Source organism: Amycolatopsis sp. NPDC058278, assembly GCF_042881395.1.
Lineage (GTDB): Bacteria > Actinomycetota > Actinomycetes > Mycobacteriales > Pseudonocardiaceae > Amycolatopsis.
In genome coordinates this window covers 1-51,961 of sequence record NZ_JBHVXZ010000012.1, presented here as the reverse complement: position 1 = coordinate 51,961, position 51,961 = coordinate 1, and the positions used below count along the sequence as shown (strand labels likewise).

Genomic DNA, 51,961 nt, shown 5'->3' with positions numbered 1-51,961 from the left:
GCCACCCTGTCGGGGGGGGGGGGCCGGCCCCCACCCCCCCAAACACCCCCGCGCCCCCCCCCCACCCCGGGGGGGGCCCCCGCTTCCGGAACCGGGGTCTCAGGACTCCGGGAAGATCACCACGCGGCGCTTCGGGTCCTCGCCCTCGCTCTCGCTCATGACGCCCGAGACCGTCGCCACCGCGTCGTGGACGACCTTGCGCTCGAACGGGCTCATCGGCTGCAGCCGCACCCGCTCGCCGCTCTTCAGGACCGACTCCGCCGTCGAGCGGCCGAGCTCGCGCAACTCCTCGCGGCGGTCCGCGCGCCAGCCCGCGATGTCCAGCATCAGGCGGCTGCGCGAGCCCGTCTCCTGCTGGACCGCCAGGCGGGTCAGCTCCTGCAGCGCCTCGAGCACCGTGCCGCGCGGGCCGACGAGCTTCTCGAGGTCCTCGCCGCCGTCGATGCTCACGATCGCGCGGCCGGCCTCCACGTCGAGGTCGATGTCACCGTCGTAGTCGAGCAGGTCGAGCAGGCGCTCGAGGTAGTCGCCGGCGATGTCGCCCTCCTGCACGAGGATGTCGTCGCCACCTCCAGCCTTCTGTTCGCCCGCTTCTCCGTCGGCCGGGGTCACGTCGTCCTGATCGGCGTCGATCGTGTCGATCGTCTCCGACATCATTCGTCTCCTCTCCGAACCGGTCGCGCCTCAGCGGCGCTTCCGGCCCGACTTCCTGGTCGAGTCTTTGAGAAGGCCCGGCACGCCGGTGCCGTTGTCCTTCGAGCCGTTCTGGCCGTTGGTCTCGGCGGGAGCCGGGTCCGCCACGGTCGCGCTGTCGGCCTTCGCGGCCGCCTCCGCCTTCGCGGCGGCCTCCGCCGGCGTGAGCTGGGCGAAGCCGTGGGCCGAGCCCGCCTTCGTCACCTTCTTCGCCGTGCCGGCCTGAGCGGGCTGGTTCTTCTTCTGCTGGACCGGCTTCTGGCCGACCTTCGGCGCGGTCGGCTTCTGACCCGGCTTCGGGCCGAGCGACGCGCGCTTCTCCGCGGCTTCCGCCTTGCGGGACGCCTCTTCCTTGTCGATCTTCGTGTAGACGAGGCGCTGCTGCATCAGGGTCCAGCCGTTGTTCGCCAGCCAGTAGAAGAGGAGGCCGAGCGGGAACAGCGCACCGAAGACGAGGACACCGAGCGGGAAGATGTACATCGTCAGCTTGTTCATGATCGCGGTCTGCGGGGTGGCCGACGCGGCGTTCTGCCGGGCCACCGAGTGCCGCGCGGTGAGGTGCGTGGCGATCGAAGCGACGATCATCAGCGGCAGCGCAACCGGGAGCACGCTCCAGTGGAAGCCGACGTTCGTGGCCCCGCCGCTGACGACCCCGACGCCGTTGTAGACCGCTTCACCGAGGTTGACGCCGAACAGCTTCGCGTTGACGTAGGACTCGACGTCGTGCTGGCTGAAGAAGTAGTTCTCGGTCTTCGGGCCGCCACCGGGCGGCGGCATCGTGAACGCGCGGAGGACGTGGTTCAGGCCGATGAACACCGGGATCTGGAGCAGCATCGGCAGGCAGCTGCCCAGCGGGTTGACGCCGTGCTCCTTCTGGAGCTTCTGCATCTCCGCGGCTTGGCGCTGCCGGTCGTTCGCGTACTTCTTCTGGATCTTCTTCATCTCCGGCGCGAAGTCCTGCATCTTCTTCATCGACCGGACCTGGTTCACGAACGGCTTGAACATGATGCCGCGGACCGTGAACGTCAGGAAGATGATGCCGAGGATCCAGGCGACCGCGGTCGATTCCCCGAACACGAACCCGAAGACCTTGTGCCAACACCAGAGGATGAAGGACACGGGGTAGTAGATGAAATCGAGCACTGCTGCTACTCCTCGATCGGTGTTTCAGGTCTGCGGTGTCGCCACGAGAACGTCTCGGGCACGGGGTCACGGCCGGGGGGTGTCCACGGGCCGCAGCGCAGCAGCCGGCGCAGCGCGAGGTAGGAGCCACGTCCGGCACCGTGCCGGGTGAGGGCTTCGACTGCGTACGCGCTGCAGCTCGGGTAGAACCGGCAAGCCGGCGGGAGGAAGGGCGAGATCGCCTTGCGGTAGAGCTTGATGGGGAGCAGCAGGACCCAGGCGACCGGGCCGGGCCGCGGAGGCTCGCCGTCGTCGAAGTGGTCGTGCGCTGAGTCGTGCTCGGGGGTGGCTCGCATGCCGGTCACACCGCTGATCCGTGGTCGGGGGTCGCGTCCGCGGGACGCGTCGGGCGGGGGACATCCCCGGCCGGACGGCGCGACGACAGAAGCCCCAGCCGACGCAACGCGGCGTCGAGATCGGACCCGAGCTCGGCGCTGGAAGCGGTCGACGACGGCGGCAATGCCCGTACGACCAACGCCGTACCGGCGGGCAGTGTTCCGAGCCTGGCGGAAACGAGATGACGCAATCGGCGGCTGACGCGGTGGCGGACCACCGAATTGCCGACCGCCTTGCTCACCACAAAACCCGCCCTGGCCGCCGACGGTGGGTCGGCGGCCTCGGACGGGTCCGTGGTCAGCGCGTGGACGACGAGGCGGCGCCTGCCTGCCCGGGACCCGCGACGGAGAACCACGCGGAAATCCTCACTCCGCCGCAAGCGTGCGGCAGCCGGCAGCACGGCGCGCCTCGATCGGGTGCGATCAGGCGGACAGCTCAGCACGGCCCTTGCGACGGCGGGCCGCCAGGATGCCGCGGCCGGCGCGGGTCCGCATGCGCAGGCGGAACCCGTGGACCTTCGCGCGGCGGCGGTTGTTCGGCTGGAAGGTGCGCTTACCCTTGCTCACTGCTTCTCCTGTGTCTCGCGTTGTCCGTGTTCCCGCCCGCCCGAAGCAGAATTACTTCTTCCACCTGGCGTGTCGTGCGGGCGCACGGCAGTCTCTGGTGTCTCCTACCAACGTGTGGCCTCGTCACGACGAGCGACGACAACGTGGGCACGCGAAACGCACCCGTCGCATACGGGAGACCTTACGAGGGTACGCACCCCCGTCGGGCGGCCGGTAAGCACCCCCTCGGCCACGGTACGCGACCGGCCGGCGCACCCGGGGAGTTCGACGCCGCGGCACCGAATGGCCACCGGCGGTGCACCGTGAAATGCTGGCCGCCCAGGATGCCTTGTGGCCGCGAGCGGGGCTTGTTAGCGTGCCTCTCTCGGGTCACCGGTCGAGGTGCACGAGTATCCGGGTGGTGGAGTGCCCACCGGCGTACGACGAGCCCGCAGGTGGTGGCGCCGCGGGTCGCCGTACATTAGTGCACAGCTGTGGACAACTATGTGGATATTCGCTGTGCCGGTGCGCGGACAGGTCTCCTGTGATCGCCGGGTGGAGTGACCGGGGAGTTCCGGGGCCGGCTCGGCTGTCCACGCCGACGAGGGGAGGGGAGCCAGACAGGTGTCGGATCACCAGCACAATCTGGGTGTCATCTGGGAACAGGTGGTACGCGAACTGTCCGACGGGACCCTGTCCCCCCAGCAGCGCGCCTGGATGCGCGTGACCCGTCCGATCGGCCTGCTCGACGGCACGGCGCTCCTGGCGGCGCCCAGCGACTTCGCGAAGGAAGCGATCGAACGCGGGCTGCGCGGCGCGATCACCGAGGCGCTTTCCCGGCGGCTCGGCCGCGCCATCTCGCTCGCGGTGAAGGTCGACAGCGCCGAGGCCGTCGCTCCGGCGCCCGCTCCCCGCTACGCGCCGTCACCCGGCCGAGTGGAAAACGGCACGAGTCCCGAACCGGCCCCGCCGATGCCCGCCAACGGCGCGCCGATGATGCCGCCGCCGCGGCCCGCCGAACCCCCGCAGCCGAGGCCGCCGATGCCGATGCCGGCGCACCAGGCCGGCGCACCGAAGCCGGACGACGGCGACGACACCGACGAAGAAGTCGACGAAGAGGGCGAAGCGCTCGCCGCGGTCCACGAGATCTGGCCGACCTTCTCCGGCCAGCCGATCGCCGGTCAGCCGTACACCGCGCCGGCGCAGCCGCAGACGTCGAAGACGAAGCTGAACGAGAAGTACACCTTTGACACCTTCGTCATCGGCGCGTCCAACCGCTTCGCGCACGCGGCCGCGGTCGCCGTCGCCGAAGCGCCCGCCCGCGCGTACAATCCCCTCTTCATCTGGGGCGAGTCCGGGCTCGGCAAGACGCACCTACTGCACGCGGTCGGCCACTACGCGCAACGACTCTTCCCCGGCATGCGCGTCCGGTACGTCTCGACCGAAGAGTTCACCAACGACTTCATCAACTCGCTGCGCGACGACCGCAAGGTCGCCTTCCAGCGGCGCTACCGCGACATCGACATCCTGCTCGTCGACGACATCCAGTTCCTGGAGGGCAAGGAAGGGACGCAGGAGGAGTTCTTCCACACCTTCAACACCCTCCACAACGCGAACAAGCAGATCGTCGTCAGCTCCGACCGCCCGCCCAAGCGCCTCGAGACGCTGGAGGACCGGCTGCGGACGCGGTTCGAGTGGGGCCTCATCACCGACATCCAGCCGCCCGAACTCGAGACGCGCATCGCGATCCTCCGCAAGAAGGCGGCGCAGGACAGGCTGGCGGTGCCGGGCGACGTTCTGGAGTTCATCGCCTCGCGCGTCGAGGCGAACATCCGGGAGCTCGAAGGCGCGCTGATCCGGGTCACCGCGTTCGCGTCGCTGAACCAGCAGCCGGTGGACGCCGCACTGGCGGAGATCGTGTTGCGGGACCTGATCCCCGACTCCCACGCCCCGGAGATCACCGCGCCCACCATCATGGGCGTCATCTCCGAGTTCTTCGACGTGACGCTGGACGACCTGTGCGGCCCCGGCAAGACGAAGGCGCTCGCCACGTCCCGCCAGATCGCGATGTACCTCTGCCGCGAGCTCACCGACATGTCGCTGCCGAAGATCGGGCAGACGTTCGGCGGCCGCGACCACACGACGGTCATGCACGCGGACAAGAAGATCCGCAAGGAGATGGCCGAGCGCCGGCGGATCTACGACCAGGTGCAGGAGCTGACGTCGCGCATCAAGCAGCGCGCCCGCCAGTAGCACATCCCTTACCTCCCAACGATTTCGGGGCGTCCGCTCAATGTGGACGCCCCTTGGTCGTCTTTGCACCCGGTCGTCATTCGACACAGTCGTCTTTGGAGTGTCTGAAGCGCGCGTACGCCCGCGAAGCAGCGAAGGTGCGTACGCGCGCTTCGCCAAACTCGCGAAAATTGTTTGTACACAAGGGGTTTTCCCCACCGTGTGGGCAGATTGCCCACAGTGCCAAGGATCTCCCACCAGCGAAGACACGGATTCCCTCCACACCCCGCCCACAGGCGATCCACAGCGCATCCACACCCTTGTCCACGCTGATTCCACAGGTTGCCCACATGATGTGCACAGGGGGAGCCGATCACTCGGAAGAGGGGTTCGGACCCCGTCCGGCACCCCCAGACCCTGGGTACAAATCGCCCCACACCTGGGGACAACCGTGGGGACAACTGGGGCCTTCTGTGGACGGATCGGCCGCCGCCCGAAACCATCCACGGATGGCCCGATCTACCCACAGGTCTGCCACCATGGTTCTCCACACGCCCGCGACCGGTCCCACCTGCGCAAACGAGCTCAATCCACACAATCCACAACGCCTATTACTGCTACTGCCCTTAGATCTTCTAAGAGAGAGAACAAAACAAAAACAGGCGGAGAGCGAATCTGGGGACAGCCGCGAGATGGAGTCGTCATGTCGACAAAGTCAAGGGGAGGCCGAGGTGACGTCGGCGCCCGCGACGGCCTAACGTGGATGTCTGCACCTGGTCCGTGCTCCGGCCGCTCACGCGGAGGGCGGACCGGCCGGAGGGGGCAGCCGGTCTCTGCCCTTCGAGAACGAGGCCTGGCCCGAGCCCGCACGGGGCTCGATCGTCGAAAGGATGCGCGCATGAAGATCCGCGTCGAGCGTGACGGGCTCGCCGACGCCGTCGCGTGGGTGGCCAGAAGCCTCCCCTCCCGGCCTCCGGTGCCGGTGCTGGGCGGTGTCCTGCTCGACGCCGGTTCGGACGGCGAAACCGACGCGCTGACGGTCTCCGGCTTCGACTACGAGGTCTCCGCCACGGTCGGGGTCCCCGCGACGATCGCCGATGGCGGCCGCCTGCTCGTGTCCGGGCGCCTCCTCGCCGACATCACCAAGGCGCTGCCCGCGCAGCCGGTCGAGATCTCCGTCGACGGCTCGCGCGCCACCATCACGTGCGGCACCGCGCGGTTCTCCCTGCCGACCATGCCGGTCGAGGACTACCCGCAGCTGCCGTCCCAGCCCGCCTTCGCGGGCGAGCTCGCCGGCGACGCGTTCGGCCAGGCCGTCACCCAGGTCGTCGTCGCCGCGGGCAAGGACGACACGCTGCCGATGCTCACCGGCATGCGGCTCGAGATCTCCGGCAGCTCGCTGACCCTCGTCGCGACCGACCGGTTCCGGCTCGCCATGCGCGAGTTCACCTGGCAGCCCGCCGAGGGCCTGGCCGACGCGGCGGTGCTCGTCCCGGCGCGCACCCTCGCCGAGGCGGCCAAGACGCTCGGCGCCAGCGGCGCCACGATCCGCCTCGCCCTCGCCAGCGGCGAAGGCCTGCTCGGCCTGTCCGGTTCCGGGCGCTACACGACGACCCGCCTGCTCGACGCCGAATTCCCGCCGTACCGCCAGCTGCTGCCCGCGTCGCACACGTCGCGCGCGGTCATCGACGTGTCGGCGCTCACCGAGTCCATCAAGCGCGTTTCACTGGTGGCCGAGCGGGGGACTCAGGTACGACTGGAGTTCGGGGACAACACGCTGCGGTTGTCCGCGGGCGGCGACGACGAGGGCAGCGCCGAAGAAGAGCTGCAGGTCGAGTACGAAGGTGAGCCGGTGACCATCGCGTTCAACCCCGGTTACCTCGTCGACGGCCTCGGTGCGCTGCACAGCGGCCAAGCGGAGCTGACGTTCACCACGCCGAACCGGCCCGCGCTCATCAAGCCCGCCGACGCCGAGGGCAACGTCGTCCCCGGCTACCTCTACCTCCTGATGCCGGTCCGCCTCCCGGGCTGACCCGCCTAATCCGTGGGGTCCGGGTGGCGGAGCCCCCGGCCGGGGCGAAGCCCCGTAAGACACTGCCTGAGCACGTAAGGGGATCTCGATGGTTCAGCTCGGTCTGATCGGCCTGGGCAAGATGGGCTTCAACATGCGTGAGCGGCTGCGCGCGGCCGGTCACGAGGTGGTCGGCTACGACCGCAACCCGGACGTCACCGACACGACGTCGCTCGAGGACCTGGTGTCCAAACTGGACGGCCCGCGGATCGTCTGGATCATGGTCCCGGCCGGCGACCCGACCCGCCAGACCGTCACCGAGCTGAGCAACCTGCTCGCCGAGGGCGACATGGTGATCGACGGCGGCAACTCGAAGTACACCGACGACAAGCTGAACGCCGATCTGCTCGCGGCGAAGAACATCGGCTACGTCGACTGCGGTGTCTCCGGTGGCGTGTGGGGCAAGGACAACGGCTACGGCCTGATGGTCGGCGGCACCGCGGCCGACGTCGAGAAGGCCATGCCGATCTTCGACGCGCTGCGCCCGGAAGGCCCGCGTGAAGAAGGCTTCTCGCACGCCGGCGACGTCGGCGCGGGGCACTACGCGAAGATGATCCACAACGGCATCGAGTACGGCATGATGCAGGCCTTCGCCGAGGGCTTCGAGCTGCTCGAGGCGGCCAAGGTCGTCAAGGACGTGCCCGCGGTGATCAAGGGCTGGCAGCGCGGCACAGTCGTCCGGTCCTGGCTGCTCGACCTGCTCGTGCGCGCGCTCGACGAGGACCCGGAGCTGGACGACCTCGAGGGCTACGTCGAGGACTCGGGCGAGGGCCGCTGGACGCTGGAAGAGGCGATCAACAACGCGGTGCCGGCGCCGGTCATCTCGGCCGCCCTCTTCGCGCGGTTCGCTTCGCGCCAGGAGCACTCGGCCGCGATGCGCGCGGTGGCCGCGCTGCGCAACCAGTTCGGTGGGCACGCCGTGAAGAAGGTCGGCGGGTAAGGAGTTCCGGGTGTATCTGCGCCACTTGCAGGTCACCGACTTCCGCTCCTGGCCCCAGGCCGATCTCGCCCTCGAACCCGGGCCGACCGTGCTGGTCGGCCAGAACGGTCGCGGCAAGACCAACCTGCTCGAAGCGATCGGGTACGTCGCGACGCTGGGCTCGCACCGCGTCGCGACGGACGCGCCGCTGATCCGGCACGGCTGCGAGCGCGCGCTGGTGCGGGTCGCGGTCGTCAACGAGGACCGCGAGCTGACCGTCGAGCTCGAGATCACCGCCGGCCGGGCGAACCGCGCGCGGGTCAACCGCGGTGCGGTCGGCCGTCCGCGTGACGTGCTCGGGATCCTGCGCACGGTGCTGTTCTCCCCGGAGGACCTCGCGCTCGTGCGGGGTGACCCGGGCGAGCGACGCCGGTTCCTCGACGAGCTCCTGGTGCTGCGCGCGCCGCGGTACGCCGGGGTACGGGCGGACTACGAGAAGGTGCTGAAGCAGCGGAACGCCCTGCTCAAGACGGCCGGGAAACGACGTACGGGCCGCGAAGACCCGTACGCGCTGTCGACGCTCGAGGTCTGGGACGACCACCTGGCGGTGGCGGGCGCGGAGCTGCTCGCCGCGCGCCTGAACCTCGTCGCCGACCTCGCGCCGCACGCGGCTTCGGCGTACATGGGGGTCGCGCCCGACTCGCGTCCGGCGAAGATCGCCTACCGGTCGTCGCTGGGTGCCGCCCTGCCGGAAACGTACGGCGTACCGGATGGCGAACGGGCGCAACCCGCGGTCCTGAAGGACGTCTTACTCAAGGCGTTGGGTGAAGCCCGCAAGGCGGAGCTCGAGCGCGGTATCAGCCTGGTCGGCCCGCACCGGGACGAGCTGGAGCTGATCCTGGGCGAAGCGCCGGCGAAGGGCTACGCGAGCCACGGCGAGTCGTGGTCGTTCGCGCTCGCCCTCCGGCTCGGCAGCTACGAGCTGCTGCGCGAGGAGGCGGGCGAGCCGGTGCTGCTGCTCGACGACGTGTTCGCCGAGCTGGACCGCAAGCGCCGGGCCCGGCTGGCCGAGGTGGCAGCGAGCGCCGAACAGGTGCTGGTGACCGCCGCGGTCGACGAAGACGTGCCCGGGGAGCTGGCCGGCACCCGGTTCGTGGTGGCGGACGGTGAGATCACGCGTGGCTGAGCAGGGCGACCGGGCACCCCGTGTGACGGGCGGCACAAACCGCACCCGATCTGGGGACAAACCTGTGGACAGTGTGGATAACACGGTGAATGAGTTATCGCCGCGCGTGACCATGCGGCCAGATGGGTGGCGCAAAACGGCGGGTAGCGGCTCTGCTGCGAACTCCAAGCCAGCTCCGAGTACTGAGCGTGATGGCGATGTTGGGCCGAACGAGCCCCCGGTGACGGGCCGCGACCTCGCGCACGCCGCACTGGAGGCCGCGAAGGCCAAGGCCAAGGAGCGCGGCACCTCACCCGGCCGGCGCCGCCCCGCGACCGGGGGTGGGCAGAGCCCCCGGCGTCGCCGCTGGTCGGGCCCGGGAGCGGACGCGCGCGACCCGCAGCCGCTCGGCCGGCTCGTCTCCCGGCTGATGAGCGACCGCGGCTGGAACGAAAGCGTCACCAGCGCCCGCGTCTTCGCGCAGTGGGCGCGGCTGGTCGGCGAAGACGTCGCCGAGCACGCGCAGCCGGTCGCGCTGAAGGACGGCGAACTCACCGTCCGCGCCAGCTCGACGGCGTGGGCCACCCAGCTGCGGTTGCTGCAGGGAAAGCTGCTGGCCAAGATCGCGGCGGGGGTCGGCAACGGCGTCGTCAAGCGGATGCGGATCCAGGGTCCGACCGCCCCCAGCTGGCGGAAAGGACTCCGCCACGTGCCAGGCCGCGGCCCCCGTGACACGTACGGCTGACCCGGGTTGCGTGATGCTCGGTTGAATGCCCCGAGAACGCATTCAGACCTCCCGAGATACGTCAAGACTCGACTCGAACCGATTTCGTTCGTCTGTGACGCGTTCAGGGGTGTCCTTGCCGCATGTCAGCGGACGCGGCCAAGTACACTGGAGGAGAGCGAGCGTCCGCTCGGGCGAGACGAGGAGAAACAACGCCGGTGACCGAGAACAAGAGCGAGTACAACGCGTCGTCGATCACGGTGCTCGAAGGCCTTGAAGCGGTCCGCAAGCGCCCCGGCATGTACATCGGTTCCACCGGTGAGCGCGGCCTGCACCACCTCGTCCAGGAGGTCGTGGACAACTCCGTCGACGAGGCGATGGCCGGGCACGCCACCAAGGTCGAGGTTACCCTCCTCGCCGACGGCGGGGTGCGCGTCGTCGACGACGGCCGCGGCATCCCGGTCGACATGCACCCCAAGGAGAACAAGCCGACCATCGAGGTCGTGCTCACCCAGCTGCACGCGGGCGGCAAGTTCGACAGCGACTCCTACGCGGTGTCCGGCGGCCTGCACGGCGTCGGCATCTCCGTGGTGAACGCGCTGTCGACGAAGCTGCTCGCCGAGGTCAAGTACGGCGGCCGCCAGTGGCGCCAGCTGTACACCGACCAGATCCCGGGGCCGCTCGAAGACCTCGGCCCGGCGACCGAGACCGGGACGACGATGACGTTCTGGGCCGACGACAGCATCTTCGAGACCACGACGTACAACTTCGAGACGATCTCGCGCCGCCTCCAGGAGATGGCGTTCCTCAACAAGGGGCTGACGCTGTCCCTGCGTGACGAGCGGGTCGCCGACGAGGAAGCCGAAGCCGACGCCGAGGGCAAGGTCGCCCGGGTCAAGGAGAAGGTCTACTGCTACCCGGGTGGGCTCGAGGACTTCGTCAAGCACATCAACGGCAGCAAGGACCCGATCCACCCCAGCGTGATCTCCTTCGACGCGAAGGGCACCGGCCTCGAGGTCGAGGTCGCGATGCAGTGGAACAACGGGTTCACGCCGTCGGTCTACACGTTCGCCAACACGATCAACACGCACGAGGGCGGCACCCACGAAGAGGGCTTCCGCGCCGCGCTGACCCGCGTCGTCAACGCGTACGCGCGCGACAAGAAGCTGCTCAAGGAGAAGGACCCCAACCTGACCGGCGACGACGTGCGCGAGGGCCTCGCTGCGATCGTCTCCATCAAGCTGAGCGAGCCGCAGTTCGAGGGCCAGACCAAGACCAAGCTGGGCAACAGCGAGGCCAAGACGTTCGTGCAGCAGCAGTCCAACGAGTGGCTGGCGGACTGGTTCGAGCGCAACCCCGGCGAGGCGAAGACGATCATCAACAAGTCGATCTCCTCGGCGCAGGCCCGGATGGCCGCGCGCAAGGCGCGTGACCTGGTCCGCCGCAAGGGCGCGCTGGAGATCGGCGGCCTGCCCGGCAAGCTCAAGGACTGCCGCTCGACCAATCCGGCGGAGTGCGAGCTCTACATCGTCGAGGGCGACTCGGCCGGCGGCTCGGCCAAGGAAGGCCGCGACTCGATGTACCAGGCGATCCTGCCGATCCGCGGCAAGATCATCAACGTCGAGAAGGCCCGCATCGACCGCGTCCTCAAGAACACCGAGGTCCAGTCGCTGATCACCGCGCTCGGCACCGGCATCCACGACGAGTTCGACCTGTCGAAGCTGCGCTACCACAAGATCGTGCTGATGGCCGACGCCGACGTCGACGGCCAGCACATCACCACGCTGCTGCTCACCCTGCTGTTCCGCTTCATGACCCCGCTGATCGAGCACGGACACGTCTTCCTGTCGCGCCCGCCGCTGTACAAGATCAAGTGGCCGCGGGCCGAGCCGGAGTACGCCTACTCCGACCGGGAGCGCGATGCCGTCATCCAGGCAGGCGTCGAGGCCGGCAAGCGGCTCCCGAAGGACGACGCGATCCAGCGCTACAAGGGTCTCGGCGAGATGAACGCCGAAGAGCTGTGGGAGACCACCATGGACCCGGCGAACCGGCTGCTGGGCCGGGTGACCATGGACGACGCCGCCCAGGCGGACGACCTGTTCTCCGTCCTGATGGGCGAGGACGTCGAGGCGCGCCGGTCGTTCATCACGCGCAACGCCAAGGACGTCCGCTTCCTGGACGTCTAGGCGTTCCCCTCAGCTCTTTGTCCCGCTAGGACTCTCCACTCGAGAAGGACCTCATGACGGAAACTCTGCCGCCGGCTCCGGAACACGACCGGATCGAGCCGGTCGACATCCAGCAGGAGATGCAGCGCTCCTACATCGACTACGCGATGAGCGTCATCGTGTCGCGGGCGCTGCCGGACGTGCGTGACGGCCTCAAGCCGGTCGCGCGCCGGATCCTGTACTCGATGTTCGACTCCGGTTTCCGGCCGGACCGCGGGTACAACAAGTGCTCCCGCGTCGTCGGCGACGTCATGGGCAACTACCACCCGCACGGTGACTCGGCGATCTACGACGCGCTGGTCCGGCTCGCCCAGCCGTGGTCGCTGCGGTACCCGCTGATCGACGGCCAGGGCAACTTCGGCTCGTCGGGCAACGACCCCGCGGCCGCCATGCGGTACACGGAGTCCCGGCTCGCGCCGCTGGCCATGCAGATGCTGGCCGACATCGAAGAAGACACCGTCGACTTCTCCGACAACTACGACGGCCGCACGCAGGAGCCGGACGTCCTGCCGTCGCGGTTCCCGAACCTGCTGGTCAACGGCGGTTCCGGGATCGCGGTCGGGATGGCGACGAACATCCCGCCGCACAACCTGCGCGAGGTCTCCGAAGGCGTCGTCTGGGCGCTGGAAAACCCCGAGGCGACCGACGACGAGATGCTGGCCGCGCTGCTGGTGCGTGTCAAGGGCCCGGACTTCCCGACCCGGGCAATGATCCTCGGCACGTCCGGCATCGAAGACGCCTACCGCACCGGCCGCGGCTCGATCCGGATGCGCGCGGTCGTCGAGGTCGAAGAGGACGCGAAGGGCCGCACGATCCTGGTCGTGTCCGAGCTGCCCTACCAGGTCAACCCGGACAACCTGGTCGAGAACATCGCGAACCTGGTCCGCGACGGCAAGCTCACCGGCATCGCCGACATCGCCGACGAGTCCAACAGCCGCTCGGGCATGCGGATCGTCGTCACGATCAAGCGCGACGCCGTCGCGAAGGTCGTGCTGAACAACCTCTACAAGCACACCCAGCTGCAGCAGAACTTCGGCGTCAACATGCTGGCCCTGGTCGACGGCGTGCCGCGCACGCTGCGGCTCGACCAGATCATCCGGCACTACGTGAAGCACCAGGTCGAGGTCATCGTCCGGCGGACCAAGTTCCGCCTGAAGAAGGCCGAGGAGCGGGCCCACATCCTGCGTGGGTACGTCAAGGCGCTGGACATGCTCGACGAGGTCATCGCCCTCATCCGGCGGTCGCCCTCGGCGGACGAGGCCCGGCCGGCCCTGATGGAGCTGCTGGACGTCGATGAGATCCAGGCCACCGCGATCCTCGACATGCAGCTGCGGCGCCTCGCCGCCCTGGAGCGGCAGCGGATCATCGACCAGCTGGCCGAGATCGAGCTGGAGATCGCCGACCTCAAGGACATCCTCGAGAAGCCCGAGCGGCAGCGCTCGATCATCCGCGACGAGCTGATGGCGATCGTCGACAAGTACGGCGACGACCGGCGCACGAAGATCATCGGGTTCAGCGGCGACGTCACCGACGAGGAACTCATCGCGGTCGAGGACGTCGTCGTCACCATCACCCGCACGGGGTACGCCAAGCGGACGAAAACGGACCTGTACCGCTCGCAGAAGCGCGGCGGCAAGGGCGTGCAGGGCGCGACGCTGAAGCAGGACGACATCGTCCAGCACTTCTTCGTCTGCTCGACGCACGACTGGATCCTGTTCTTCACGAACAAGGGCCGCGTCTACCGGACGAAGGCGTACGACCTGCCCGAGGCCAACCGCAACGCGCGCGGCCAGCACGTGGCGAACCTGATGGCGTTCCAGCCGGACGAGCAGATCGCCCAGGTCATCCAGATCAGGAACTACGAAGTCGCGCCGTACCTGGTGCTCGCCACCAAGCGCGGCCTGGTGAAGAAGACCAAGCTCACCGACTTCGACTCCAACCGCTCCGGCGGCCTCATCGCCATCAACCTGCGCGAAGGCGACGAACTGGTCGGCGCGGTGCTGGCGGCGGCCGAGGACGATCTGCTGCTGGTGTCGGCCGAGGGCCAGTCCATCCGCTTCCACGCGACGGACGAGGCGCTGCGGCCGATGGGCCGCCCGACCTCCGGCGTGATGGGCATGCGGTTCAACGACGGCGACGAGCTGCTCGGCATCAGCGTGGTCAAGGAGGGCAAGTTCCTCCTGGTCGCGACCGACGGCGGGTACTCGAAGCGCACGGCGATCGAGGACTACCCGGTCCAGGGCCGCGGCGGCAAGGGCGTGCTCACCATTCAGCACGACCGCAAACGTGGCAGGCTGGTGGGTGCGCTCATCGTCGACGCCGAGGACGAGCTGTACGCGATCACCTCGAGCGGCGGCGTGATCCGCACACCGGCGGGCGATGTCCGCAAGGCGGGACGGCAGACGAAGGGGGTCCGGCTGATGAATCTCGGCGAAGGAACCACTCTTCTCGCGGTCGCACGCAACGCGGACGAGCCCTCGGACGTCGCCAATGGTGAAGCGCCCGAAGCGGGTGACGAGACGACGGCGCCGTCGGAGCAGTAAGTTCACAACTACGGACAGCGCCCCACGGCACGGGTAAGGACTGACTCTTCGTGACACCGACCGAGAATCCCGAGGCAGCGGGTTCGAACGGAACGCCGGCGAGCCCACCCTGGCAGCGGGTCGACAAGGAAGGCGACGCCGAAGCGACGGTCAAGCTGGCCACGGACGAGGCACCGCCCCCGCCCGCGGCAGCGCAGCCCGTCACCACCGAGCGTTCGGTGGTGACGGGCAGCGCAGCCCCCCGCCTCTTCGGCGGAGGCTCAGGTGACACCCCGCCGGCCGGCGGCGAGGTCCCCCCGGCGTCGACCCAGCGAGCCCGTCCAAGCGCGCTGCGCCGTCCGGGCCGCGGCCCGCGCCGCGCATCACTGCAGGTGAAGCGGTTCGACCCGTGGTCGGTGCTGAAGCTGTCCCTGGTCCTGGGCGTAGCGATGTTCTTCGTCTGGCTGGTGGCAGTCGGAGTGCTGTACACGGTCCTCGACGGCATGGGCGTCTGGGACAAGCTGAACGGCACGTACTCATCCCTGGTCGGCGGCGAGGGCGCGAACGCCTCGGCCGAGCCCCTGATCAGCGCAGGCCGCGTCTTCGGCATCGCGGCCATCCTGGGCGCGATCAACATCGTCCTGGTCTCGGCCTTGGCAACGGTGAGCGCGTTCATCTACAACGTCTCAGCCGACCTCGCGGGCGGCCTCGAGGTAACCCTGTCCGAACGGGAGTGACCCGGTTGCAGGGCCCCTTCGGGGGTCCTGTAAAGTTCTCCTCGTTCGAGGGCCTATAGCTCAGGCGGTTAGAGCGCTTCGCTGATAACGAAGAGGTCCCAGGTTCAAGTCCTGGTAGGCCCACGCAGGTCAAAGCCCGGTTCACCTAGTCGGTGGGTCGGGCTTTTTGCTGCCTGCGGCCTACTTACCGCCCTGGTCGGCCTTCGGTGGTGGTGCCATCGGGCAGATTCCGGCGGCCAGCCACTTCTCCCGGAGGTCCGACGGGATGGCGAGGGTAGTCGGCTGTCCGTCGGTCAGTGTTCGCACGCTTCCGGTCAGCAGGAGGCTTCCCGCCTTGTCGAGCACCGCCGTCGCCGCGCGGCTGCGGTCTTCCGAGCGCTCGAGCAGTCGCATCACGCGCACGCCGGCGCTGACTGTGCGGCTCCAGGCGCGGGAGTTCGGTACCTCGAGCCAGTCGGCGACCTGTGGGGTCACCACCTGGCGGACCATCGCGGCGACCACGCCGTCGAACGCCTTGCCGGGCACCAGGTTTTCGTACAGGTGCAGCAGGTTGCGGGTGAGCTCGATTCCCTCGGCGGACGGTCCGTAACTCGCCTCGACGAGCTGGGCGTTCAGCGCTTCGGCCTCGACGAGGGTTTCCGGCATGGCGTCGGCCGGGATGCCGAGCAGGGCTCCGGTCACTCGCCAGACGTAGTAGTAGTCCTCGGCTTCGCGGTCGGTGACCGCGATGCCGATCCGGCGCATTCCGGCGATGACCTGGACCGAAAAGATGAGCAATGCGCCCAGCATGTCCTGCTGGCACAACGGCACGCCGTCCGCTTCGACGTCCCACTCGCCGGATCGGGTGATGAAGTAGCGCCCGGCGGCGTGGATCAGCCGGGTCTTCTGGATCGTGGGCACGAAGTTGCCGCCGGAGCCGAACGGGTTGTGGCCCATCAGGTTCAGCACGAACTGCGACGTCTCCGACAGCCGGCGATGGGGCTGGTTGAGCCGGTGCGTGAGCGACAGCACGCGCGACGGTCGTGGCTGGGCGTAGCAGTTGACCATCGCGCCGAACGACAGCACCGAAGCGACGTGCACCCCGTCGTCCACGAAGAACTCGTACGCGCCCGCGATGCGGTCGAGGTCGGCCCAGGCCGGCGGGACGTCCGTGGCCAGGAGGTAACGGCGCACCGGCTCGGGCAGGTCTTCGGGGATGGGCTGGTCGTTTTCGCGGAAATGGGCCAGCACCTCGTTGACCGCCCGGGTCGTTCCGCCGGCCACCAGATCGGCGATCACCGCATCGGCGAGCGGATCACCTTGGTACTTCAGCGCTTCGACAGCGGATGGCGTCTTCTGCATCTCTGACACGCGCTCAGCCTCAGCCGGATCGCGAGTCCGGCGCTAGCGCTGTTCGGGCACGGCCTTGCTCTACCGGATGATCGTCGTGATCACACCGCGTAACCGGGATACAGGTCAGCCCTGCCGGGAAGAGAAGGCCGGCAGGGCTGAGCGGTCACGGTCGGCGCGCCGCACGGTCGCCTCTCGGCGAAAGGCGCATCGCGGCTCCAGCCTGACGGAACTCCGCGAAGGCGATGAGGTGAGGCCCGGGGGACACGGTGGGCACACCGACCACTGCGTACAACCAGCGGGCCGGGGTAGGTATTTCCCGCTCTGTGTGACATGCGTTACCACTGGTTCCACGTGGAACCACGAGTGCCCGACACCTGCGCCGTGGCCGTGCAGTAACATCGCGGGGTAAGGGAAGCAAGCTGAGAAGGGGGCTTCGGTGAAGAAGCTGCTGGCACTCGCCGTCATCGCGGGCGGCGTTCTGTTCGTCGTCAAGCGCAACAAGGCGGCCAAGGCCGAAGCCGACCTCTGGCGTGAGGCGACCGCGCCGGTCCCCTCCACCAACGGCACCACCCCGGCCAAGCCGGCGGGCGCTCCCCAGAACTGATCTTCACCCCGCGGGCGGCGAGCCGCCCGCGTCCGGGGCTGTAGCTCAATTGGTAGAGCACCGCCTTTGCAAGGCGGGGGTCAGGGGTTCGATTCCCCTCAGCTCCACAACTCGAACGGCCCGCACCAGCGTGCGGGCCGTTTCCGTACCCGTGTCAGGGGCGAATCAGGGCCGTGTCAGGCCGTCCCTCGACAGTGGCTCTCATGACAGACCTGGCGATCACGGCCTCCGGACTGCGGAAGGCCTACCAAGACAAAACCGTCCTCGACGGCGTGGACCTCGAAGTCGAGGCGGGCACGATCTTCTCCCTGCTCGGCCCGAACGGGGCCGGCAAGACCACGGCCGTCAACGTCCTCACCACGCTGACGAAGGCCGACGGCGGCACGGCTCGTGTCGGCGGGCACGATGTTGCCACCGAGGCCAAGGCCGTGCGGGCGGCGATCGGCGTCACCGGGCAGTTCGCCGCCGTTGATGAACTGCTCACCGGGCAGGAAAACCTGCAGCTGATGGTGGACCTGAGCCGGGGCGGTGGGGGCAAGAAAACCGTCGCCGAGCTGCTGGAGCGATTCGACCTCACCGAGGCGGCGCGCAAGCCCGCGTCGACCTACTCCGGGGGGATGCGCCGGAAGCTCGACCTCGCCATGACGCTCGTCGGCCGGCCGCGGGTCATCTTCCTCGACGAGCCGACGACCGGTCTCGATCCGCGCAGCCGCCGGACCATGTGGACCATCATCCGCGATCTCGTCGCCGACGGGGTGACCGTCTTCCTCACCACCCAGTACCTCGAAGAGGCCGATCAGCTCGCCGACCGGATCGCCGTGCTCGATCAGGGCCGCCTGGTCGCGCAGGGCACGGCCGCCGAACTGAAGCGCCGGATTCCCGGCACCCACGTCCGGCTTCGGTTCACGACCCTCGGCGAGCTCGACGCGGCCGCGCGGATCCTCACCGACGCCAGCCGGGACGACGAGGCCATGGCCCTGCGCGTGCCCAGCGACGGCGGCACGAAATCGCTCCGGTCCCTTTTGGACAGACTCGACGAATACGCGCTCAGCGCCGAAGAACTCTCCGTCCACACCCCCGATCTCGACGACGTCTTCCTCGCCCTGACGGGCCACGCCACGGAGGTTCCCGCGAAATGAAGTCCCACTCGATGGTGATGCTGCGCCGAAACTTCAAGCACATCGCCCGGAATCCGATGTCGATCTTCAACGCGATCCTGATGCCGGTCGTGATCATGCTGATGTTCGTCTACATGTTCGGGGACGCCTTCAGCGTCGGCGTGAACTACGTCGACTACGCAACGCCGGGGTTGATGCTGCTGGCCGTTTGCTACGGGCTGGGCGCCACCGCGATCGCCGTGAACTCCGACATGACCAAGGGCATCATCAACCGGTTCAAGGTCATGGACGTCTCCCGCGGCGCGGTGCTGACCGGGCACGTCGTCGCCAGCGTGCTGACCAACCTGATCGCCATCGCGGCTCTCCTCGGGGTGGCCTTCCTGCTGGGATTCCACCCAGCGGCGAGCTTGTTCGACTGGCTCGCCGCCTTCGGTGTCGTCGTGCTCCTCGGGTTCGCGACCGGCTGGCTCACGATCGCACTGGGCCTGGCGGCGAAGACGCCGGAAACGGCGGGCCTGGCTTCGGTGCCGCTGGTCATGCTCCCCTTCTTCAGCAGCGCGATCGTGCCTGCCGAAAAAATGGGGCCCGGCCTCAAGCAGTTCGCGGAGTACCAGCCGTTCACGCCGATCATCGAAACCCTGCGCGGGCTGCTCAACGGGACGCCGGCCACCGGCACCCTGATCGCCGCCCTCGCGTGGTGCGCCGGGATCGCCGTCGTCGGCTACCTGTGGGCGTCCGCCACCTTCAAGAAGCGAGCGTGACCGCGGCCAGCTCCGGCCAGCTCGCTTCCGCGCCCGCCCGCGTCGCCTCGGTGAACCCGACGTCACCGAGGTGACGTCGGGCGGTTTCCTCGATCCGGGCGACGTCCGGGTGCGACCGGTCCGGCAGGCCCCGGACGCCCGCGCTCGCCCCGATCAACCGCGCGGCCTGCTCGTCCTGGCCGGTGCGCAGCGCCAGGTCCGCGACGCCGACGAGGACCTGCGCGATCGTCAGCGGGTGTCCCGTCTCGGTCGCCGCGTCGAACGCCGCCGCTCGGTGCGCACGGGCTTCGCCGAGGTCCTCGGCCAGGTAACCGAGCAGGTCCTGGACCACTGCCTGGACGTTCGCGCGCTGGGCGTCGTCGCCCATCATCGTCGTCGCGACGTCGAGCTGGCGACGCGCCTGGGCGGTGTCGCCGCTCCAGCGTGCGAGCTCGGCTTTGGCCAGCGCCAGCTCGGCCAGCGCGTTCGGCCACGCCACGCGCTCCGCGGCCAGCTGGGCTCCGGCCAACGCGGCCGCGCTCGCCTTCTCGTCGTCCAGCAGCCAGTACAGCTGGGCCTGCCGCGACCGCATCCGGACGACGTCCTCGATGGCGCCGACCTCGGTCACGACCTCGACGGCCTGCTCGTAGTACTCGCACGCTTCGGCGAACTCGCCGCGCACGGCGATGCGATCCGCCAGCTCGGTCAGGGCGAACGACGTGCCCCACCGCTCGCCGAGCGCGCGGAACTCGGCGACCGCCGTCTCGAGGAGGGCGTCCGCGGCCTGGTCGCCGTGGCCGAACTGGATGCGCATCTTGCCCAGCTGGAGCCGGGCCACCGCGCGCACCCACGGGTCCTCGTCGGCGAGCAGCGGTTCGAACGCCGACAGCGCCGCGTCCGGCCCGTGCAGCAGCCGCTCCAGGGCGCCGGCGAAGCGCAACGCCAGCCGTGGGTTTTCGACCTTCAGGCTGATCTCGTACGCCTTGCGGATCCAGTCTTCCGCGCGGTATTCGTCGCTCTGCTGCCCGGACGTCACGAATTGGACGACGAACGTGTAGACCACGCCGCGGATCTCGTCCGGCACTTCGCCGGGCACGGCCGTGGCCGCCATGACCAGCTCGTTGCCCTCCGCCCGGTGCCCGGCGAGCCACCAGTACCAGCCGGCGGTCGCCGCGAGCCGCATCGCCTCGGCCGCTTCGCCCGCCGCGAGTGCTCCGCGCATCGCCGCGGTGATGTTGTCGTGCTCGGCCTCCAGCACGGCGAGCCACGTCAGCTGTTCGGCGCGGCGCAGGTGTGGCTCCGCCGTCTCGGCGAGTTCCGTGAAGTACGCGAGATGCGTGTGCCGGGTGACGTCGGCCTCGCCCGCCTCCGCGAGCCGCTGCTCGGCGTACTCCTTGATGGTCCCGAGCATGCGGTAGCGCTCGTCGACGACGACGACCAGTGACTTCTCGGTCAACGAGGTCAGCAGGTCGAGCACGTCGGCCGAGTCGTCGCCGCAGACCCGCTCGGCCGCTTCCCAGCTCGCCCCGCCGGAGAACACCGAAAGCCGGCGCAGCACGACGCGTTCGGCCTCGGAGAGCAGTTCCCAGCTCCAGTCGATCACCGCGCGCAGCGTCCGGTGCCGCGGGAGCGCGGTCCGGCTGCCGCCGGTGAGCAGGCGGAACCGGTCGTCGAGCCGGTGCGCGAGCTGGTCGAGCGACATCGTGCGCAGGCGTGCCGCGGCGAGCTCGATGGCCAGCGGCATCCCGTCCAGCGCACGACAGACGCGCGCGAGGGTGCGAACGTCCACCGCGAGGTCCTTGCGCACCGCGCCGGCCCGGTCCCGCAGCAGCCGGACGGCCGGCGCGGCCTCGATTTCGGCGGGATCCGCGTTCTCCGCGGGCACGACCAGGGGCGCGACCTGCCACAGCGCCTCCCCGGTGATGCCGAGCGGTTCCCGGCTCGTCGCCAGGATCCGCAGCCGCCGGCACTCCCCGAGCACCCGGTGCGCGAACGCCGCCGCGGACTCGATGACGTGCTCGCAGTTGTCCAGGATCAGCAGCATCGAACGGTCCCGCAGGGCGGCGATGACCCGGTCCGTCGGCTCGGCGTCCGGTGCCTCGCCGACGAGCGAGTCCCGCAGCTTCAGCGCGCCGAGCGTCGCCTGGGCCACGTCGTCGCCGGCGCCGATCCCGGCCAGCTCGACCAGCCACGCGCCGTCCGGCAGGTCGCCGAGCAGCGTGCGCGCGGTTTCCGTGGCCTGCCTGGTCTTCCCCGAACCGCCCGGCCCGATCAGCGTGGTGAGCCGGTGGTCGGCGATGAGCTCGCGGACCGCGGTGACGTCGGCGTCCTTGCCGACGTAGCTGGTCAGCTCGGCCCGCAGGTTCGTCTTCCGGGTCTCTTCCCGCCGGCCCAGCTCGCCGCGCAGCAGCGCGACGTGCACCTCGGACAGCTCCGGAGACGGGTCGACGCCGAGGGAATCGGCCAGGGTTTCCCGCGTGCGCTCGTACACAAGCAGCGCTTCGGTGTCGCGGCCGGTCGCGACGAGCGCGCGCATCAACGCGGCGACGAGCCGTTCCCGCATCGGGTGCGCGGCGACCAGGTCGGTCAGCTCGGTGACCAGTTCCGCGCCGTGACCGAGCCGGACCTCCGCGTCGAACCGGTCTTCCAAGGCGGCCAGGCGCAACCCTTCGAGCCGGGTGACCGCGGCTTCGAACGCCGCGCTTTCCGGCAGTTCGACGTCCTGCATGGCCGGACCGCGCCAGAGGGCGAGTGCCTCGCGCAGCCGTCGCGGATCGTCTTCCTGCCGAGCCTGGCCGACGAGGCGTTCGAAGCGCACGGCGTCGACGTCGTCGGGGGCCACGACCAGCCGGTAGCCGGTCGGCCGGCCGTCGACCGACCCCTCGGGCAGTGCCTTGCGCAGCCGGGAGACCAGGCGCTGCAGGGCGTTCGGCGCTTCGGCGGGCGGGTGCTCACCCCAGATCCAGTCGACGAGCGTCCCCTTCGGGACCACCTGGCCCGGCTCGAGCGCGAGCGCGACCAAGAGCCCCCGCAGACGGGCGCCGGGCACGTCGGCGAGCACGCCGTCGGCCGTGCGCACTTCGAAGGGCCCCAGGATCCCGATCTGCACGCGGCCGATCTTGCCACGGGCGGCGGTGTCCGAGGCGTGTCAGGCCCGTGTCAGCCCGCTCGGCGATCGTCGTCGGCACACCACCACGAAAGGAACACCGATGAGCCAGACGGCCGACGTCCCGCACGGACTCCCCATGGACCGCGACGCGGGGCCCTTCGACCCGCCGAGCGCGCTCACCCGGCTGCGCGACGCCCGCCCGGTCAGCCCGCTGGTGTTCCCCGACGGGCACGAGGGCTGGCTCGTCAGCGGCTACGAAGAGGTCCGGCAGATGATGGCCGACACGCGGTTCAGCTCCCGCCTGGACCTCGACGTCATCCACGTGCCGTACGAGACGGGCATGCCCGCCGCCACCGAGCCGTCGCCGCAGCTGCCGGGCATGTTCATCGCGATGGACCCGCCGGACCACAGCCGGCTGCGCCGCAAGCTCACCGGCGCCTTCACCGTCAAGCGGATGAAGCAGCTGGAGGAGCACATCGCCGACGTCGTCGAGCGGCAGCTGGACCACCTGGCGCGGCTGGCCCCGCCGGTCGACCTGGTCAAGGAGTTCGCGCTCCCGGTGCCCTCGCTGGTGATCTGCGAGCTGCTCGGCGTGCCCTACGCGGACCGGGAGACCTTCCAGGCGAACTCGGCCCAGTTCATGGTCCGGGAGCAGACGCTCGAGGAGAAGATGGGCGCGTACATCGCGCTGAACACGTACCTGTCCGACCTGGTCACGAGCAAGCGCGCCGACCCCGGCGAGGACATCCTGTCCGACCTGGCCCGCCACGACGACCTGACCATCGAGGAGCTGACCGGCGCGGCGTTCCTGCTGCTGCTCGCGGGCCACGAGACGACGGCCAACATGCTGTCCCTGGGCACGTTCGCGCTGCTGCAGCACCCTGAGCAGCGCGCCGAACTGCACGCCGACGCGGAACTGCTGCCCGGCGCGGTGGAAGAACTGCTGCGCTACCTGTCCGTGGCCGACATCTTCTTCCGCTACGCCACGGAGGACCTCGAGCTCGGCGGCGAAACGATCCCCGAGGGCTCGACGGTCGTCGTCTCGCTGCTGGCGGCCAACCACGACCCCCGGCGCTTCGAAAACCCGGACACGCTGGACATCCACCGCAACGCCCGCGGCCTGCTGTCCTTCGGCCACGGCGTCCACCAGTGCCTCGGCCAGCAGCTGGCCCGCATCGAGATGCGCGCCGGCTTCGAAGGGCTGCTGCGCCGCTTCCCGACCCTGGCGCTGGCTGTCCCGGCCGAGGAGGTGAAGCTGCGGACGGACATGAACATCTACGGCGTCCACGAGCTGCCGGTCACGTGGACCGCAGGAAGCTGAGCACCGCGTCCCGCCCCGCGTGGCCGCGCTCGCGGTTCTGGATCGAGTGCGACTCGCCCGGCACGATCACCAGCTCGCCGCGCGGAGCCCGGTTCGCTTCCTCGCGCGCCCACTCCAGCGGCGTCGACAGGTCCCGGTCGCCGTTGAGCAGCAGCACCGGGACGTCCGGCAACGGCCCAGCCGGGTTCGACGCCGGGCGTTCCGCCGGCCACGGGAGGCAGCTCTGGATGAACCCCTGCTGCGTCGCGACGCCGGTCGTGTACGGCCAGGTCGCCGACTCCGGCAGCGCGTGGGCGGCCAGCGACAGCAGCGGGCGGCGGAGCGCGAGCGGTGTCGCCGCGGTGCCCCACGGGAAACGCCCGTCCGCGCACAGCGTTGCCGCGTGGAGGCCGGCGCTGAACGCTGCCGGGTCGTCGCCGCCGGACCGGTAGGCCTCCAAGAGACCGTCGAGGCGGGCGGGGGCGCCGCCGCGGGCTTCGTGGAGGGCGCCGATGACGTCGCCCGCCGCCGGGTCGCGGTACGTCGGGTCGGCGAATTCGTACGACACCACCGTGTCGAAGATCCGCACCCCGTCCGCCGTGCCGCGGTGGCGGACCACCCACGCCAGGTCCTCGGCCGGGTCGTAACCGCAGGCCGGAGCCACCGCGCACGCCGCGCGCAGCACGCGCGCCTCCGCCGTCAGCCCCGTCAGGTACAGCGAAGCCGACGCCGTCGCGTGGTGCGGCAACACCGAGTCGAGGATCACCTTGCTGACGTGGTCCGGGTGCGCGATCGCGTACCGGGCCGCGGTGAAGGAGCCGTACGAGACGCCGTCGACGACCAGCTTCGGCACGCCCAGTGCCTGCCGGAGCCGGTCGAAGTCCGCCACGCTCTGGTCGGTCGAATACAGCGGTGCCGTGTCGCCGAGGATGCGCGCGCACTCCTTCACCGCGCCGTCCGACGGGGTCGCGATGTCCGAACTGCCCATCTCCGCCTGCAGGCCGGGACACCGCAACGCCCCGGACGGCCCGGTGCCGCGCTGGTCGAGCATGACGATCCGGTAGTCCCGCGCGACTTCCGGCAGCCGCTGCTTGGCGATCCGGGTGATGGTGCCGACGCCGCCCTGCCCGGGGCCGCCGGTGAGGAACAGCAGGACGCCCTTGGGCGCGGCCGCGTTGTCCGCGGTCGCCACGGGCAGCGCGAGCGTGCCCGGCACGCGGCCGGTGTGGTCGAGCGGGACGGTCAGGGTCGAGCACGTGAAGCCCGGCTGTCCGGGACACGGGTGCGGATCCGCCAGCGTCGGTCGTCCCCCAGGACGCGCGTCGGCCGCGGCCACACCCCCGAGTGCGGCGGTCAGCGCCAGGACCAGCCCGGCGGTCAGCATCTTCGAGCGCATGGGTGCATCATGCGCACACCGGCGCGGAACCCGCATACCCCCGAACGGGGCGGCCGTCACGGCCAGAGGCGCTCGCGGACCCAGCCGTCGCCGGACTTCCGGTACCGCAGCCGCACGTGCCGCCGGTCGTGACTGGCCTGCCAGAACTCGACTTCCTCCGGATCCACCAGGTACCGCGTCCACGTTTCCGGGGCCTCGTCCGGGTTCTCCTCGACCCAGCGCTGCGCTTCCGCGGCCGCCACCTCGAGGTCCGCCGGATCGTGCAGCACCTGGGACTGGTGCCCGATGAACGCCTCGACGCGGGACGCCGGCGGCCGGGCGAGGAAGTCCGCCGCCGACACCTCGGGGGCGGCGGGGGAGACCGGGCCGCGCAACCGGACCTGCCGGCCGCGGCCGGGCCAGAAGAACGTCAACGCCGCGCGCGGGTCCTTGCGCAGCTGGATGCCCTTCGGGCTTTCCGAACTGGTCGCGACCGCCCAGCCGCCCGCGCCGACGTCCTTGAGGATGACCACGCGCGCGTCGGGCGCGCCATCGGCATCCACTGTGGACAACGTGACGGCGTGCGGCGCCAGCACGTGCTCGCCGGCTTCGGTCAGCCACTCGAGGAACAACGCCTGCGGGTCCGGTGGTGCCGTTTCGGGCGTGAACACCGGGAGTTCTCCGGGGAACGACGGCCAGCCGCGCAACTGCACCATGTCAGTAACCGTACGGACCCTGCTGGGGCGCGTGCCCCGGCGGTGGGTAGACCGGCGGCTGCGGGCCGGCCGGCCCGGCGTACGGCGGGGGCGGCACCTGCGGCGCCGGCGCCGGCATCGGGTGTTGCGGGTGCTGCTGCGCCTGCTGCCACTGGACCTGCTGGTAGACCTCGGCGGGCTGCGGGAAGCAGTACGTCAGCTTGGCGTTGACCGAGCCCTGCATCGCCGCGCCCCAGAGCTTGCCGCCGACGAACGCGTACAGCTGCCCGGCGGAGAGGTCCACCGCGACCATCCGCGTCTCGCCGCCGAACTGGTTGCCCGACTTCGCCGACGCGGCCTGCGCGGCGTCCGGGTACACGCGGCCGCCGACGAGCCCGGCGATCACGACGGACCCCGCCGTCCAGCCCATGGTGCCGGACAGGTTCGCGCGGGCGTGCTGCGTCGCGCGGCCGGTGAAGTCGTACAGCGCCGCGGCGCTGACCTCGGGAACGGCGGCGGCGATCACGCAGTAGTTCATCGTCGTGAGCAGCACCTGTTCGGTGAACAGCCCGACGACGGCCGTGGCGGGCCCGATCTGCACGGAGTTCAGCCGGCCACCGGCCCGGTGGATGCGCTCGGCCATCGCGCCGAGGTACTGCTCGGGGGTGAGCACGTGGACATCGTCGCACGCCCGGTGGTCACGGCGACGTCAGCCAGCGGGTTTCACACATGCTTCGTGGTTGACTGTCCGCGCTATGCGACGACTCGTACTTCTCGCGCCCGCCGTGGCCCTGCTGGCCGGCTGCAGCGCCACCATCGTGACCGGCACCGCGACGCCCAGCCCGCCCTCGGCGTCCCCGGACTCGAGCAACGCCGGCAGCCTGCCCCCGGACCCCCAGCCGGGCGCGACGGAGGACTGCCCGTACCTCGGCAGCGAATTCGTGGCCGAGTCGAACGGCCAGCACGTGTCGAAGGTCCGCGTGTCCGCCGACCAGCCGCACCCGGCGTGCTTCTTCTACCGCCCGGACGGGAAGATCCAGCTCACCGTCCGTGTGTACGTCGGGGACGCGAAAACGGCGACGGCGCTGGTCAACAAAGCGGCGCCGCTCGACTCGTCCAACCCGGCCAGCGACCCTTCCGGCTGGAAGGGGGGCTATTTGTCGACCGACGACGGTGCCGTCTACGCGGTCGCGAAGGGGTCGGCGGCGGTCATCGCGTCCACGAACCAGAAGCAGAGCGTCAAGGCACGCACAGTGGTCAAGAAGGCTATCGCTGCCCTGAAGCTCTAGGTAGCGGCCTCCACACGGGTGAGTGATGTTGATCTTGTATTACCCTGTGCGTCACGCGCAGGCTTCGTGGACTCGCGCACCGCAGCCACCGGGGACCCCCACCCCGGGGCGGGGCACCAACTCTGCAACGACAAAGGACAAGATTCGTGGCTGACACCCTCAAGGAAATCCTGCTCGACTCCGGCCGTCGCCCGGCTGTCGTCTCCGACTTCGAGACCCTCGTCGACGCCGAGGTCTCCGACAAGGGCGGCGTTTCGGGTGCCGTCGTGAAGACCGGCTTCGCCGCGGTCAAGAAGATCAAGCCGGGCATCATCCCCTCGGCCGTCGACACGCTGCTGCCGGACTTCGCCTCCGCGCTCGAGCCGTTCTACGGCGACTACCGCGCCAAGGGCGGCAACGACTTCGGCGCCTACCTGTCCAGCCGTTCGGATGAGGCTTCCGACGCGCTGCTGAGCGTCACCGACTCGCGCGCGGAGAAGAGCAACCGCGACAGCATCAAGAAGGTCTACGGCAAGCTGCGCCCGAACGGCAAGAAGAACGTCGAGGAGGCGCTGCCGCGTCTCGGCCAGCTGATCGACAAGCACGCCGCTGCCGTCTGATCGAACTACGGCACGACTGAGTCACCGCAAGACTGAGTCATCGCAAGACTGAAGAGGCCCCCGGCTGCACCCCCGGGGGCCTCTTCGCGTCTTGTTCAGTTCTTCTTTTCGGCGGGCGCCGCGGACGGCGCCTTGCCGTTCGCCTGCGGGGTCGGCTTCGCCGCTTCGGCGGGCTTCGGCGCAGGCGGGGTGGCCTTCGGCGGCGCCGGGGCGACCGGCGGCTCCTGCTTCGACCGCAGTGCGTAGGCGGCGCCCGCGCCGACCACGACCAGGCCCAGCAGCCACGGCCACTTGCGCCGGCTGCGGGTGCCCTTGGCGGCCGACTTGGCCTCGGACAGAGCGGCGTAGAAGTCCTTCTTCGCCGCCTTGAAGTCCTTCTTGCCGCGGCGCTTCGACTCGCCGGCCGCCTTCGCGGCCTTGATGGCGGCCTTCTTCGCCTTGCGACCCGGCTTGCGCAGCTCGGACAGGCGCGCGAGCGCCTCCTGGCGAGCGGCCTTCGAGCTCTTCTTGAGCTCCTTGCGGGTCAGTTCCGTCTTCTTCGCGAGCTTCTTCTGCGCGCGCCGCCCCTGCTTGACACCCTCGGTGACGAGTTTGTCGGCGGTCTCGACGGCCTGGGCTGTCGCCCGAGACATGGGCTTCACCTCATCATTCGTTTTGACACTGCACTGTTACCCGTAACCTATCGTGCCCCTTTTCTGCGCCGCCCGCTCTGTCCTTCTGGGGTCAAACCCCAGACCCCAGCCGGGGGCGGCCCCCCGGACCCCCCAAAGCGGCGGTAGATGGCACGATGAAGTACGTGAAAGCTACGCTGCACACCAACCAGGGCGACATCCACCTGAACCTGCTCCCGGACCACGCGCCGAAGACGGTCGCGAACTTCGTCGGGCTCGCGGAGGGCACGAAGGAGTACACCCAGCCGAACGCGTCGGGGACGAACTCCGGCCCGTTCTACGACGGGTCGATCTTCCACCGGGTCATCGACGGCTTCATGCTCCAGGGCGGCGACCCGACCGGCACCGGCCGCGGCGGCCCCGGCTACAAGTTCGGCGACGAATTCCACCCCGAGCTGCAGTTCAGCAAGCCGTACCTGCTGGCGATGGCCAACGCGGGGCCCGGCACGAACGGCTCGCAGTTCTTCATCACCGTCGCGCCGACCACGCACCTCAACTTCCGGCACACGATCTTCGGCGAGGTGGCCGACCAGGAGTCGCGCAACGTCGTCGACGCGATCGCGCGGACGTCGACCGGCCCGGCGGACCGCCCGCTGACCGACATCGTCATCGAGAAGGTCACGATCGACCACGAAGGCTGAGCGGACCGGGTTTCGGTAGGTTGGTCGCATCGTGAACCAACCGCCGAACCCCGCCGCCGAACAAGCCGCGCTCCCCGGGTGCTGGTGGCACCCCAACCGCCCGACCGGACTGAGCTGTTCCCGGTGCGGGCGTCCGGCGTGCCCGGACTGCCTCCGCGAAGCCCCCGTCGGCTTCCAGTGCACCGACTGCGTGCACTCCGGCGGCCAGGAGCAGCGCCGTCAGCACCGCGGGTACCAGGAGGCCGGCTTCGGCCAGCGCACCGTATTCGGCGCGCGGCTGTCCCAGTCGGTGCTCGTCACCCAGGTCATCCTCGCGGTGAACGTCCTGGTCTTCCTGCTCACGGTCGTCCAGGCGGGCAGCCTGAACGACAACGACCTGTCTTCGGCCTTCCAGCACGGCGCCCTCTACGGCGATGCGACCCTCGGCCACGGCGAGTGGTGGCGCATCCTGACCAACGGGTTCCTGCACTACGGACCCATCCACATCGCGGTCAACATGTTCTCGTTGTGGATGATGGGCCGCTCGCTGGAGCAGGTCTGCGGCCGCGGCCGCTACCTGGCGCTCTACTTCGTCTCCATGCTCGGCGCGTCGGCGGCGGTGCTGCTGTTCGGCAACCCCGGCGGGTACCCCGGCACGGCGGGCGCCTCCGGCGCGCTGTTCGGCCTGATGGGCGCCTACGCGGTCACCGTGCTGAAGCTGCGGCTCAACCCCACCGGCCTGATCATCACGCTCGCGCTGAACGCGTTCATCACCTTCGGCATCCCGGGCATCTCGATCTGGGCCCACGCCGGCGGCCTGGTGACCGGGGCACTGGTCACCGTCGCGCTGCTCTACGCCCCGGAGATCGGCCAGGTGCGCTGGCAGGCGATCGGCATCGCGATCGTCACCGTCGCGATCATCGGCCTGATCGTCTACCGGGGCTCGCAGTTCCCGGCCGAGAGCTGCCAGTTCATCCAGTTCCCGTTCGGCCGGTACTACGTCTGCGCCTAGCTCCGCAGCGTGCTCAGGACGTCCAGGACATCGCGGGGATCCTCGCCGAGGTCGAGCCACCCGAAGACGTACAGCTCGTCTTCGTGCTCGACCTCGAGCGTGACGCCGTCGCGGCCGAGTCGTCTGGTGGTGCGCAGCCGCGTGCGCGTCTGGGCCCACGGCAGCCGGTGCGTGCCGCCCAGCGTCCGGGCCACCAGGCCCTCGGCGTCGGCGGCCAGCCGGGGGCGGACGACCGTGGCGTGGGCGGCGAACGCGCCGACGGCGACGGCCGCCAGTGCGAACAGCACCAGCCCGCCGCGGTCGCCGGTCAGCGCGTCGGTCACCACGCCGGCCAGCAGCAACGCGGTGACCGCCCAGGCCGATACCACAACGGCCTGACGAGGCGCCCAGGAGGTGGGGTAGTTATCCACAGGGGTTATCCACACTGGGGATGAGTCACACCGCTGTAATTCGACGTCAAGCCGCTGATCGGAGTAATAATCAGCGCCAGCGCATGGTCATGAGCAGGCCGGCGATCATCAGCGCGAACCCGCCGGCGAAGTTCCAGTTGCCCAGATCGGCCATCCAGGAGATCTTGTCCCCGGCGATGTAGTTCACCAGCAGCCACACCAGGCCGAGCAGCATGAACCCGAACATCGGGATCTTCCAGGCCAGGCCGGTCGGGCCGGCGGCCCGCACCTTCACCGGCGTGCGCCGGTCGGCAGGCGGGGTGTATGCGGTCTTCTTGCGGACCTTGGACTTGGGCATCGTGTGTTCCTCGCGGTGCTCTTCGGGCTCGTCTGGTGGCGATGTCCCGCTGAGGGTGCGCAACCGGCGCCACGTGCACACGTTAACGTAAACGACCGCAGGAAAGCAGCGGCCAGGAGTGGTCGGATTTCCCGGACCGTGACAAGGGCGTCACCCAGGGTTCGACGCGGGTTGAGAGGAGCTTGCGTGGCTACGCGCGAAGGACCGGACGACGACCGGCGCAGATACCCCGGACAGCCCATGCCGCCGCGCGAGCCCGTGCCCCCGCGCCAGCCGCCGTCACCGGGCCGTCCCGCCACGCCCCCGCGCGGCCAGGTGCCACCCCGCACGCCCCGGCGCGGCCCCCAGGGCCAGCCACCCCGGCGTCCGCAGGGCCCGCCGCCCCGCCGCTACACCGGCCCGACCCCGCCGCCCGGCGCGAACGAAGAGACCGTCATCTTCGCCCCGGTCGGGAAGGGTGGCACGGCGACCGAGGAGAAGCCCGCCCCGGCCGAGCTCGGCAAAGGCGGCGTCGCGATCCGGACGGCCGGTGAAATCCTCATCACGCTGGGCCTGGTCGTGCTGCTGTTCATGGTCTACGAGCTGTACGTGACCGACCTCTTCTCGGCGGGCAAGCAGTCCGAGGCGAGCGACCAGCTCGACGGCGAGTGGGCGCACGACCGCACGCTGCACCCCGAGCTGATCGACGGCAAGGCGTTCGCGCGCATCCACATCCCCACCTTCGGCGTCGACTACAACTTCACCATCCAGGAGGGCACGGACGACGCGGCCCTCGAAGTCGGCCCCGGGCACTACAAGGGCACGGCGCTGCCCGGCGAGCCCGGCAACTTCGCGGTGGCCGGCCACCGGGTCGGCAAGGGCGCCCCGTTCAACGACCTGGACAACCTCTCCTCTTGTGACCAGATCGTGATCGAGACCTCCGCCGACTTCTTCATCTACAAGGTCCTGCCCTACGACGACGAGATGAAGGACTGGGCCGGCGGCAAGGGCGCCGACCCGAAGTGCAAGGGCGTCTCCACCCTGCGTGACCAGAACGCCGAGGACGGCGGCGCCTACAGCGAGACCTTCGGCCGCAAGGTCGTGCTGCCCAGCCAGGGCACCGCGGTGAACCCGGTCCCGTACAAGGCCGCCGAAGTGCTGCCGAAGGCACAGCAGGCCGCGCTGCTCACGCTCACCACCTGCCACCCGCAGTTCTCGGCCAAGGAGCGGCTCATCATCACCTCGGTGCTGACCCAGCAGGTGCCGAAGAGCCAGGTCAAGAACTACGGCGACCTGCTTTCGAAGATCGGGGAGGCCTGATGTACGCCTGGATCTGGCGGAAGCTCCCCGGTCCGTTCGCGGCGAAGCTGACGATCTCGGTCGTGCTGGTGCTCGGCGTGATCGCGCTGCTGATGTTCGTGGTGTTCCCGTGGCTGGAGCCGCGGCTGTGGTTCAACGAGGTCGCGGTCAACTGAGCCGGAACTCGCCGGGCGGGCGGTCCGTTGCCCCTTCCGGGAGAGGGGCCGCCGTGAAAACACGTCAGAAGGACCGGTCCAACCGGCCGCCGGAAGACCCGTGGAACGAGGTCGGGCCGTGGCTGTGGATGGGCGGGCACTTTCGCGCGGGCGCGGAGCCGGTCGTCGTGCGGCGCGAGTTCGACCTCGTGCTGAGCCTCTACGAGCGCGAGGGCCACGGACCGTCGCTGGACATCGAGCACCACTTCGCCGAGATGCCCGACGGGCCGCTGACCGAGGCCCAGCTCGCCGACGTCGAGCGGTTCGCCGGGCTGGCGGCCGAGGCGGTCCGCGCGGGCCGGCGGACGCTGGTGCGCTGCCACGCCGGGCTCAACCGGTCCGGCCTCGTCGTCGCGCAGACGCTCGTCGAACTCGGGCTCGGCGTGCCGGCCGCGATCGAGCGGGTCCGGCAACGGCGCTCACCGTGGGCGTTGAGCAACGAGCTCTTCGTCCAATACCTCGAAACCGGGCTGCCGACCGCGCGCCTGCTCGCCGGGCTGGACGCTTGAGGTTCGGCGGTGCCCAGCGGAGGCCCGGGAACGAACCTCCGGCGCACCGGCGTCGCCCACGTGCCGGTGCTCGTGGAAGCGTCGGGTACGCCGGAGGGCTGCCTGAGCTGCGGGCTAGCAGTCCCGCAGTTCCGGGCTCTGGTTGAGCAGCTGGCCGCGCGGCGAGACGAACGCGCGGTAGCGGTCGCCGTCCACTGTGCCGTCTTCGGACTTCTTGAACACGGCGACCCGGTGGCAGTTCTGGAACGCCAGCTTGACGCCGAAGTGCCGCTCGAGGCCGCCGCGGATCGCGTCCGAAGCCAGTGCCCGCAGCAGCTGCCCGCGGGCGGCCTCACTCGGCGGCGGCGTCTCGTTGTCGGCGAAGCCGTCCGCGGCGCCCTCGGCGTCGGCGATGACGCCGGTGATGACCTCCCAGGCGTACGGCAGGGATTCCTTGACGCAGGTGACGAACTCGGCGTCGGTGACCTCCCCGCGCTCGGCCTTCTCCAGCAACGCGGGTGACACGTCCAGGGACATCGAACCTCCAGTTTGAGCAGGGCCACCCTCTTGGCTACCGGCCGGGTCGCCCCGCCACAAGAGAAAACGATGATCATCACCACTTTGGCGGAGGCGGTCGTCACTCCCAGCGGAAGAGCTTGGCCGCCAGTGCCGTGCCGAACACGGCGAAGCCGGCCAGCACGACCAGCTGCAGCGGCTGCACGCCGGTGCCGACCCAGGCGTCCTGCAGCGCCTGCGAGCCCGGCGGGACGTAGTCGCCGATCCGGCGCAGGACCTCCGGCAGCAGCGGCCTCGGCAGGTAGACGCCGCCGAAGAACATGATCGGCACGAACGAGACCATCGCGAGCCCGCCCGCGCTCTTGGCCGTGCGGGCGATCGAGGCGGTGATCAGGCCCAGCGCGAACATCGAGACGACCCCGAGCACGAGTGTCAGGAGGAAGACCAGCGGGTGCTTCGGCATCGGGACGTCGTAGACCGCGTCGGCCAGGCCGAGGACGAGTCCGATGCCTGCCAGCGCGACCACCACGTGGATCAGCAGCTGAGCGCCCAGCAGGTTCGCCGGGTGCGCCGGCGTCGTGGCCAGGCGCCGCAGCACGCCCTGCTCGCGGTAGGTCGCGATGGCGCCCGGGATCGACTGCAGCGCGAGCGCCGCGAGGGTGACGACGATCAGCGATGGCACCCAGGCGTCGATGAACCGGTACCCACCGGCCGCCTCGCTGGGTTTCGTCATGCCGGGGATGGCACCGATGCCCAGCAGGAGACCGGACGGCAGCAGAAGGCCCACCACCGCCGTGAGCGGTGAGCGGAGGAAGAGTTTCGTTTCGGTGGCGGTGATCTTGGTGAAGGTGCTCATCGGGCGCTCCTGGTCAGCGAGACGAACGCGTCGTCCAAAGTGGATGCTCCGGCCGCGGCGCGGAGCTCGGTCGGGGTGCCGGTGGCGACGACGCGCCCGGCGTCGAAGATCGCGACGCGGTCGCAGAGCCGTTCGGCTTCGTCCATGAAGTGGGTGACGAGCAGGACCGTGACGCCGGTGGCGCGGACGCCTTCGACGAGCCGCCAGGTTTCGCGGCGGGCGTGCGGGTCGAGCCCGGTGGTCAGCTCGTCGAGGATCGCCAGCTCGGGCCGGCCGACCAGCGCCAGCGCGATCGAAACGCGCTGCTTCTGGCCGCCGGACAGCTTCCCGAAGAAGCTGCGGGCGTGGTCGCGCAGGTCCAGCTGGTCGAGCAGGACGTCGATGTCGGCCGGCTGCGGGTAGAAGGACGCGAACAGCTCCAGGGCTTCGCGCACCCGCAGTTTCGCGGGCAGCCGGCTCTCCTGCAGCTGGACGCCGACGCGGCGGGTCAGCGCCGCGTGTTCGGTCGCCGGGTCGAGCCCGAGGACGGAGATCGTGCCGCCGTCGGCTTGGCGGAGGCCCTGGAGGCATTCGACGGTGGTGGTCTTCCCGGCGCCGTTGGTGCCGAGGATGCCGAAGATTTCGCCGCGCTCGACGGTGAACGAAACGCCGTCGACCGCGACCCGGGTGCCGTAGCGCTTGCGGAGGTCGGTGACTTCGATGAGTGGCATGGCTCCGAACCTACGAACCGGCGGCCGTCTCCGTAATGACGCTGAAACCCCAGCTCAGGTAGCGTTTTGCTGAAGCGGGGGTGGGGCTGGACCCACCCCGTTCGTGGGGCTTGGGGCAGTGCGCGGTCCGGCGCCGGTCGGCGAGGATCTCGGGGGAAAGGAGGTGCCGGGTGGCGTACCTGCGTGCGATCGGCCGGGCGTTCGCGCTGGCGGCGTTCTCGTTGCTCAGCTGGGTGGACGTCCTGATCCAGCTGCTCACCTTCGCGCTGTTGTGCGGCGGGCTGGTCTTCTTCTTCGGTCCCACGCTCCTGTGGGCTCGTGGCCGCTCGGCGCGCATGCGCGTGCTGGCCGGGCGCTGGTGCGATGTGGAGATCGAGGCGCCGTACCGGCTCGAGCCGCCGGCGCCCGTGCGCGAGCGCGACGGCTGGTACCGCGACGGCAACCAGCTCTACAAGCGGGCGTTCTGGATCAGCTGGCAGCACCGGCTCACCTGGGCGATGGAAGACCCGGCCACGGGCCGTGAATTCTTGTGGCAGCTGGTGAACCCGCTGGGCACGCTGCTGCTGCCGGTCGCCGTGCTGCTCGGCGGCCCGGTGGTGCTGCGCGGCTACGGCCGGTGGACGCGCTGGTGGATCGGGCCGCGGCCGCCCGTCGAGCCGAAGCGCAAGAACTGGCTGCACCGGCACTGCGAAGCGCTGGGTCACCAGGCCGGGCTGTTCGCGGTTTCGGTGGTGCAGCTGGTCTTCGCGATCTTCCAGCTGGTCGTCATGGTCTTCTTCATGCCGATGGCCGCCCCGGTCGTGCTGGCGAACCGGACGATCACGGACACGTTGCGCCGCGAGATCGGGAACTGGACCGGGGTGCAGATCTCGCGGCCGTACCTGCCGCCGCCCGGCCTGCCGGTGCCCCGCGCCGACGGGCTCTACCAGGTCGGCAGGCAGTTGTACGAGGAGCCGTTCTGGCCGGTCCAGCACGCCCGCACGCGGTGGATCTACCGGGATCGCGCCACCTGGCGCGACCTCGCCGGCAGCCTGCTCGCCCCGCTGGTTTCGTTCGTCCTGATCCTGCCGACGGTGGCGTTGGTCAGCCGGGGGCTCATCGGCCTCGGGGCGCTCTGGATCTGGCGGCCGTTCGTGTCGCCGCGCATCGACTGGTCCCCGTTCCCCGAGGTGTCGACGCACCTGGGCGCGCTCGCGCAGACCCCGGTCATGCTGGCGATGGTGGTCGCCGGCTTGGCCGCGGCGCCGTGGCTCGCCCGCCAGCAGGCCCGCTTCGCCCGCGTGTGGTTCGGGCCGACCGAGTCGACCCGGCTGGCCCAGCGCGTCGAACGGCTGAAGCAGACCCGGTCCGACGTCACGGTGACGCAGGCGGCGGAGCTGCGCCGGATCGAGCGCGACCTGCACGACGGCATCCAGTCCCGGCTGGTCGCGATGGGCATGAAGCTGGGCGCGGTCGAGGCGCTGGTGGACACCGACCCGGCGGCGGCGAAACGGCTCGCGGCCGAACTGCGCGCGGCGTCGTCGGAAGCGCTCACCGAACTGCGGGTGCTGATCCGCGGCATCCACCCGCCGGTGCTGTCCGAACGCGGGCTGCTGGACGCCGTGCGCGCGCTGGCCATGGACAGCCCGCTGAAGTCCGAGGTCACCGGGTCTCTGCCGGGGCGCGTCGAGGAGCCGGTGGAGGCGTGCGTGTACTTCGCGGTGTCCGAACTGCTCGGCAACGCGGCGAAGCACGGTGCGAAACGGGTGGCGATCGAGGTGGAGTTCGCCGACGGTCTCCTGACGGTCGTGGTGACCGACGAAGGCCCGGGCGGCGCCAATCCGGCTCGGGGTTCGGGACTCCGCGGAATCGAGCGTCGGCTGGGCGCCTTCGACGGTAGGTTGACGCTGACCAGCCCGATCGGCGGCCCGACGAAGGCGACCCTGGAGATCCCGTGTCAGCTCGACCTCGAACCCTCGTCGCCGAAGACCAATATCTTCTCCGAGACGGCCTGACACACCTGCTGACCGCGCACGGCTTCGACGTCGTCGCAGCCGTCGGCAGCGGCCCGGAACTCGTGGCGGCCTTGCGTGAGGAACGCCCGGACGTGTCCATTGTGGACGTCCGGATGCCGCCGACGAACACCGACGAGGGCCTGCAGGCGGCCCTGTCGGCCCGTCGGGAGGTCCCCGGGTTGCCGATCCTCGTGCTCTCGCAGCACGTCGAGCAGCTGTACGCGCGTGAGCTGCTGGCCGACGGCACCGGCGCGATCGGCTACCTGCTGAAGGACCGGGTCTTCAACGCCGAGCAGTTCGTCGACGCGGTCCGCCGGGTCGCCGCCGGCGGTACGGTGATGGACCCCGAGGTGATCGCGAAACTGGTGGCGGGCAACGCCTCCGACCCGCTGGCCGCCCTGACGCAACGGGAGCGCGAGGTCCTTTCGCTGATGGCGGAAGGCTGTTCGAACGCCGCGATCGCCGCGAAGCTGCATTTCAGCGAGGGCGCGGTCGGCAAGCACACCGCGAACATCTTCGCCAAGCTCGACATCACGGCGTCGGACGACACGAACCGCCGCGTGATGGCGGTCCTCGCCTACCTCGGCGCGGGGACCTAGCCGCGCGAGATCCGCGTCATCTCCTCGCGCTCGACCACCTTGACCCGGTCACGGCCCGCCGCCGACCCCAGTGCCTTCTCGTGCGCGTCGAGCCGGCCCCAGCCGTCCCAGTTGGTGAACGGGATACCGCGCGCCTCGAGGAAGTCGAGGATCGCGTCGGGGGACGCGTACTTCGGGGCCGCCAGCGTGTCCGCGTCCGCCAGGAGGCTCGCGATCGTCTCCGCCGCGTCGCCCTTCGTGTGCCCGATCAGGCCCACCGGGCCGCGCTTGATCCAGCCCGTCACGTACACGCCCGCCAGCTGGTTCTCGTCCAGGTCCAGCACGCGCCCGGCCTGGTTCGGCACCACGCCCGCCGCGTGGTCGAAGGGGAGCTCCGGCAGGTGCGACGACAGGTAGCCGACCGCGCGGTACACCGCCTGGACGTCCCACTCGTGGAATTCGCCGGTGCCGCGGACGTTGCCGTCGCCGGTCAGCTCGGTCCGCTCGGTGCGCAGGCCCGTGACGCGGCCGTCCTCGCCGAGGACTTCGGCCGGCGAGTGGAAGAAGTGCAGGTGCAGCCGCCGCGGCCGGGTGCCCGGCTCGCGGATGGCCCACTCCTGCAGCGTCTTCACGACCATGTCGATCTGCTTCGACGCCCGCAGCGCGGCGATGCTGCCTTCGTCGAACTCGATGTCCTCCGGGTGGACGATGACCTCGACGTTCGGCGAGTGGTCCAGCTCACGCAGTTCCAGCGGGGTGAACTTCGCCTGCGCCGGGCCGCGGCGGCCGAAGACGTGCACGTCCGTCACCGGGCTGGCCTTGAGCCCCTGGTAGACGTTGTCCGGGATGTCGGTGCTCAGCAGCTCGTCGGCCGTCTTCGCCAGCACCCGCGCCACGTCCAGCGCGACGTTCCCGACGCCGAGGACGGCGACCGAAGACGCGGTCAGCGGCCAGGTGCGCGGCACGTCGGGGTGGCCGTCGTACCAGGACACGAAGTCGGCGGCGCCGTAGCTGCCGTCCAGGTCGATGCCCGGGATGTCGAGCGCGCGGTCGGCGGACGCGCCCGTGGAGAAGATCACCGCGTCGTAGAACTCGCGCAGCTCGTCGAGCTTGATATCGGTGCCGTAGTCGATGTTGCCCAGCAGCCGGATGTTCGGCTTCGAGAGCACCTTCTCCAGCGCCGTCACGATGCCCTTGATGCGGGGGTGGTCGGGCGCGACGCCGTACCGGATCAGCCCGAACGGCGCGGGCATGCGCTCGAACAGGTCGATCGTGACGTGGGCGTCGGACTTGTCCAGGATGTCGGCGGCGTAGATGCCGGCAGGACCGGCACCCACCACGGCCACACGAAGAGATCGGCTCACTGGTCCCACGGTAAGTTAGGACCACCTAACCTAAAATGTGATTTGGCGTACGGTCCACCAGGTGGGAGCCGGTAAGCTCGGCGCCATGCGCGTTCTCGTCGTCGACAACTACGACAGCTTCGTCTACAACCTGGTCCAGTACCTGGCCCAGCTCGGCGCCGACTGCACGGTCTGGCGCAACGACGTCGTGGACCTCGACCGCGTCCCCGAGTTCGACGCCGTGCTCGTCTCGCCGGGCCCGGGCACCCCCGAACGCGCCGGTCAGAGCATGGACGTCATCCGCAAGTGCGCCGAGACGAGCACGCCGATGCTCGGCGTCTGCCTCGGCCACCAGGCGCTCGGCGTCGTCTACGGCGCCACCGTCGACCGCGCGCCCGAGCTGCTGCACGGCAAGACGAGCCAGGTGCGGCACACCGGCGCCGGCATCCTCAAGGACCTGCCCGAGGAGTTCACGGCCACCCGGTACCACTCCCTGACCGTGGTGCCGGACACGATTCCGGACGCCGTCTTCGAGATCACCGGGCGCACCGAGTCCGGCATCGTGATGGGCATGCGTCACCGTGAGCTGCCGCTGGAAGGTGTCCAGTTCCACCCGGAGTCCGTGCTCACCGAGGGCGGCCACCGGATGCTCGCGAACTGGCTGGCCGCCGCGGGGCACCCCGTCGAGCCGGCCCGGGTGAACGAGCTCGAACGCGCGACCAAGGCGCTGCAGAAGGCCGCTGTTGCGTGATCCGGCTCGAAGGGGTCGGCAAGCGGTACGGGCGCGGTGACTTCGTCCTGCGCGACGTCGACCTGACCGTCGAGCCCGGCCACGTCGTCGGCATCCTCGGCAGCAACGGCTCCGGGAAGTCGACGCTGCTGCGGATCATGGCCGGCGTCTCGCACGCGACCACGGGGACGGTCGGCGGCACCCCGCGGATCGGCTACCTGCCGGACCGCTTCCCGGCCGGCCAGCGCATGGGCGCCCGCGCCTACCTGCGGCACATGGCGCGCATCCGCGGGCTCGACGACCTCTCGGTGATCGACCCGCTGCTCGAACGGCTCGCCCTCGTCGGCGGCCCGACGGCGCCGCTGCGCACCCTGTCCAAGGGCAACGCGCAGAAAGTCGGGCTCGCGCAGGCCGTGATGGTCCGGCCCGATCTGCTGATCCTCGACGAGCCGTGGTCCGGCCTCGACGTCGGGACACACACCATCCTCGGTGAGCTCGTCGCCGAGACGCGGGCGCGCGGGGCGAGCGTCGTGTTCACCGACCACCGGCCGCAGGTGGTGCACGACCACGCCGACGTCGTCCACCTCATGGACTCCGGAAGGCTCACGGCGGAACGGGCGGAGCCGACCACGCGGATCGTCTTGCGCGGCACCGGCACCGGCTGGGCGGACGAGCCCGGCGTGCGGCACGCCGTCACCGAAGGCCCGCACGTGGTGTTGACGGTCGAGGTCGCCCGCGTCGACGCGGTTCTGCTGCGGGCGCTCGGAGACGGCTGGTCGGTGCGGGAGGTGGCGCCGTGCTCGCCCTGACGCGGTACTACCTGGCGCTGCTCGGCCATTCGCAGCGGTACCTGCCGGCGTTGCTGGCCTACCTCGCGCTGTGCGTGATCCTCTACGCCGACCCGCATTCCCCGCCGCTGCCGCTGTTCGGTGTCAGCGCCGGTGGATTGCTGGTCGTCTCCTGCTGGCTGACGATCGCGCTGCTCGACATCGAAGACCCGGTGCAGCGCCTGGTGACCCTGAGCCACGCACGGCAGTGGCGGCGGATGATCACCGGCGCGATCCTCACCGTGCTGGCCTGTTCGCTGGTCCTCACCGCGATCACCGAGGTGTGGTCGGCGCTCAAGTCGTTCCGGATCCAGCCGTCGGCGCTCGGCATCGGGCTGCTCGCGCACCTCGCGTGCGCGATGCTGGGCATCGCGATCGCGCTCCCGTGTTCGCGGCTGCTGGTCCACCGCATCGGCTGGACGGTGCTCGCCGCGGTGATCACGCTCGTCGTCGTCCTGCTGGCGAAGATCCCCCTGGTCCACCCGCTTCTGCACGCCCTGACCGACGACGAGCCGGTCGGCGGCCCGCTGGTCCTGGCCCTGGTGACGGCGGTGGCGATGCTGGCCGTCAGCTACTTCGCCGTTTCGGCGATCGTGCGTCGCCGGTCCTGACTGCAAATTGCAGAATTCAATTCTCTCCCCGGGCTTCCAGTGGGACCGCGCGGACGGCTAAGGTTCGGGTCCTCTCCGGTTCTGGGCGAAGGGAGCTCGGGTGACGGCTGGGATCGTCGCGATCACCGTGCCAAACTCCGGCGGCGAGCTTCCGGAACTCGCCGACTGGCTGCGCGGCGAAGACGAGCTCCGCGGCCGGGTCCAGGTCTTCGACGCCGTCGTGGTCGGCGTTTCGAGCACCTCCGCCGACGTCTTCTGCCGCTCGCTCTTCGCGTGGCTGGGGCGGTTCCGGGAAACCCGCGTTTCGCTGAAGGTCAAACGTTCGGGCGCCGCCGAGGAACTCGAGCTCGATTTCGGTGCCGCGAGCGACGCCGCCCAGGTTCTCGGTGCCGTGCAAGGGTTCCTCGACCAGTCCTGATCGACGAAGAAGGCCCGCACGGCGAACCGTGCGGGCCTTTCTCGTTGCTCGCTAGTTGGAGGTTCTCGTCGTTGTGGGGAAGGTGATGGACGGCAACCCGTTGCCTTCCGACACGTTGACCGTGACGTTCTGGTCCTTGTTGATCATCGTGCCGGCGGACGGGTTCTGACCCGTGATCGTGCCCTCGGGTGCGCTGCTGTTCTTGTCGGACTTCTGGTTGAACTTGCCGGTCCAGCCCATGCTCGACAGCTTGTCCTGCGCTTGGTCGAGGGTCATCCCGGCCAGGAGCGGCATCTGGATCTGGCTCGAGCTGTCCGGGCCGGTCGACACGGTGAGCACGATCTGGCTGCCCACCGCGAGCTGCCCGCCGTTCGGGTTCTGGGTGATGACCGTGTCCTTCGGCACCGTCTCCGAAGCCTGGTCGACTCGCTTCGTCGTGAAGCCCTGGCTCTCCAGCGTCGACTTCGCCTTCGAGTACGGCTGGTTGGTGAAGTCGGTGACCGTTTTGAGCTGCTTCGACTTGCCCACCGTGATCTTGACGCTGGCGCCCTGGTCGAGCTGGGTATTCGCGGGCGGGTTCTGCCCCTGCACCAGGCCGGCCTGGTTCGGGTCGGAGACCTCGGTCTCCTGGACGGTCGGGTCGAGGGTCAGCTTCGCGTCGGTGAGCAGCTGCTCGGCCTGGTCACGGGACTTGCCCTTGAGGTCCGGCACGTTGGCCTTGCCCGGCGGGACGCCGACGTACAGCGTGATCTTCTGGGTACTGGCCACCTGGGTGCCGACCCCCGGGTCGACCTTGACGACCCGGTTGACGTCGTCCTGGCCGCACTGCGGGCTGCCGTCGGTCGGCTGCACCCCGCAGGTCACCTGCTTCTGCTCGACCGTTCCGGTGAGGTTCTTGCTGATCAACGTCTCCCGGGCCTGGGGGACCGTCTGGTGCAGCACGTCCGGGACCGCCACCAGCGTCGCGTCGTTGCTCTTGAACGCGTTCGACAGCCACATGATCAGCAGCACCGCGCCCAGCACGAACACCGCGGCCACCGCGGCCAGGATCGTGCGACGCCGTCGCTTGGCCTTCGGGTCCTCGTCGTCCGGCTCGCTGTACTCGTCGTAGCGCTGCGGCTGCCGCCGGTCGGCGTTCATCACCTGCGTGCGCTCGTCTTCGGACATCACCATCGGCGCCACCGGGCGCTGGCCCGAGAGCGTGCGCACCAGGTCCGAGCGCATCTCCGCCGCCGACTGGTAGCGGTTCGCCGGGCCCTTGGCCAGCGCCTTCAGCACGACCGCGTCCAGCTCCGGCGCCACCGCCGGGTTCACCGACGAGGGCGCGCTGGGGTCTTCGCGGACGTGCTGGTAGGCGACCGCGACCGGGGAGTCCCCGGTGAACGGCGGCTCGCCGGTGATCAGCTCGTACAGCACGCAGCCGGCGGCGTAGACGTCGGAACGGGCGTCGACCGACTCACCGCGGGCCTGCTCCGGCGACAGGTACTGCGCCGTGCCGATCACCGCGGCGGTCTGGGTCATGGCGGACTGGCCGTCGTGCATCGCGCGCGCGATGCCGAAGTCCATCACCTTGACCGCGCCGTTCTTCGTGATCATCACGTTGGCCGGCTTGACGTCGCGGTGCACGATGCCGTGGCGGTGCGAGAAGTCCAGCGCCGCGCAGACGTCGGCCATGACCTCCATCGCCCGCTTCTGCGACATCGGGCCTTCGGTCTTGACGATGTCGCGCAGCGTCCGGCCTTCGACGTACTCCATGACGATGTACGGCAGCGGGCCGAACTCGGCGTTCGCTTCGCCCGTGTCGTAGACCGCGACGATCGCCGGGTGGTTCAGGGCGGCGGCGTTCTGCGCTTCGCGGCGGAAGCGCTCCAGGAACTGCGGATCCCTGGCGAGATCGGCACGGAGGATCTTGATCGCGACTTCCCGGCCGAGGCGCACGTCGTGGCCGTGGTGGACCTCGGACATGCCTCCGTAGCCGAGCGTTTCGCCCAGCTCGTACCGGTTGGAGAGCAGTCTGGGTGTGCTCATCTCTGGATGCCGTTCCATTCCGTCCAAGGTGTGGTCATGATGCCTTGCCGGCCATCGTCGGTCGTGCCGGGAGTGTCCGCCGGGTAGCCGCTCGAGGACTGCTCCGCGGGCACCTGTCTGCCCGGGAACACCTGGCTCTGCGGCTGGCCGTTGTGCGGCGGCGAGCCGTTGCCGCCGCCCAGCATCTTCGCCACCAGCACGATGCCCGCCACCAGGACAACGAGCAGGATCGCCGCGAGAAGCGCCCACCAGCCCCACTGCGTCTTCTTCCTGGCGGCCGGCAGCATGACCTGCCGCGGGGCGGGCCGGGACGGCGGGCCGATGGCGAGCATCGGGTTCATCGCGGGGGACGGCGGACCCATCGGCTGCTGCGGCGGGGGAAGCTGCTGCTGGGGTATCGGCACCGGCATCGACGGCGGTGGCTGCACCTGTTGCGGTTGCTGGGGCTGCTGCCCGGTCGCGTAGGTGGCGTTCACCAGCCCGGACGGCGTGGGCAGCGGCAGCCCGGCGCGGACCGCGGCGACGGCGGCCGCGAACTCGCCGCCGTTGTTGTAGCGCTGCCGCGGATCCTTGATCAGGGTCGCCTCGATCACCGCGCGCGCCGCGGGCGGGACGTCCGGCGGCAGCGGCGGCGGGATGTCGCGGATGTGCATCATCGCGACCGTCACGGCGTTCTCGGACAGGAACGGCCGGTGCCCGGCGAGGCATTCGTAGCCGCACACCGCCAGCGAGTAGACATCGGACGCCGGCTCGGCCGGTTGCCCGAGCGCCTGCTCCGGGGCGATGTAGTGCGCGGTGCCCATGACCATGCCGGACCGGGTGACCGGGGCGGCGTCGGCCGCCTTCGCCACGCCGAAGTCGGTGATCTTCACCTGCCCGGCCGACGTCACCAGGATGTTGCCCGGCTTGACGTCGCGGTGGACCAGGCCGTGGTTGTGCGCCGCCTGGAGTGCGTTGCCCGCCTGCTCGAGCATGTCGAGGGTGAACTCCGCCGACAGCCGCCCGTGCTTGGCCAGCAGCCCGGCCAGCGGGTCGCCGTCGACGAGCTCCATCACCAGGTAGGCGATCGGCAGGTCGCCGTCGAAGATGGTTTCGCCGTAGTCGTGCACCGCGGCGATGCCGGGGTGGTTCAGGGACGCCGTCATCCGCGCTTCCGTGCGGAAGCGGTGGAGGAACTCGGCGTCGCCGGAGAGTTCGGCCTTGAGGATCTTGACGGCCACGGTCCGGTCGAGCCGGGTGTCGCTGGCCTGCCAGACCTCACCCATCCCGCCGACGGCGATCCGGCTCGTCAGCTTGTAGCGGTCGGCCAGCAGCTGACCGGAGGACAGCATGCGCTATCCACCCCCGAGCTTCGCGTTGATGGCGGCACGGCCGATCTCCGAAGCGACCTTGCCTCCGGTGGCCGCGAGGCCGCGGTTGCCGCCGTCCTCGACGATCACGGCGACCGCGATCTGCGGGTCGTTCGCCGGGGCGAAGGCGGTGTACCAGGCGTGCGGGGCGGTGTTCTTGGAGTCCGTGCCGTGCTCGGCGGTGCCGGTCTTCGACGCGATCTGGATGTCCGGGCGCTTGCCGCCGCCCTGGGTGAAGCCCTCGGAAGCGATCATCATGTCCTTGAGGATCGCGGCGTTCGACGACGACAGCGCCGGAGTGCCGGTGAGTTCGGTCGGACTGTAGTCCTCGATGGTCGACAGGTCCGGTGCCAGCACGGACTGCACCAGTTGCGGCTTCATCGCCATCCCGCCGTTGGCCACGGTGGCCGCGAGCAGGCAGTCCTGCAGTGGCGTCAGCCGGACGTCACGCTGGCCGATACCGCTCTGGAAGAGCGCGTCCTGCGAGTCGAGCGGGCCGACCGTCGACCCGGCGACCTTCATCGGCACGGTCAGGTCGGTCTGCCCGATGCCGAAGTTCGCCGCCGTCTTCCTGAACTTGTCCGCGCCGAGCGCACCGGCGAACTGCGCGAACGGCACGTTGCAGGAGTGTGCGAGCGCGTCCTTGAACGTGTTGCCGGGGCAGGCGCTGCCGGCGTAGTTCTCCAGTGTCTTGCTGGAGCCCGGCACCTTCGTGTTCGGCGACGTGTCGATCTGGGTGTCCGGGCCCTTGCCGTCCTCGAGCGCGGCCGCCGCGGTGACGAGCTTCATCGTCGAACCCGGTGGGTAGGTCTCGGAGATCGCCCGGTTCAGCATGGGCTTCTTCGGGTCCTTGTTGTTCGCGTTCCAGGCGTCGATCTGCGCCTTCGACGTGTGCGAGGCCAGCTGGTTCGGGTCGTACGACGGCGTCGAGACCATCGCCAGGATCCGGCCGGTCTTGGGTTCCATCGCGACGACGGCGCCGGTGTAGCCCCGTTGCGTCATCAGGTCGTACGCGGCCTTCTGCACGGCCGGGTCGATGGTCAGCCGGACGTTGCCGCCGCTCGGGTCCCGGCCGGTGACCATGTCCGACAGCCGCCGCACGAACAGCCGTGGGTCGGAGCCGTTGAGGACGTCGTCCTCGGCGCGCTCCAGGCCGCCGGCGCCGTAGTTGATCGAGTAGTAGCCGGTGACCGGCGCGTACATCGGGCCGTCGGCGTAGGTCCGGACGTACTTGTACTTGTCGTTCGACGGGTTGATGCTGGCCAGCACCTCGCCGTTGGCCTGCGACACGATCTTGCCGCGCTGGCGGGCGAACTCGTCGTAGAGCACGCGCGCGTTGCGGGAGTCGGTGCGGTAGTCGTCGGCCTTCACCACCTGGATGTAGGTGGCGTTGGCGAGCAGCAGGACGACCATCACGAGCATCGCCATGCCGACCTTGCGGAGCGGGGTGTTCACGCCTGCGCACCCCCCTCCGCCGGCGGCCGCTGCACGAGCACGGTGTGCGCTTCCGCGATCGGCGCCTGCGGCTGCTGCTGCGGCTTCGGGCGCGAGGTGGGCTTGCGGGCCGCGTCGGAGATGCGGAGCAGCAGCGCGACCAGGATGTAGTTCGCGAGCAGCGACGAACCACCCTTGGACAGGAACGGGGCGGTGATACCGGTCTCCGGGATGAGTTTCGTGACCCCGCCGACGACGACGAAGATCTGCATGACCATGGTGAACGCGAGCCCGCCGCCGAGCAGTTTGCCGAACGTGTCGCGCACGGCGAGCGCGCTCCGCATGCCGCGCATGGCGACCATCAAGTAGAGCATCAACACCGCGGCCAGCCCGATGAAGCCGAGCTCCTCGCCGATCGACGCGGTGATGAAGTCGGTGTTGGCTTCGGGCACCATGTCCGGCCGCCCGGCACCGAGCCCGGTGCCGCCCACGCCGCCGGTGCCGAGCCCGAACAGGCCCTGCGCGAGCTGGTAGCCGCCGCCGGCGTCGTCGTAGGTGGCCAGCGGGTCCAGCCAGTTCGCCACGCGCTGCTGGACGTGCGTGAAGAGGTTGTAGGCGATCACGCAGCCGACGGCGAAGAAGCTGAGGCCCAGGACGACCCAGATGGCCCGCTCGGTCGCGACGTACAGCATGACGAGGATGACGCTGAAGAACAGCAGCGACGTGCCGAGGTCCTTCTCGAACACCAGGACGCCGATGCAGACGAACGCGGCGATCAGGATCGGGCCGAGGTCGCGGGCGCGCGGCAGCTCGACGCCGACGAGCTTCTTGCCCGCCACCATGAACAGGTCCCGCTTCGACACCAGGAACGAAGCGAAGAAGATCATCAGCAGGATCTTCGCGAACTCGCCCGGCTGGATCGAGAAGAACGGCAGCTTCAGCCACACCTTGGCGCCGTTGACCTCGGACAGGCTCGACGGCAGCAGCGCCGGCAGCGCCAGTGCGACGATGCCGATCAGGCCCGCGGTGTAGCCGTAGCGGGTCAGCGTGCGGTGGTCGTTGACCACGATCAGCACCACGACGAAGAACACCAGCGAGATCACCGTGAACAGCACCTGGGCGGTGACGGCGGGCGTGTAGTCCTTGCCCTGCTGCGTGGCGCGTTCGGCCAGGGCCAGGTCGATCCGGTGGATCATCACCAGCCCGATGCCGTTCAACAGCGCGACGCAGGGGAGCAGCACGGGATCGGCGTACGGCGCCCACTTGCGGACGGCCAGGTGCGCGCCGGTCAACACCCCGAGGTAGGCCAGGCCGAGCCAGATGATCGACGCGGTGAGTTCCTGCTCCTGGTTCGCTTCCACGAGGACGAGCGCGACGGTGACGATGAAGGTCGCGAAGCCCAGCAGCACCAGCTCGGTGTTGCGGCGGGTCGGGACCTCGCGCGGCGGGTTCGTCTGGAACTGCGCGGCGAGGGGTTCGGCGGCGCGCGCGGCGGGCTGGCTCATCAGTTACCGCCTCCCGTCGTCGGTGCCGTCGAACTCGGCGTCGAGCAGTCCCTCCCCGCTGGCTGGTTCGCCGACGACGGAGCAGTAGAGCCGGCCGGAGCCGACGGAGTCGTCGTCGGCGTGACCGAAGGGGTTGGCGTCGAGGACGGCTGACCGCCCGCCGGCGCGCAGTTGTTCAGGCGCTTGCGCAGCTGCAGGAAGTCGTCGATGTACTTCCGCGCTTCGTCGAGGTTGTCCTTCTTGACGCCGTTCTGCACCGCCAGCCGCGCGTCCTCCTGGAGCTGGGTGACGCGCAGCTTGTCCGTGCACACCTGGCTCGGCGGGCAGGACCCTTGCTCGTAGGCGTGCAGGTCGATGCCGAGAATGCTGCCGGGGACGCCGCGGTAGATCACGACCTCCCCATCCGCTCCCTCGCCGACATAGTACTGACTCAGCACGAAGTAGCGGGTCGCGATGGCGGCCGCGGCGAGCACCACGAGGACGACGAGCGCCCCGGCCAGCCAGCGGAACCGCTTCCGGCGCTTGGCCTTCGGGTCCTCCTGGGGCTGCGGCAGGTCCGGGCGCTGCTGCGGAGGCGGCTGGGTCAGCGCCCTGGCCCGCGCCGCGGGCGAGTCGCCCTGGTGCAGCTCGTCGCTGCCGTCCCCGGCGGCGCCGCCCACGATGGGCGCGTCCTCGCCGAAGTCGACGTCGACCACGTCCGCGATGATCACCGTGACGTTGTCCGTGCCGCCGCCCTTGAGCGCCAGCTCGATCATCCGGTCGGCGCACTGCTGCGGGTCCGGGATCTGCACGGCCTCGGCCAGCGTCTCGTCGCTGACCATGCCGGAAAGGCCGTCCGAGCAGATCAGGTACCGGTCGCCGGAGCGGGCCTCGCGCACGGTCAGGCTCGGCTCGACCTCGTGGCCGGTGAGTGCCTTGAGCAGCAGCGACCGCTGCGGGTGCACCGCCGCCTCTTCGGGCGTGATCCGGCCCTGTTCCAAGAGTTCGTTGACGAAGCTGTCGTCCCGCGTGATCTGCGCGAACTGACCGCTGCGCAGCAGGTAGGCCCGCGAGTCGCCGACGTGCACCAGACCCAGCCGGGTGCCGGCGAACAGGACGGCGGTGAGCGTGGTGCCCATGCCGTCGAGGTCGGGGTCCTGCGAGACGAGCTCGGCGATCGCGGCGTTGCCGTTCGCCACCGCTTCGCGCAGCTGGGCGAGCAGGTCGTCACGGGGTTCGTCGTCGTCGAGGGGGGCGAGGGAGGCGATGACGACCTTGCTGGCGACTTCACCCGCCGCGTGGCCACCCATGCCGTCGGCGAGCGCGAGCAGGCGAGGGCCGGCGTACACGGAGTCCTGGTTGCTCGAACGCACCAGGCCCCGGTCGCTGCGGGCTGCGTAGCGGAGGACGAGAGTCATGGGCGAAGCTCGATCACCGTCTTGCCGATCCGGATGGGGACTCCGAGCGGGACCCGGAGGGGTGCAGTGACCTTAGCCCGGTCGAGGTAGGTCCCGTTCGTCGAGCCCAGATCTTCCACGTACCAGTCCTCACCGCGCTGGGCGATCCGCGCGTGGCGGGTCGACGCGTAGTCGTCGTCGAGGACCAACGTGGAGTCGTCGGCCCGGCCGATCAGGATCGGCCGGCCGTCCAGCGCGATGCGGGTCCCCGCCAGCGCGCCGTGGGTCACGAGCAGCTGCTGCGGCGACTTGCTGTTGCGCGGCTTCTTCTCTTTCTTGCGCCCGAAGGTCGGCACCTGGACGCGCATGCCTGACGCCGCGTAGAGGTCCGAACGGACGACTCTGAGCGCGGCGAACACGAAGAGCCAGAGCAGCACGAGGAAGCCCACCCTGGTGAGTTGTACGACCAGCTCTGGCACTTGGTGTGTCCGCTCCCGACTCGTCCGTGCAGCCGCGACGCGGGTACGCCGCGGTCCCCCCGCACGTCAATTCTGCGGGAACAGTATTCCGGGTCCTGAGTCAGCCCTGTGTACGGAACACCAAGGACGAATGACCCACCCGGATGACGTCGCCGTCGGCGAGCTGCCAGGTCTGGACCGGGGTGCCGTTCACGGTCGTGCCGTTCGTCGAGCCGATGTCCGCGAGCGTCGCGCTCTGGCCGTCCCAGGTGATCTCCAGGTGGCGGCGCGAGACCCCGGTGTCCGGCAGGCGGAAGTCCGCGTCCTGGCCCCGGCCCACGACGTTCCCGCCCTGCTTCAGCGAGTACGTGCGGTTCGAGCCGTCGTCCAGCTGCAGGCTCGCCGCGAGCTGACGGCCCGGCGCGGGCTGGCCGTAGCCGCCCTGCTGCTGGGCGTACGGGTCCGCGGCCGGGGCGCCGTACGCCTGCTGCTGGCCGTACTGGTCGTACCCGCCTTGAGGCTGCTGGCCGCCGTACTGGTCGTAGCCACCCTGCTGGTAGCCGCCCTGGTCGTACCCGCCGCCCGGGGGCTGGGCGTAGCCCTGGTCGTAGCCACCGCCCTGCGGCTGGGCGTAGCCGCCCTGCTCGTAGCCACCGCCCTGGGGCTGGGCGTAGCCCTGGTCGTAGCCGGCCTGGGGCTGCTGGCCGTACTGGTCGTAGCCACCACCCTGCTGCGGCTGGCCGTACTGGTCGTAGCCACCGGCAGCGGGCTGCTGTTGACCGCCGTACTGGTCGTATCCACCCTGCTGGCCGTAACCCTGGTCGTACCCGGGCTGCTGGCCACCCTGCTGTCCGTAGCCGTACTGGCCCTGCTGGCCGTACGGGTCACCCTGGTCGTATTGGCCGTAGCCGGGGGGCTGGCTCATTGCTGGGTCTCCTGCGTTGCTGGGTCGTGCCGACCGCGGTGAACCGGCGCCTGAGGGGCGGGCGTCGGGATCGACGGACGAACGGGTCTTGAACTGTCCAGTATGCAGCGCCTCGTTGCGCTCGAGTGATACGACGACGTCACCATAGGTGTCCAGACCCTCGGCGGCGAGGTGTTCCGCCACTGCCCTGGCCAGCATCTGCGTGACACGCTGCTCGTCACCGGCCATGCGCTCGTGGTCAGCCGCCCCCAGCGACACGATGTAGTGATTGGGGGCGAGCTGCCGACCGCCTGCCAGCTCACGAACGTTCTCCTCACTCTCCCGCTCCAGGGCGATCGCCACTTCCTGCGTGACGACGTTGCCACCGAACATGCGCGCGAAAGTGTTCCCCACCAGGTTCTCGAGTCGCCTGTCGAATCGTTCGGCGCGGCCCACCGGGGAAAACCTCCTCACACGTGTGCTTCCGCACCGATCCTATCCGGGTGAGCGAGCCTCGACACGGCCCCCGGTGAAACCCGTTCAAAGCACCTGCTAGTCTTCTCCTCGCTGCATGAGAGAAGCACTCGGGCGAGTGGCGGAATGGCAGACGCGCACGGTTCAGGTCCGTGTGTCCGAAAGGACGTGAGGGTTCAACTCCCTCCTCGCCCACGCTGTTCAGGGCCCCGATCGCTAGCGCGATCGGGGCCCTTCCCATTGGCTTTATGTCTCCCGGGGGCCGAGCCCCCCGGACCCCCCCACGGTGCCTCCCGTCGCCTTCCAGCGTGGTCCGGGAGGGCATCCAGGGGGCTCGGTGGGGTTTGTCACCTGTGTTCGCCCTGGGCGAAGTTACGCCGTGTGGGTGGCTATCCAGTCCGCTATGACGTCCACCCGGCTCGTCGTCTCGATGCCCGCGTGGGGACAGTCCGGGCCCGTTGCCTCCAAGGAGACCAGCTCGTCGCCCGAGAAATACGGGGCTCCCGAGTCGTACGTGCACGCACTCGTCGTGATCTCCGGGGCCGCGCCGCGGACGCCCAGCGTCGTCGGATCCACCTTCGCCACCGCCACCGTGCCCTGCTGGAGGCGGGTGGCCGGCTTGGGGTCCGAGCTCGTCAGGCTGCCCCAGCCCGCCAGCGTCAGCTGCCGGCCGACCTTCGGGGTCGCGCGGCTCGCTGTGAGGGGCGGCACCGTGGTCACCGGGGAGTCCAGGCGGACCAGGGCGACGTCGTTCTCCTTGGCCTGGAGGACCTCGGTCGCCTTGCGGGCGATGCCCGATTCCGTGGCTTCGTCGGTCAGGCCCAGCGTCACCGTCGTCGGGTACGGGGTCTTGCCCGAGACGCGGTCGCGGTGGGCGTCGTGGAAGCAGTGGCCGGTCGTCAGGACCCAGGCGGGCGCGACGAGCGCACCCGTGCAGTAGCTGCTGTACGTCGAGCCGTCCGGGCGCGGGATCTTCGTCATCGCGAGCTTCGCGACGAACCCGTACTGCCCCGGTGGGACGTCGGAACCGTGGGCGACGGCCCAGGCGGCGGGAGCGGTGGAGACGGTCAAAACGGCAGCGGCGAGCAGGGCGCGCAGGCGCATTCTTCCCCTTCGTCGAGTCGGTGGTCGACGTTCGACGTTAGGGCCGCCGCCGCGGGCGGGGTATTCCCTGGCCGGGCGGCACCCCGGGGGCCCACCGGGGGCCCCCCGCGCCCGGCAGCCGGGGTGGGCGGCGCTGCCGTCCGCCACGACCGCCACCCGGGAGGTGGTGTGGAGCTGGTGGTGGGGGGGGGGCGGGGCGCGCG

Annotated in this window: 50 protein-coding genes and 3 tRNA genes; 28 read left to right on the top strand and 25 right to left on the bottom strand. The window is 70.0% G+C overall.

Annotation, left to right across the window (positions count from 1 at the left end):
* Positions 1-99 precede the first annotated feature (99 nt).
* The 5 genes from ACFVYA_RS08585 to rpmH are packed head-to-tail and all read right to left on the bottom strand — an operon-like array spanning position 100 to position 2,777.
* Entirely contained in the window at positions 100-654 is a 555-nt protein-coding gene (locus ACFVYA_RS08585) for a R3H domain-containing nucleic acid-binding protein (RefSeq protein ID WP_285987502.1), read from the bottom strand.
* Between the two features lie 30 nt (positions 655-684).
* Entirely contained in the window at positions 685-1,836 is a 1,152-nt protein-coding gene (gene yidC / locus ACFVYA_RS08580; RefSeq protein WP_387043752.1) for a membrane protein insertase YidC, read from the bottom strand.
* A gap of 5 nt (positions 1,837-1,841) precedes the next feature.
* Positions 1,842-2,171, bottom strand: a complete 330-nt coding sequence (gene yidD, locus ACFVYA_RS08575; protein WP_285994032.1) for a membrane protein insertion efficiency factor YidD — start codon at positions 2,169-2,171, stop codon at positions 1,842-1,844.
* A 5-nt stretch (positions 2,172-2,176) separates the two neighbouring features.
* Positions 2,177-2,611 (bottom strand): ribonuclease P protein component, encoded by a 435-nt coding sequence (gene rnpA / locus ACFVYA_RS08570; RefSeq protein WP_387043750.1) that lies wholly within the window; start codon positions 2,609-2,611, stop codon positions 2,177-2,179.
* A gap of 22 nt (positions 2,612-2,633) precedes the next feature.
* A complete protein-coding gene (gene rpmH, locus ACFVYA_RS08565) occupies positions 2,634-2,777 on the bottom strand; it encodes a 50S ribosomal protein L34 (protein ID WP_387043748.1) in 144 nt (47 codons plus the stop codon).
* A gap of 603 nt (positions 2,778-3,380) precedes the next feature.
* On the opposite strand from rpmH, the gene dnaA reads away from it, so the two are divergent.
* The 9 genes from dnaA to ACFVYA_RS08520 all read left to right on the top strand — a co-directional run bounded on the left by dnaA (position 3,381) and on the right by ACFVYA_RS08520 (position 15,474).
* The gene (dnaA, locus tag ACFVYA_RS08560; RefSeq protein WP_387043746.1) at positions 3,381-5,009 is read left to right on the top strand and encodes a chromosomal replication initiator protein DnaA; all 1,629 of its coding nucleotides are present in this window, start codon (positions 3,381-3,383) and stop codon (positions 5,007-5,009) included.
* 877 nt (positions 5,010-5,886) lie between these two features.
* Positions 5,887-7,020, top strand: a complete 1,134-nt coding sequence (dnaN, locus tag ACFVYA_RS08555) for a DNA polymerase III subunit beta (RefSeq protein ID WP_285987506.1) — start codon at positions 5,887-5,889, stop codon at positions 7,018-7,020.
* A gap of 88 nt (positions 7,021-7,108) precedes the next feature.
* A complete protein-coding gene (gene gnd, locus ACFVYA_RS08550; RefSeq protein ID WP_285987507.1) occupies positions 7,109-7,999 on the top strand; it encodes a phosphogluconate dehydrogenase (NAD(+)-dependent, decarboxylating) in 891 nt (296 codons plus the stop codon).
* Between the two features lie 10 nt (positions 8,000-8,009).
* Entirely contained in the window at positions 8,010-9,164 is a 1,155-nt protein-coding gene (recF, locus tag ACFVYA_RS08545) for a DNA replication/repair protein RecF (RefSeq protein ID WP_285987508.1), read from the top strand.
* Between the two features lie 220 nt (positions 9,165-9,384).
* The gene (locus ACFVYA_RS08540) at positions 9,385-9,888 is read left to right on the top strand and encodes a DciA family protein (protein ID WP_387043743.1); all 504 of its coding nucleotides are present in this window, start codon (positions 9,385-9,387) and stop codon (positions 9,886-9,888) included.
* Positions 9,889-10,085: 197 nt separating this feature from the next.
* Positions 10,086-12,053: a DNA topoisomerase (ATP-hydrolyzing) subunit B gene (gyrB, locus tag ACFVYA_RS08535; protein ID WP_387043741.1), complete on the top strand. Its 1,968-nt coding sequence runs from the start codon at positions 10,086-10,088 to the stop codon at positions 12,051-12,053.
* A 53-nt stretch (positions 12,054-12,106) separates the two neighbouring features.
* Entirely contained in the window at positions 12,107-14,635 is a 2,529-nt protein-coding gene (gene gyrA, locus ACFVYA_RS08530; protein WP_387043739.1) for a DNA gyrase subunit A, read from the top strand.
* A 50-nt stretch (positions 14,636-14,685) separates the two neighbouring features.
* Positions 14,686-15,351 carry a DUF3566 domain-containing protein gene (locus tag ACFVYA_RS08525; protein ID WP_387043737.1) on the top strand — a complete coding sequence of 222 codons (666 nt, stop codon included), beginning with the start codon at positions 14,686-14,688 and terminating at the stop codon, positions 15,349-15,351.
* A gap of 49 nt (positions 15,352-15,400) precedes the next feature.
* Positions 15,401-15,474 (top strand) — tRNA-Ile (locus tag ACFVYA_RS08520).
* A gap of 57 nt (positions 15,475-15,531) precedes the next feature.
* On the opposite strand, the gene ACFVYA_RS08515 is transcribed toward ACFVYA_RS08520, so the two are convergent.
* Entirely contained in the window at positions 15,532-16,692 is a 1,161-nt protein-coding gene (locus ACFVYA_RS08515; protein WP_387043842.1) for an oxygenase MpaB family protein, read from the bottom strand.
* 427 nt (positions 16,693-17,119) lie between these two features.
* On the opposite strand from ACFVYA_RS08515, the gene ACFVYA_RS08510 reads away from it, so the two are divergent.
* From ACFVYA_RS08510 to ACFVYA_RS08495, 4 genes are all read left to right on the top strand, one after another.
* Positions 17,120-17,287, top strand: a complete 168-nt coding sequence (locus tag ACFVYA_RS08510; protein ID WP_387043735.1) for a DLW-39 family protein — start codon at positions 17,120-17,122, stop codon at positions 17,285-17,287.
* 34 nt (positions 17,288-17,321) lie between these two features.
* Positions 17,322-17,394: transfer RNA gene (locus ACFVYA_RS08505), tRNA-Ala, on the top strand.
* Positions 17,395-17,490: 96 nt separating this feature from the next.
* Positions 17,491-18,426, top strand: coding sequence for an ATP-binding cassette domain-containing protein (locus ACFVYA_RS08500; protein ID WP_387043733.1), 936 nt, complete (start codon positions 17,491-17,493; stop codon positions 18,424-18,426).
* Positions 18,423-19,166, top strand: a complete 744-nt coding sequence (locus ACFVYA_RS08495; RefSeq protein ID WP_387043731.1) for an ABC transporter permease — start codon at positions 18,423-18,425, stop codon at positions 19,164-19,166. Before ACFVYA_RS08500 ends, ACFVYA_RS08495 begins: the two co-directional genes overlap by 4 nt.
* On the opposite strand, the gene ACFVYA_RS08490 is transcribed toward ACFVYA_RS08495, so the two are convergent.
* Complete coding sequence (locus ACFVYA_RS08490) at positions 19,150-22,254, bottom strand: BTAD domain-containing putative transcriptional regulator (RefSeq protein ID WP_387043729.1); 3,105 nt, start codon at positions 22,252-22,254, stop codon at positions 19,150-19,152. The genes ACFVYA_RS08495 and ACFVYA_RS08490 overlap by 17 nt on opposite strands.
* A gap of 100 nt (positions 22,255-22,354) precedes the next feature.
* Here ACFVYA_RS08490 and ACFVYA_RS08485 point away from each other — a divergent pair, with 100 nt between their 5' ends.
* Positions 22,355-23,575 carry a cytochrome P450 gene (locus ACFVYA_RS08485; protein ID WP_387043727.1) on the top strand — a complete coding sequence of 407 codons (1,221 nt, stop codon included), beginning with the start codon at positions 22,355-22,357 and terminating at the stop codon, positions 23,573-23,575.
* Here ACFVYA_RS08485 and ACFVYA_RS08480 read toward each other — a convergent pair.
* From ACFVYA_RS08480 to ACFVYA_RS08470, 3 genes are read right to left on the bottom strand one after another with little or no spacing between them, the layout of a single operon-like run.
* The gene (locus tag ACFVYA_RS08480; protein WP_387043725.1) at positions 23,553-24,950 is read right to left on the bottom strand and encodes an alpha/beta fold hydrolase; all 1,398 of its coding nucleotides are present in this window, start codon (positions 24,948-24,950) and stop codon (positions 23,553-23,555) included. The genes ACFVYA_RS08485 and ACFVYA_RS08480 overlap by 23 nt on opposite strands.
* 56 nt (positions 24,951-25,006) lie before the next feature.
* Positions 25,007-25,645 (bottom strand): pyridoxal 5'-phosphate synthase, encoded by a 639-nt coding sequence (locus tag ACFVYA_RS08475; protein ID WP_387043723.1) that lies wholly within the window; start codon positions 25,643-25,645, stop codon positions 25,007-25,009.
* A gap of 1 nt (position 25,646) precedes the next feature.
* On the bottom strand, positions 25,647-26,297 hold the full coding sequence (locus ACFVYA_RS08470) for a hypothetical protein (protein ID WP_285987521.1): 651 nt from the start codon (positions 26,295-26,297) through the stop codon (positions 25,647-25,649).
* Between the two features lie 82 nt (positions 26,298-26,379).
* Between ACFVYA_RS08470 and ACFVYA_RS08465 the strand changes: the two genes are divergently transcribed.
* The gene (locus ACFVYA_RS08465) at positions 26,380-26,913 is read left to right on the top strand and encodes a DUF2020 domain-containing protein (protein ID WP_285987522.1); all 534 of its coding nucleotides are present in this window, start codon (positions 26,380-26,382) and stop codon (positions 26,911-26,913) included.
* A 146-nt stretch (positions 26,914-27,059) separates the two neighbouring features.
* Positions 27,060-27,512 (top strand): DUF6918 family protein, encoded by a 453-nt coding sequence (locus ACFVYA_RS08460; RefSeq protein ID WP_285987523.1) that lies wholly within the window; start codon positions 27,060-27,062, stop codon positions 27,510-27,512.
* Positions 27,513-27,607: 95 nt separating this feature from the next.
* Here the strand turns inward: ACFVYA_RS08460 and ACFVYA_RS08455 are convergent, their stop codons facing one another.
* The gene (locus ACFVYA_RS08455) at positions 27,608-28,144 is read right to left on the bottom strand and encodes a hypothetical protein (protein ID WP_285987524.1); all 537 of its coding nucleotides are present in this window, start codon (positions 28,142-28,144) and stop codon (positions 27,608-27,610) included.
* Between the two features lie 155 nt (positions 28,145-28,299).
* On the opposite strand from ACFVYA_RS08455, the gene ACFVYA_RS08450 reads away from it, so the two are divergent.
* Together ACFVYA_RS08450 and ACFVYA_RS08445 are read left to right on the top strand one after the other, a co-directional pair.
* Positions 28,300-28,824 (top strand): peptidylprolyl isomerase, encoded by a 525-nt coding sequence (locus tag ACFVYA_RS08450; RefSeq protein WP_387043721.1) that lies wholly within the window; start codon positions 28,300-28,302, stop codon positions 28,822-28,824.
* A gap of 31 nt (positions 28,825-28,855) precedes the next feature.
* Positions 28,856-29,815: a rhomboid family intramembrane serine protease gene (locus tag ACFVYA_RS08445; RefSeq protein WP_387043719.1), complete on the top strand. Its 960-nt coding sequence runs from the start codon at positions 28,856-28,858 to the stop codon at positions 29,813-29,815.
* Here the strand turns inward: ACFVYA_RS08445 and ACFVYA_RS08440 are convergent.
* Together ACFVYA_RS08440 and crgA are read right to left on the bottom strand one after the other, a co-directional pair.
* On the bottom strand, positions 29,812-30,225 hold the full coding sequence (locus tag ACFVYA_RS08440) for a PH domain-containing protein (RefSeq protein ID WP_387043717.1): 414 nt from the start codon (positions 30,223-30,225) through the stop codon (positions 29,812-29,814). The two genes, ACFVYA_RS08445 and ACFVYA_RS08440, sit on opposite strands and share 4 nt — an antisense overlap.
* A 70-nt stretch (positions 30,226-30,295) precedes the next feature.
* On the bottom strand, positions 30,296-30,562 hold the full coding sequence (gene crgA, locus ACFVYA_RS08435; protein ID WP_285987528.1) for a cell division protein CrgA: 267 nt from the start codon (positions 30,560-30,562) through the stop codon (positions 30,296-30,298).
* A gap of 240 nt (positions 30,563-30,802) precedes the next feature.
* Here crgA and ACFVYA_RS08430 point away from each other — a divergent pair, with 240 nt between their 5' ends.
* Genes ACFVYA_RS08430 through ACFVYA_RS08420 form a run of 3 tightly spaced genes read left to right on the top strand, consistent with a single transcriptional unit; the run spans position 30,803 to position 32,564 of the window.
* A complete protein-coding gene (locus tag ACFVYA_RS08430) occupies positions 30,803-31,861 on the top strand; it encodes a class E sortase (protein WP_387043840.1) in 1,059 nt (352 codons plus the stop codon).
* Positions 31,861-32,016 (top strand): hypothetical protein, encoded by a 156-nt coding sequence (locus ACFVYA_RS08425; RefSeq protein WP_086853103.1) that lies wholly within the window; start codon positions 31,861-31,863, stop codon positions 32,014-32,016. Before ACFVYA_RS08430 ends, ACFVYA_RS08425 begins: the two co-directional genes overlap by 1 nt.
* A gap of 53 nt (positions 32,017-32,069) precedes the next feature.
* The gene (locus tag ACFVYA_RS08420; protein ID WP_285987530.1) at positions 32,070-32,564 is read left to right on the top strand and encodes a protein phosphatase; all 495 of its coding nucleotides are present in this window, start codon (positions 32,070-32,072) and stop codon (positions 32,562-32,564) included.
* A gap of 114 nt (positions 32,565-32,678) precedes the next feature.
* Here ACFVYA_RS08420 and ACFVYA_RS08415 read toward each other — a convergent pair whose 3' ends face one another.
* The 3 genes from ACFVYA_RS08415 to ACFVYA_RS08405 form a co-directional block, all read right to left on the bottom strand.
* Positions 32,679-33,080: an SCO5389 family protein gene (locus ACFVYA_RS08415; protein ID WP_285987532.1), complete on the bottom strand. Its 402-nt coding sequence runs from the start codon at positions 33,078-33,080 to the stop codon at positions 32,679-32,681.
* A 100-nt stretch (positions 33,081-33,180) separates the two neighbouring features.
* Positions 33,181-33,915, bottom strand: a complete 735-nt coding sequence (locus tag ACFVYA_RS08410; RefSeq protein WP_285987533.1) for an ABC transporter permease — start codon at positions 33,913-33,915, stop codon at positions 33,181-33,183.
* A complete protein-coding gene (locus ACFVYA_RS08405; protein ID WP_285987534.1) occupies positions 33,912-34,625 on the bottom strand; it encodes an ABC transporter ATP-binding protein in 714 nt (237 codons plus the stop codon). The genes ACFVYA_RS08410 and ACFVYA_RS08405 overlap by 4 nt, the downstream gene beginning before the upstream one ends.
* 170 nt (positions 34,626-34,795) lie before the next feature.
* On the opposite strand from ACFVYA_RS08405, the gene ACFVYA_RS08400 reads away from it, so the two are divergent.
* Together ACFVYA_RS08400 and ACFVYA_RS08395 are read left to right on the top strand one after the other, a co-directional pair.
* Positions 34,796-36,619 carry a histidine kinase gene (locus tag ACFVYA_RS08400; RefSeq protein ID WP_387043713.1) on the top strand — a complete coding sequence of 608 codons (1,824 nt, stop codon included), beginning with the start codon at positions 34,796-34,798 and terminating at the stop codon, positions 36,617-36,619.
* Positions 36,559-37,218 carry a response regulator gene (locus ACFVYA_RS08395; RefSeq protein WP_387043711.1) on the top strand — a complete coding sequence of 220 codons (660 nt, stop codon included), beginning with the start codon at positions 36,559-36,561 and terminating at the stop codon, positions 37,216-37,218. Before ACFVYA_RS08400 ends, ACFVYA_RS08395 begins: the two co-directional genes overlap by 61 nt.
* On the opposite strand, the gene ACFVYA_RS08390 is transcribed toward ACFVYA_RS08395, so the two are convergent.
* Positions 37,215-38,534, bottom strand: a complete 1,320-nt coding sequence (locus ACFVYA_RS08390; RefSeq protein ID WP_387043838.1) for an FAD-dependent oxidoreductase — start codon at positions 38,532-38,534, stop codon at positions 37,215-37,217. The two genes, ACFVYA_RS08395 and ACFVYA_RS08390, sit on opposite strands and share 4 nt — an antisense overlap.
* A gap of 112 nt (positions 38,535-38,646) precedes the next feature.
* On the opposite strand from ACFVYA_RS08390, the gene ACFVYA_RS08385 reads away from it, so the two are divergent.
* From ACFVYA_RS08385 to ACFVYA_RS08370, 4 genes are all read left to right on the top strand, one after another.
* Entirely contained in the window at positions 38,647-39,291 is a 645-nt protein-coding gene (locus ACFVYA_RS08385; RefSeq protein ID WP_387043836.1) for an aminodeoxychorismate/anthranilate synthase component II, read from the top strand.
* The gene (locus ACFVYA_RS08380; RefSeq protein ID WP_285987538.1) at positions 39,288-40,079 is read left to right on the top strand and encodes an ABC transporter ATP-binding protein; all 792 of its coding nucleotides are present in this window, start codon (positions 39,288-39,290) and stop codon (positions 40,077-40,079) included. The genes ACFVYA_RS08385 and ACFVYA_RS08380 overlap by 4 nt, the downstream gene beginning before the upstream one ends.
* Positions 40,067-40,708, top strand: a complete 642-nt coding sequence (locus ACFVYA_RS08375; RefSeq protein ID WP_387043709.1) for a hypothetical protein — start codon at positions 40,067-40,069, stop codon at positions 40,706-40,708. Before ACFVYA_RS08380 ends, ACFVYA_RS08375 begins: the two co-directional genes overlap by 13 nt.
* Before the next feature lie 100 nt (positions 40,709-40,808).
* Positions 40,809-41,126: a hypothetical protein gene (locus ACFVYA_RS08370; RefSeq protein ID WP_103338162.1), complete on the top strand. Its 318-nt coding sequence runs from the start codon at positions 40,809-40,811 to the stop codon at positions 41,124-41,126.
* A 51-nt stretch (positions 41,127-41,177) separates the two neighbouring features.
* Here the strand turns inward: ACFVYA_RS08370 and pknB are convergent, their stop codons facing one another.
* From pknB to ACFVYA_RS08335, 7 genes are all read right to left on the bottom strand, one after another.
* A complete protein-coding gene (gene pknB, locus ACFVYA_RS08365; protein ID WP_387043707.1) occupies positions 41,178-43,154 on the bottom strand; it encodes a Stk1 family PASTA domain-containing Ser/Thr kinase in 1,977 nt (658 codons plus the stop codon).
* Complete coding sequence (locus ACFVYA_RS08360) at positions 43,151-44,485, bottom strand: serine/threonine-protein kinase (protein WP_387043705.1); 1,335 nt, start codon at positions 44,483-44,485, stop codon at positions 43,151-43,153. Before ACFVYA_RS08360 ends, pknB begins: the two co-directional genes overlap by 4 nt.
* Positions 44,486-44,488: 3 nt before the next feature.
* Positions 44,489-45,958, bottom strand: coding sequence for a penicillin-binding protein 2 (locus ACFVYA_RS08355; RefSeq protein ID WP_285987542.1), 1,470 nt, complete (start codon positions 45,956-45,958; stop codon positions 44,489-44,491).
* Positions 45,955-47,442: an FtsW/RodA/SpoVE family cell cycle protein gene (locus ACFVYA_RS08350; RefSeq protein ID WP_285987543.1), complete on the bottom strand. Its 1,488-nt coding sequence runs from the start codon at positions 47,440-47,442 to the stop codon at positions 45,955-45,957. The genes ACFVYA_RS08355 and ACFVYA_RS08350 overlap by 4 nt, the downstream gene beginning before the upstream one ends.
* Complete coding sequence (locus ACFVYA_RS08345) at positions 47,442-48,839, bottom strand: PP2C family serine/threonine-protein phosphatase (protein WP_285987544.1); 1,398 nt, start codon at positions 48,837-48,839, stop codon at positions 47,442-47,444. The genes ACFVYA_RS08350 and ACFVYA_RS08345 overlap by 1 nt, the downstream gene beginning before the upstream one ends.
* Positions 48,836-49,297 carry an FHA domain-containing protein gene (locus ACFVYA_RS08340; protein ID WP_003079002.1) on the bottom strand — a complete coding sequence of 154 codons (462 nt, stop codon included), beginning with the start codon at positions 49,295-49,297 and terminating at the stop codon, positions 48,836-48,838. The genes ACFVYA_RS08345 and ACFVYA_RS08340 overlap by 4 nt, the downstream gene beginning before the upstream one ends.
* A 100-nt stretch (positions 49,298-49,397) precedes the next feature.
* Positions 49,398-50,636 (bottom strand): DUF3662 and FHA domain-containing protein, encoded by a 1,239-nt coding sequence (locus ACFVYA_RS08335; RefSeq protein ID WP_387043702.1) that lies wholly within the window; start codon positions 50,634-50,636, stop codon positions 49,398-49,400.
* A 130-nt stretch (positions 50,637-50,766) separates the two neighbouring features.
* On the opposite strand from ACFVYA_RS08335, the gene ACFVYA_RS08330 reads away from it, so the two are divergent.
* Positions 50,767-50,849 (top strand) — tRNA-Leu (locus tag ACFVYA_RS08330).
* A 177-nt stretch (positions 50,850-51,026) separates the two neighbouring features.
* Here ACFVYA_RS08330 and ACFVYA_RS08325 read toward each other — a convergent pair.
* Positions 51,027-51,758 (bottom strand): trypsin-like serine protease, encoded by a 732-nt coding sequence (locus tag ACFVYA_RS08325; protein WP_285987546.1) that lies wholly within the window; start codon positions 51,756-51,758, stop codon positions 51,027-51,029.
* Positions 51,759-51,961: the final 203 nt, after the last annotated feature.

Bases quoted from the DNA above. Each gene is read 5' to 3' on its own strand.
- crgA (WP_285987528.1), bottom strand. From the start codon at position 30,562: ATGCCCAAGTCCAAGGTCCGCAAGAAGACCGCATACACCCCGCCTGCC.
- ACFVYA_RS08485 (WP_387043727.1), top strand. From the start codon at position 22,355: ATGAGCCAGACGGCCGACGTCCCGCACGGACTCCCCATGGACCGCGAC.
- gyrA (WP_387043739.1), top strand. From the start codon at position 12,107: ATGACGGAAACTCTGCCGCCGGCTCCGGAACACGACCGGATCGAGCCG.
- ACFVYA_RS08455 (WP_285987524.1), bottom strand. From the start codon at position 28,144: ATGTCTCGGGCGACAGCCCAGGCCGTCGAGACCGCCGACAAACTCGTC.
- ACFVYA_RS08410 (WP_285987533.1), bottom strand. From the start codon at position 33,915: ATGAGCACCTTCACCAAGATCACCGCCACCGAAACGAAACTCTTCCTC.
- gnd (WP_285987507.1), top strand. From the start codon at position 7,109: ATGGTTCAGCTCGGTCTGATCGGCCTGGGCAAGATGGGCTTCAACATG.
- ACFVYA_RS08495 (WP_387043731.1), top strand. From the start codon at position 18,423: ATGAAGTCCCACTCGATGGTGATGCTGCGCCGAAACTTCAAGCACATC.
- ACFVYA_RS08585 (WP_285987502.1), bottom strand. From the start codon at position 654: ATGTCGGAGACGATCGACACGATCGACGCCGATCAGGACGACGTGACC.
- ACFVYA_RS08465 (WP_285987522.1), top strand. From the start codon at position 26,380: ATGCGACGACTCGTACTTCTCGCGCCCGCCGTGGCCCTGCTGGCCGGC.
- ACFVYA_RS08405 (WP_285987534.1), bottom strand. From the start codon at position 34,625: ATGCCACTCATCGAAGTCACCGACCTCCGCAAGCGCTACGGCACCCGG.
- ACFVYA_RS08515 (WP_387043842.1), bottom strand. From the start codon at position 16,692: ATGCAGAAGACGCCATCCGCTGTCGAAGCGCTGAAGTACCAAGGTGAT.
- ACFVYA_RS08345 (WP_285987544.1), bottom strand. From the start codon at position 48,839: ATGACTCTCGTCCTCCGCTACGCAGCCCGCAGCGACCGGGGCCTGGTG.
- ACFVYA_RS08415 (WP_285987532.1), bottom strand. From the start codon at position 33,080: ATGTCCCTGGACGTGTCACCCGCGTTGCTGGAGAAGGCCGAGCGCGGG.
- ACFVYA_RS08385 (WP_387043836.1), top strand. From the start codon at position 38,647: ATGCGCGTTCTCGTCGTCGACAACTACGACAGCTTCGTCTACAACCTG.
- ACFVYA_RS08500 (WP_387043733.1), top strand. From the start codon at position 17,491: ATGACAGACCTGGCGATCACGGCCTCCGGACTGCGGAAGGCCTACCAA.
- pknB (WP_387043707.1), bottom strand. From the start codon at position 43,154: ATGAGCACACCCAGACTGCTCTCCAACCGGTACGAGCTGGGCGAAACG.
- ACFVYA_RS08325 (WP_285987546.1), bottom strand. From the start codon at position 51,758: ATGCGCCTGCGCGCCCTGCTCGCCGCTGCCGTTTTGACCGTCTCCACC.
- dnaN (WP_285987506.1), top strand. From the start codon at position 5,887: ATGAAGATCCGCGTCGAGCGTGACGGGCTCGCCGACGCCGTCGCGTGG.
- ACFVYA_RS08350 (WP_285987543.1), bottom strand. From the start codon at position 47,442: ATGAGCCAGCCCGCCGCGCGCGCCGCCGAACCCCTCGCCGCGCAGTTC.
- ACFVYA_RS08360 (WP_387043705.1), bottom strand. From the start codon at position 44,485: ATGCTGTCCTCCGGTCAGCTGCTGGCCGACCGCTACAAGCTGACGAGC.
- ACFVYA_RS08450 (WP_387043721.1), top strand. From the start codon at position 28,300: ATGAAGTACGTGAAAGCTACGCTGCACACCAACCAGGGCGACATCCAC.
- yidD (WP_285994032.1), bottom strand. From the start codon at position 2,171: ATGCGAGCCACCCCCGAGCACGACTCAGCGCACGACCACTTCGACGAC.
- ACFVYA_RS08475 (WP_387043723.1), bottom strand. From the start codon at position 25,645: ATGGTGCAGTTGCGCGGCTGGCCGTCGTTCCCCGGAGAACTCCCGGTG.
- ACFVYA_RS08430 (WP_387043840.1), top strand. From the start codon at position 30,803: ATGCCGCCGCGCGAGCCCGTGCCCCCGCGCCAGCCGCCGTCACCGGGC.
- ACFVYA_RS08480 (WP_387043725.1), bottom strand. From the start codon at position 24,950: ATGCGCTCGAAGATGCTGACCGCCGGGCTGGTCCTGGCGCTGACCGCC.
- ACFVYA_RS08425 (WP_086853103.1), top strand. From the start codon at position 31,861: ATGTACGCCTGGATCTGGCGGAAGCTCCCCGGTCCGTTCGCGGCGAAG.